The organism is Bacillus sp. PS95 (assembly GCF_037963565.1).
GTDB lineage: Bacteria > Bacillota > Bacilli > Bacillales > Bacillaceae > Bacillus > Bacillus subtilis.
The window spans coordinates 854,544-902,500 of sequence record NZ_CP150160.1 but is presented as its reverse complement, the minus strand read 5'-3'; the positions used below and the strand labels follow the sequence as shown (position 1 = coordinate 902,500).

Sequence of the window (47,957 nt, the reverse complement as noted above, 5' to 3'; positions counted from 1 at the left end):
GACTACCAGGGTATCTAATCCTGTTCGCTCCCCACGCTTTCGCTCCTCAGCGTCAGTTACAGACCAGAGAGTCGCCTTCGCCACTGGTGTTCCTCCACATCTCTACGCATTTCACCGCTACACGTGGAATTCCACTCTCCTCTTCTGCACTCAAGTTCCCCAGTTTCCAATGACCCTCCCCGGTTGAGCCGGGGGCTTTCACATCAGACTTAAGAAACCGCCTGCGAGCCCTTTACGCCCAATAATTCCGGACAACGCTTGCCACCTACGTATTACCGCGGCTGCTGGCACGTAGTTAGCCGTGGCTTTCTGGTTAGGTACCGTCAAGGTACCGCCCTATTCGAACGGTACTTGTTCTTCCCTAACAACAGAGCTTTACGATCCGAAAACCTTCATCACTCACGCGGCGTTGCTCCGTCAGACTTTCGTCCATTGCGGAAGATTCCCTACTGCTGCCTCCCGTAGGAGTCTGGGCCGTGTCTCAGTCCCAGTGTGGCCGATCACCCTCTCAGGTCGGCTACGCATCGTCGCCTTGGTGAGCCGTTACCTCACCAACTAGCTAATGCGCCGCGGGTCCATCTGTAAGTGGTAGCCGAAGCCACCTTTTATGTTTGAACCATGCGGTTCAAACAACCATCCGGTATTAGCCCCGGTTTCCCGGAGTTATCCCAGTCTTACAGGCAGGTTACCCACGTGTTACTCACCCGTCCGCCGCTAACATCAGGGAGCAAGCTCCCATCTGTCCGCTCGACTTGCATGTATTAGGCACGCCGCCAGCGTTCGTCCTGAGCCAGGATCAAACTCTCCGATAAATGGATCACAGGTTAAGTTCACCGCATCCTGCGGCGACACCTGTGTGACCTGCGTCGTGCAGGCCCTAGTTTGACTGACTACGCACATCGCTGTGCGATTTTTTAAAAACTGAATTAACAGGTACGTTTTGTCTTGTTTAGTTTTCAAAGATCATTTTCACTTCTTGTTGAAGCGACTTTATTAATATAACATTTTGACTTTCTTTTGTCAAATATTTTTTTAATTTATTTTCCCGCCGCTGTGAGCTTGTTTTCTCAGAAGCGCATCAGCGACGTTTAATAATATAACACGGTCAAGAATCAGAGTCAACACCTTTTTTAAAAGAATATCCTCGGTGATAGACAGCCTGTCCTTTCGTTTCTATCTGGCAGACGTTGATAAGTCCCTTTTCCGTCAAGTAATCAAGCATAACGCCAAGATCTTGGGTAAAGTGCTTTAGGTCATGATGTTGAAGAAGCTCACCGAATTGCCAAATGTCTTTTTCTTTCATTACTTCGAAAAGATGCGCCGAACCGATCTCGGCTTTGGAATGGATGAGAAAATCATTTGCTAAGAATAATAATTCAAGTCTTTTTTCCAGGCTCTCGTGACTTTCAATCAGCTCGGAATATAACTTGTACACTTGGGGCTCCATCTGGCGCACTTGACTCCACACCGTGGTTTCGGGATGGAATCCTCTATCGATTACTTCAATACGTGCTAAATGATGCAGCGCATGAACAACGGCGTTGTAGGCATCTAAAAATTGATTGGCTTCAAAAAAAGCTTTCCCTTCAACATACCTTCTGATTAATTTGCCGTATTCGAGTCCGATCTTCAGTTTACGTTCGGCAAACGGAAATGTATTCAGCCTGTCAATCAGTTCAACTACGTATTCATTACGGTCAAACAAGACTCTGCCATTTACAATCCAATCTATGATTCTTCTATTTGTTCCAAGCAAAATCCATTCTTGAATCTGAGAATCTGTTACCACATGCAAAGAAGCTGTTTGATGATCAAATTCATAATGCTTTATAAAAACTGGCTCATCAGCATCCTTTACAATCACCAGCAAAGCTGCATCAAAGTTATCTGTTAAGGAAGATGTTTTGTTTCTTCTTTCAATCATAATGACAGCCAATGTATTGGGGTGACTTGCTCTTTCTTGGTAAATTGGACGGAGAAGATTTTCCATCACTATTCCTCCAATGCAATTGTTCAAATTTTTTTATTCTCTATTTGATTCAATTCTATGGTTAAAACGAAATTCCTTTTTTCTAAACACATTGAACTATTATAAACAATTTCACAGTAACTCTCCATATGTAAATTCCAGTTCAACCGAAAACATGAAGAAAATCCCATCGGGTTTGTGCTATAGTTAAAACAGAGGGGGATGGACATGGCGAAATACACCAGCAAAATTAATAAAATCAGAACATTTGCATTAAGTTTGGTTTTCGTTGGGTTTATCATTATGTACATCGGGATCTTTTTTAAAGAGTCAGTTTTGCTTTCTAGTTTGTTTATGATACTTGGACTTTTATCCATCGGTCTCAGTACGGTAGTTTACTTTTGGATCGGAATGCTTTCGACTAAAGCGGTTCGCGTCATTTGTCCAGGCTGTGATAAAGAGACAAAGGTTTTAGGAAGAGTCGATATGTGCATGCATTGCCGAGAGCCGCTGACTTTAGATAAGGGATTAGAAGGAAAAGAATTTGATGAGTCTTATAATAAAAAGAAAATGTCGAAATAAAATAAGCTGACCGTTTCGTGCGGTCAGCTTATTTTTAATGATTTTCTTTTTTCGAACACTCTTGGCAGACGCCGTAAATTTCTAAACGGTGGTGGCTTACCTTGAAGCCCGTGACGTGGGCAGCGAGCTGTTCCACTTCATCAAGGCCCGGGTAGTGAAAGTCCACAATTTTACCGCAGTTTTCGCAAATCGCGTGATAGTGATCAGATGTCACAAAATCGAATCTGCTGGAAGCATCACCGTATGTGAGCTCTTTTACCAAACCTGATTCCCGGAACACACGCAAATTGTTATATACTGTCGCTACGCTCATGTTAGGAAATTTCCCTTCCAGAGCTTTATATATATCGTCCGCTGTTGGATGAGCCATAGAGTTAACGAGATATTCCAGAATCGCATGACGTTGAGGAGTAATGCGAACTCCGGTTTCCTTCAACGTTTCTAAGGCTTCTTTTAGTTCATGTGCAGCCATCCGTCATGCACCTCTCTTCTAAAAAAAATTCTTACATTGTAATGTTTATAATTAGTGTAACTCTTTCTACGATAATTTGTCAATTGATATCAGGGTAAAAGTAAGCATAGGCTCATAGAGACTTACTTTTCCGACATATCTTTGAGGGTTTGAAGCGCTTCGGCTACATGGTCCTTTACTTTTACTTTTCTCCATTCTTTAATGAGCCGGCCTTCTTTATCAATTAAAAAAGTGGAACGCTCGATTCCCATATACTCTTTTCCGAAGTTTTTCTTCAGCTTCCACACATCAAACGCTTCCGCCAGCTCATGCTCGTCATCAACAAGAAGCAGAAATGGCAGGTTATGCTTCTCTTTAAATTTTCCGTGTTTTTCCTGGCTGTCCGGGCTGACGCCGATAATGACGGCATCCAGTTCGGCGAAGCTTTCGTGACTGTCCCGAAAATCGCATGCTTCAGTTGTACATCCCGGTGTCATGTCCTTTGGATAAAAATAAAGCACGATGTACTTTCCTTTATAATCCGATAATTTTACTGTTTCCCCATGATCGCCTTTTAACTCAAGATCAGGCGCTTTTTGTCCGATTTCTATAGTCATTACGTTACCTCCGGATGTTTTTTTATTAAGCGTATCCAATTCTTGTCCAGATTACAACCATCTCAGCTGAATCTGAAGCCCGAAGCCATTGTTCTTGTTCGGAAGCATGCTACAATAGAAAGGACGCATGGAGATATAGGAGGTTTTTATTCTTGCATACAAAATCAATTGAACTTCACAATGAGGCATTACAGCACATTGTCGGCGGTGTAAACAGCCCGTCTAGATCATATAAAGCAGTCGGCGGCGGTTCTCCTGTTGCAATGGAGAAAGCAAGCGGCGCTTATTTTTGGGATGTGGACGGCAACAAATACATCGATTATTTAGCGGCGTACGGTCCGATTATTACAGGACATGCCCACCCGCATATTACAGAAGCGATTAAAAAAGCGGCAGAGAACGGTGTATTGTATGGAACACCAACGAAACACGAGGTTACATTTGCAAAGATGCTCAAAGAAGCCATTCCCGCTATGGACAAAGTAAGATTCGTCAATTCGGGTACAGAAGCCGTTATGACGACCATCCGCGTGGCTCGCGCATATACAGGCCGGACAAAAATCATTAAATTTGCGGGCTGTTATCACGGGCATTCGGACCTTGTGCTTGTCGCCGCAGGCTCCGGCCCGTCTACTCTCGGCACACCAGACTCAGCCGGTGTACCGAAAAGCATTGCAAACGAAGTGATCACAGTACCATTTAATGATATCGATAGCTATAAAGCGGCTCTTGATAAATGGGGCAGTGAAATCGCGGCGGTTCTCGTTGAACCGATTGTCGGCAACTTCGGTATCGTCGAGCCTAAAGAGGGCTTCTTAGAAAAAGTAAATGAATTGACACATAATGCAGGCGCTCTCGTTATTTACGATGAAGTCATTACGGCTTTCCGCTTTATGTATGGCGGCGCGCAGGATCTCTTACAGGTGAAACCAGATTTAACAGCACTCGGGAAAATTATCGGCGGCGGACTTCCGATTGGCGCCTATGGCGGCAAACAAGAAATCATGGAGCAGGTAGCTCCGCTAGGGCCTGCTTATCAGGCAGGAACAATGGCAGGGAACCCCGCTTCCATCCTATCAGGCATCGCTTGTCTGGAAGTGCTCAAAGAAAAAGGCGTGTATGAAAAGCTTGATCACCTTGGCGCTATGCTTGAGGAAGGCATTTTGAAGCACGCAGAAACACACGGCATCACCATTACGGTCAACCGGTTAAAAGGTGCGCTCACGGTATACTTCTCTGATGAGAAAGTGGAAAATTACGAGCAGGCTGAACGGAGTGACGGAGAAACATTCGCTACGTTTTTCAAGCTGATGCTGGAACGCGGAATTAATTTAGCACCTTCTAAGTATGAAGCTTGGTTTATTACCACAGCACATACAGAGCAGGATATTAAAGACACGCTTGCAGCGGTCGAGGATGCATTTAAACATCTAAAAAACTAGAATCAAATACCTTGAACAGGAGCTTTGAGCTCCTGTTTTTTTTATGGAATCAAACAGCGTGTAAGATTTTGGGCTTTTTCTAGAAAAATAGCTTGAATATTTGTATCGATCCCTGTATATTACTTAATTGTTTAGCAAATAAACTAACCGGGAATTTTAGGATTAGCCCATTTGCTATGTCACACAATTTACTATAGAAAGGAATGCACGCACAAACCAATGAAACTTGGTGCCCGCATTTTCAAAACCGGGATTGCGATTACACTTGCCCTTTATTTGGCTTCGTGGATCGGGCTTCCCGCGCCGATTTTCGCTGGAATTGCAGCGATATTTGCGATCCAGCCGTCGATTTACCGCTCTTTTCTCATTATTATTGACCAGGTTCAAGCAAATATCATCGGAGCTGTGATTGCCACAGTGTTCGGCCTTATTTTCGGACCCAGCCCGATTATGATCGGGTTAACAGCAGTTATTGTCATTACAATCATGCTGAAACTTAAAATTGAACATACAATTTCAATTGCTCTTGTAACAGTCATTGCGATATTAGAATCTGCCGGTGACGACTTTTTAATGTTCGCGCTGATCAGAACAAGCACAGTCATCTTAGGGGTGCTTTCTTCCTTTATCGTCAACCTTGTGTTTTTGCCTCCTAAGTACGAAACAAAGCTGATTCATAATACCGTCGAAAACACCGAAGAAATTATGAAGTGGATCAGATTGTCCATGCGGCAGTCGACAGAGCATTCGATTTTGAAAGAGGATATTGAAAAACTGAAAGAAAAAATGATCAAGCTTGATCAGACATATCTTCTATATAAAGAAGAAAGAAGTTACTTTAAGAAAACGACTTATGTGAAATCAAGAAAGCTTGTCCTGTTCAGACAGGCCATTATTACTGCAAATCGGGCGCTTGATACATTGAAGAAGCTGCATCGTCTGGAAAACGAGATCTATCATATGCCGGAAGAGTTTCAGGAAACATTGACTGAAGAACTTGATTACCTGCTTTACTGGCACGAACGGATTTTGATGAGGTTTGTCGGAAAAATCAAGCCGCATGATGACGCGGTTGAAGAAGGCATCCGGTATAAGCAGCTTTTAACAAAGTCATTTTTAAAAAATCAGCAGAATACGGATGAGGAGCTTATTGATTACAACATGCTCAATATTATGGCAAGCGCCGTGGAATATCGCGAGCAGCTTGAACATTTAGAAACACTTATCACAAGTTTTCAAACGTATCATCCGAAAGACTGCGAAATAGAAACAGAAGAGTAACCCGGTTAAACAGCCGGGTTTTTTTATATACAAAAAAATCTTATATCCTTCGTTAAAAGGATATAAGATTGATGTTTTAGTTCAAATTTTGAATGGTAAATAAGTGCTTGTATTGGCTCTCATAGTCCATGAGTTCATCATGGGTTCCGATTTCAATGATTGTCCCGTTTTCCATGACAACAATCTTATCCGCATGGGTGATTGTCGATAAACGGTGGGCGACAACAAAAGTTGTTCTATCCTTCGCCAGTTTGTCCATCGCTTCTTGAATGTAATGCTCACTTTCCAAATCCAGAGCTGATGTAGCTTCATCTAAAATGAGGAGCGGCGGATTTTTCAGGAATACCCGCGCAATTGAGATCCGCTGCTTTTGTCCGCCTGAAAGCTTAACGCCTCGTTCCCCCACCCGGGTCTCATATCCTTCTGGAAAACTCATGATAAATTCATGGGCATTTGCAGCTTTGGCGGCTTCGATTATCTCTTCAAGTGTGGCATCAGGCTTGCCGATCGCGATATTTTCCCGAATCGTTTCACTAAATAAAAAGGTATCCTGAAGCACCATACCAACCTGGTTGCGAAGGCTTCTTGCTTCATAATCGCGAATATCCGTCCCATCAATCAGCAGTCTGCCGCTTGTTACATCATAAAATCTTGGGATCAGGCTGACGAGCGTTGATTTTCCTCCTCCGCTCATGCCGACGAGAGCTACAGTTTCTCCTCTATTTACTTTTAAGGATACATCATGAAGAATATTTTCTTTGTCCTTCTCATATTGAAACGAAACGTTTTGAAACTCCACTCCTCCGCGAATCTGATCGGCCTTTATCGCATTTGGTTTGTCAGTGAGTTCATAGGGCTCGTCAATAAATTCAAACACCCTGTCCATTGATGCGATTGACTGTGTCAAAGTTGTAGAGGAATTGATCAGCCTTCTAACAGGGTTGTACATTCTGTCAATATATCCGACAAACGCGACCATTGTTCCGACTGTCAGCGGTCCATTAATGACAAAATACCCGGCGCACGCTATGACGATGAGCGGCGCCAAATCTGTAATGGTATTAACGACCGCAAAGGTTTTGGCGTTCCAATTCGTGTGGCGGATGGCTTTATCTAAGAAATGACCGTTTTTCTCATTAAATTGAGCCTGTTCATGATCTTCTATCGCAAAGCTTCTGATGACAGGCATGCCTTGAATGCGTTCGTGCAAATGCCCCTGCACTTGAGCAAGAGCCTGTGAGCGCTCCCTTGTCAGCTTTCGTAAACGGCCGTAAAAATACTTCACTGATATTCCGTATAATGGGAATAAAACGATAGAGATCAGCGTTAATTTAACGTCCAGTGTGAGCATGATAGAGATCACGATCAATATCGTCAGCATATCGAGCCATATATTCATCAGCCCTGTGATGACGAAATCCTTTGTTTGTTCTACATCATTAATCACTCGGGAAATGACTTCCCCTGTTCTTGTATTCGCGTAAAAACGAAGGCTCAGTTTTTGTATATGGTCAAACAGCTTAGCTCTTATATCATAAAGCACCTTGCTGGCAGTCCACTGGGCAAAATATTGCCGGTAATATTCAACAGGCGGGCGCAAAATTAAAAATAAGGCGAACATGATCGCCATAATCGTGAACAATGACGTGGTTTTGTCACTGGCCGTGCCGCCTCCTTGAATAATGTCGTCAACTACGTACTTCAGAAGCAATGGGAGAGCAAGCGGAATGGAGAATTTTACGATCCCGATTAACACTGTAACGAAAATTTGCTTCTTATAAGGTTTGACGAATTGCATGTAGCGTTTCATAACCCCCACGTTGATTCCCCCTCTCTCTTTATCATGATGTGTGTGAGCCCATGTGAAAAACCTGTTGTACCCCGCAACAGGTTTTTTACGTAACCATTATTTTGTATAGCGCAAATACCGTTCATACCACATATCGACAAACTCGGGCGCAAACGGTCCCTGACGCTGGTGAATCCAATGGAGCAGCGTATTTAAGTAGTCTCTTAAAATACTGTCGATTTCTTTTGGATAATTCATGGCTTTCCGATGATCATCATATTCGTCTTCATCGAGAATATTGTAGGTCATGTCAGGAAAAACCTTAACATCTAAGTCATAATCAATATATTTAATTGCTTCGCCATCATAGGCAAACGGAGAACTGATGTTGCAATAATAATGAACCCCGTCTTCCCTCAGCATCCCGATGACATTAAACCATTGTCTTGCGTGAAAATAACAGATTGCGGGCTCTCTGGTTATCCATGTCCGGCCGTCTGATTCGGTTACCATCGTCCGGTCATTGGCTCCGATGACACACATTTCTGTACTTTTTAAGATTGTTGTCTCATTCCAAATTCTATGAATCAGCCCGTTGTGCTTATAGCTGTGAATTTGAATGGTTTCTCCTTCCTTGGGATAGCCCATATTTCTCCCCTACTTTCTATAAAGCCCTACAGTTAGTATGTCCAAATTTGCTTACCGACAACGTCTTTTACCTATTATAACGTTACAAATTGAAAAATGAAAATAAAAGAGCCATTCCGGCCGGGGAATGGCACATTCCTGCACTACACAAAGGAAGACGGCTTTTCTGAGCTGCGATATGAACGAATGACCTGCTCTGTCTGCTTTTGAAACATATCCTGTATATCGGCAAGGTGTTTCCGTTTTACCGCAATTTCAGCCTGAATCCCACGCAGCCTTGCATCCCTTTCCAAATGCCGGAGTTCCGCCTCAATTTGTTTGCAGCGGTCGAGCTCTGATTGGAGATCGAGAAGCTTATCCATCGTTTTCATCTGTTCACTTACCAGCTTTTCAAATTCGGTCATCGGTTCCTCCTTCAGCCTGATGAAAGTATAAACATTTCCTCCTTTAATCATTTCGATCTCCATAAAGCAAACCCTTTGACTCATTCTGTAGACCTTCCACAAGTTTTGTCGTTTTTCAAACAGAAAAAAGCACTTCCACCCGAAGATGAAGTGCTTTTTTCTGTTTCAGTGATTAGCTGTTTTGTTGTTTGTTTTGTTCAGCAGATTGGTTTTGCTGTCTTACCTGCTGTGCGTCAGTTTCACTAGCGAATTCAGTGCCGAATTGACCTTGTTGTCCAGCTGATTGCTGGTTTTGTTTTCTGACTTGCTGAGCGTTTGTTTCGCTAGCAAATTCAGTGCCAAATTGACCTTGACCAGCAGCTGATTGTTGGTTTTGTTTTCTAACTTGTTGAGCGTTTGTTTTGCTGAAGTTATTTGAGTTAGCCATTGTTATCACCTCCACGGTCATTAGAATGTGCAGGTGATCGTATAGCTATTCCTCTTTTTTAAAAATTTTTAAACGAGCAGTGAGCGTCCGCCGTCAACGATAATTGTCTGTCCGCGGATCATGTCAGCCTTGGAAGACACTAGAAACTCCACAGTATCAACCATGTCTTTAATTTCGACCATGCGTCCCGCCGGCGTATTTTGGCGCGCATCCTCAAGCAGATCTTCTCTATTCGGGAAGTGCTTCAGCGCATCTGTGTCGATCGCTCCGCCTGAAACAGCATTGACGATAATTTGTTTTGGTGAAAGCTCAACGGCAAGATAACGGGTTAAAGCCTCTAACGCTGCTTTTGATACACCGACCGTGGTGTAGTTTTCAAGATAGCGGATAGAGCCTAATGAACTAATGCTGACAATATGCCCGCCACCGTTCTTCTCCATTAGCTTGGCAGCTTCCTGAGCGCAGAAAAGCAATGCTTTCGCATTAATGTTCATCGTCCAGTCCCAGTGTGTTTCTTCTAATTCCATGACAGGTCTTAGTACTCCTGAAGCGGCATTATTGACAAAAACATCAAGTCTGCCGAACGTTTCATCAATTTGCTGAAACATTTCTTTGATTTTTGCAGGCTGTCCTACGTTTGCTTTTACGACAAGCACTTTAACGCCAAGCTTTTCGATTTCTTCCGCTGTTTCTAATGCTGCTTTTTTGCTGCGTGCATAGTTAATGACGATGTTATAGCCGTTCTCAGCAAGTCTGATCGCGGCCGCTTTTCCGACACCGCGGCTGCTTCCTGTTACGAGTGCACATTTATTTTGTTCCATTTTTCCTCATCTCCTTGTAGCGTATAGTTCTTTTATTTCCACAAACAATAATGGCAAGAACTTTAAAGGGGGTCTTCTGTTATGTATGTCGGACGTGATATGAGCGAATTGAACATGGTTTCCAAAAAAGATTGGAAGAACAGTGAACTCGCTTATTTTCATCATGCCTTTCAGCAAATTATGCCTTATTTGAACGAAGAAGGCCAATCAAAATACCGGGAATTAACGCAAGAAATTGAAGCGCGCGGCGGAATGAAGCGCAATGAAGCGGACTACAGCCACGGCACGCGCGTCTCTTACGATTAAGAATGGTTTACGGAGCAGCCGAGATGGCGGCTGCTTCTACTGCCATCTTCCAGATTTTTTGATGTGACACCGGGAACGCAAATTGTTCGAGCTCTTCTTTCGTTACTTTTTTCAGCTTGCTGGTATCCGACACTTGTTTTACTTTACCGAAAAACACTGAAATATTCCATACCAGGTGGGTGAAAACATGCTCGACTACACCTTGAAGATCACTGATATCAGCTTGTATGCCATATTCGTTTTCTAAGAAAGCAATGAGCTGTTCACGCTCAGTTTTGATCCCTTTTTGTGTTTCAAGATTAGGGAATTCCCACAGGTTGGCGAGCAAACCTTTAGACGGCCGTTTGTGGATATACACTTGTCCGTCTTCATCAGTCAGTACGATCGCGGCCATGGTTTTGATCCCGGGCTTTTTCTTTTTGCTTTTTACCGGAAGCTCCCGTTCAGTGCCTTCTTCAAATGCTGAGCAATGCTGCTGAACCGGACAAAGCAGGCATGAGGGTGATTTTGGCGTACAGATCAAGGCTCCAAGCTCCATCAAGCCCTGATTAAATTCAGATGGTTTTTCTTTGGAAATAAAAGCTCGTATGGCGTCTTCAAAGATCGTTCTTGTTTTTGGTTTGGCAATATCATCCCAAATAGATAGAATTCTGGACATGACACGCATCACATTTCCGTCAACTGCGGGAATGGGTTTATTGTAGGCAATGCTGAGCACCGCTCCCTTTGTATAAGGGCCGACGCCTTTTAACCCGCCAAAATCTTTCTCGTCTGGAGGAACAATGCCGCCGTATTCCTGTTTCACTTCTTTTACCGCGCTTTGCAGGTTTCTGACTCGCGAATAATAGCCGAGCCCTTCCCATGCTTTCAGCACCTTTTCTTCATCAGCATCAGCGAGCGCTTCCACTGTCGGGAATTGTTCTACAAACCGGAGAAAGTAAGGAATCACTGTCTCTACTCTCGTTTGCTGCAGCATCACTTCAGATACCCACACTTTATATGGATCTTGGTCCTCTCTCCACGGCAGAACGCGCTGCTCTCGTTCAAACCATGAGATTAAATCATCGCGAAATTGCTGTATGTCTTTTTGTTTTAATTTGTCTTCAAGTACGTTCATATGTGTTTCTCCCCAGTCTTTCGCGCCCCGCTTTTCTTTAGACTGTTTTTTGTTGTACACTAAGGGCACAGTACGATAATATGTTACATTAAATAGTAATAAAGAAAAAGCGGAAACATATGAGAACGATTGAATCAGTTTAAAAATTGGGTATATGAAAATGGGGAATTTCTTACAAAGTGAATGTGCAGGATCACCCTGCAAGGAGGTCACCTATGGATACGGGCACACATGTCGTTATGGGCATCGCACTGGGCGGTATTGCGACGCTTGATCCTGTTGTCGGATCAGATCCGGCAATGGCTCACGCTGTTATGATCGCAACGCTTGCGGGCTCTCAGGCTCCGGATATTGATACTGTGTTAAAGCTTAAAAACAATGCTGTTTATATAAGGAATCACAGAGGATTTACCCATTCAATTCCCGCCGTTTTGTTTTGGTCTGTCATCATCCCGGCGATTCTGTATTTATTTTATCCTCAGGCCGATTTTCTGCACCTGTGGCTGTGGACACTGCTGGCAGTCGTTCTGCATGTCTTTGTTGATATATTCAACGCCTATGGAACACAAGCCATTCGTCCGTTTTCGAAAAAATGGGTTGCGCTCGGGCTGATTAATACGTTTGATCCGTTTATTTTTATCAGCCATCTGGCAGCTATCGCGATTTGGTATGCAGGCGGGAGTCCCGGCATCACGTTTCTCAGCTTATATATCATATTGGCAGGCTATTACTTGGTGCGCCTGATCATGCAGCTGAGAATTAAACGGAAGCTTCATGAGATGATTCATGATGAGATCGAAAGCATTATTATTTCTCCAACGATGAAATTCAGGCAATGGCGAATCGCAGTGACGACAGCACATGCTTTCTATGTAGGAAGAAGCATGGAAGGACATGTCGTGATTCTGGATACATTTAATCGGGTGCCTGTTCCTGAAACCGATGTAATGCATGCGGCAAAGCAGGATGATAACATCGCGGCGTTTCTGTCCTTTTCTCCGGTTTACCGGTGGGAAGTGGATACGTTTAAAGATCATTATGAGGTGAGATTTATCGACCTGCGTTATCGGAGCAAAGGCCATTATCCGTTTGTCGCAATTGTTCATATCGGCCATGATCTCACGATTCGTTCATCCTATACGGGATGGATATTCAGCGAAGAAAAACTTCAGAAAAAATTAAAGCTCGGCTCTATATAGAGCCGGGCTTTTTACGTCTTATATAAAAAACAGCAAGCAGCAGACTGACGAGAGATATGATCGCCGATATTTTGAAGTATGGCGGATAGTAAGTCAGCTCAATGTGATTGTCTCCCTTTTGCGCCTTGAAGCCTATAAAAGCATAATCCGCTTTTTCGATCTTCTGTGTTTTTCCGTTGATCTTCAGCTCCCAGCCTTTTTCATATGGGATCGGAAGCATGATGTACTGGTCTTTTGACAGATGATAGGAAAAGGTCAGTCGATTTTTGTTCCAATTCAGTTTGTCTGCTTTCTCTGTTTTATTTTGCATTACAGCGTTTTTCAGCGTTTGGTAATTTTCTTCATAGAGCGCTATGTTTCTCAGCTCATAGGTTCCTTTCGGAAGATTGATTGAGATATGGCCTGATTTAGGCACTCTTACCGTTATATTATTTACTCCGGTTTTATAGATCGATTTGTTCGATTTCCTTGTTGTGACATAATCATTTACCTTTAATGTAAATCCTTTGTCTTTTGCTTTGCTTTTCAAATAAAAGCTGACATAGTAGTCTCCCGGAGCGGATGATGGCTGTTTCGGGGTGATGATCAGCTCTCCTCCGTTTTCTCCAGTTACGGTTAGCAGCCCGTTTTGATACTGGGCTTGTTTTGCGGTGATGTCCGACTTGGTGATCAAATTGGACGGTTTTGGTGTCTGCTCCGTTTTTCCTGATGGATCTTTTAATATAATTCCTTTCAGCATCGCCTGTTCTTTCGCAAGAGCGGGCAATCGGTCCAGCTCACTTTCGCTGTATATGGCATCCGCTGTTTTAACGAATGGAAGCATGTACTGATTCTCATAAACTGCATAATGCTCTGTTTCTAAATGCTTTTTGAAGCCGTACGGGACGCTGGCTTCGTTTGTTTTTTCGGTCATATAATATTTGCCGTAAAGCAGGCTGTATAAATTCGCCCTGTCTCCCAATGACGCGTAACGGCTGACGCTTTCCCTGCCCATATCGATGCTTAAATCATTCCAATAGAAGGCCAGCAGATCTTTGTTTAAAATGCTGGAATACGCGCTGAAGCCATTAAATCCGTAAATGATTGGCGTATTATTGCGGACCCCGTTCATCCAGTCGATTCTCATGAGCGGGTCATCGTCTTCCTTCTGTAAACGTCTGATGAGCTCAGATGATTCCCGCCCTCTGTATTCCTCACTTGTAAGATATTCTTTTGTCACACTGTCCAAATCGCCGCCTTCTGAGAGCGCGTATTTTTGATAGGAGTTGGCGACAAACAGCGAAGAAAGAATGATTATACCGTACACAGCCATTTTTGCCCGTTTTTTCGCAAAAGCTGCAGCAAACAAGGCTGCGATTGTCATGAGTAAGAGCAATAGAATACTTTCATTCGCAGGCTTCCATATATCGAGCTTATACCTTTGGATATGATACAAGTAAAGAAGCAGGACGACAGCTGCGGCCGGGAGCAGTTCTTTCCGTTTCAATTCAGACAGCTGTGACAAACCAGCCGCAGCTGCTCCCGCAATGGTAAAGGCCAGAACATATTCAAACCGGTTTTGCGGGGCGGAAAAACCGTTAAAGACGCTTGCCGCATACGGACTGAAATGAAACAGAATAAACAGCAGGCTCAACCCGGCAAAGAGACGAAACACACGGTTTTTGTAAAAAGAAATAATAAACAAAAACAGCAGAAAAGCGGCCGGCACAATGATGATCCGGCTCGAAAATAAGATATTATCATCGAAATTGAGCCACTCTATTTTCTGGCTGTATGGAGGGCGCAGGTTGTTTAAAAAACCGTATACTACCGGCACAAACGCCGCCGCACTGATGCCAAAAGAAATGAAGCCTGAAACGAGAAATAATCTGATTTGAATCCATCTTTTCTCTTCATGTGGTTCCAAACGGATCAACCATCTGAACAGCACATAGATTCCGATGAATATAAGGTTTATGTATGCAAAGTAAAAATTGTTGATTAACGTCAGCGAACACGCAACGATAAACCACGCCGGACGCCGCTCTCTAATAATTTTTTCTGCGCCAAGCACAAGCAGCGGAAGCCAAACCATTGTATCGGTGAAAAATTCCCAATACGCTTCGTGACGGAAATAAATAATTGAGACGCCGTATAACACAGCTCCCGTGAACGATGCCGCCCTGTGCTTGAGAAGATAATGAAAAACAGAAGCGGACGTAAAGATGATCAAGCTCAATTTGAAAATACTGATAAAAACAGCTGACTCTGCCCAAAAAAGCGTATCCGCTTCTCCGATCAGCTGGACGGCTTGAAGCAGCCAAACAGTGGCGGACACAGCAAGAAAAAGAAAAGACGCAGAAAAATAATAGCCGAGCTGACTGAATGTGCCGCCGCCAAGTCCGAATGAATAATTGTAGAAAAAATTCCCGTGTGTATATTGGTCAAATAATAATTTTTTAAATACGATCATTTGCGCAAGCCCGTCACCCGGACCTGTCATATACCTGCCTTCCGCCCATTCTTTCACAAAAAAAGCGTGTGCCAGAACGGACACCAGCAAACTGGCCGCATAGATCATGTTATGTTTTCTTTTCATATAAATTCTCCAGTCTTGCTTTTAAGATAATAGACACGCAAAAAAAGCACTGCCAATGGCGCTTGGTATTTTCAGTGCATTTTTGTCAGACGCCGCATGCTTTTTAATTCGTTCGTTTCAGGCAGGTCTTTGTTCGGGATATTCGCTTCTTTGATCAAATAATGCGGGCGTTTTTTTGTTTCATAATAGATTCGGCCGATATATTCACCTATTATTCCAAGACTTAACAGCTGTACTCCGCCGAGAAATAACACTGCTGAGATAATGGTGAAATACCCAGGCACAGAAATACCGTTAGTCAGAATTTTAACGAATGTGGCAATGATATAAATGATGGAAAGCAGCAGGATGAAAATGCCTGTATAAAAACATAATCTCAGCGGCTTATGATTAAATGAAACGACGCCGTCCATTCCGTAGTTAAACAGACTGCTGAACGACCATTTGGAGGTGCCGTTTTTTCGTTCGACATTTTCATAAAATACAATTTTCTGATCAAAGCCAATCCAGCAAAAAAGGCCTTTTGAAAAGCGGTTTCCTTCGCTCAGCTTCAAAAGTGCATTCACAGCTTGGCGGCTTAACAATCTGAAGTCACCGACACCGTCACGCAAATCGACTTCCACCGCTTTATTAATGAACTTGTAATACATAGATGATAAGAGTGAGCGGACAAAGCTGTCCCCTTTTCTGTTTCTTTGAGCAATGACTTGGTCATACCCTTCTTCGTAGCCTTTGATAAATTCCTTCAGCAAATATGTCGGATGCTGCAGATCGGCATCCATGACAATAACCGCCTCGCCCTGAACATGCTCAAAGCCCGCCAAAATTGCGGCTTCTTTTCCAAAGTTTCGAGAAAAAGATATATATTTTACCCGGCTGCACGTCGCTGCCAAGTCTTTGATCTGCTGAAGCGTGTCATCAACACTTCCGTCGTTTATGAAGAATATTTCATAGTCATAATGAATGTTTTTAAATTCCTTTTTTAAAGATTCATGAATGAGTTTGACATTATACCCTTCATTGTAAGACGGGATAATAATCGAGATTAATCCTTGCTTCATTAAGGCACCTTCTTTTTATTATTCTTTTTAAGTATTGCCTTAGGGGAGTTTTACACAAATCTTCAGTAAGGCTATTCCTTTTTTTAAAGTCGTTTAAACCTGTTTTTTGTTACAATTTTATGGTGACATTCATGATTTTTAATGTTATTTTGTCATGTTTAAAACAGACTATGAAAAAAACGCACAGAAAAAGTCTGCCATTATGACAGACGGATGGAGAGAAATTTTAGCTTATTGGTTCTTAAGATATTCCAAAATCAGCTGATTGACGATGGCTGGCTTTTCGTGGTTAATCCAATGGGAAGCTTCATCAACAAAGATGAGATGTCCATTCGGGCAATGCCTTTCCGTCTCTTTCGCAAGCTTTCTGCTCAAAAAGCGGTCTTCCATTCCCCAGATCATTCGGTAAGGTACTGTTTCGTAAGAGGGTTTCTCTGCCAAGCTTCCTTTTCTGAGGGCTCTGTACCAGTTCAGCATAGCTGTCAGCGCGCCCGACTGTTTCCACGCTTCTTTGTACCTGCTGACATCCTCGGATGTAAAAAGCGCGGGACGGTCGGATAATCCAATCGCTTTGTCTAATGTTTCATAATCATTTTCCCTTAGTGATGCCTCCGGTATATCAGGGAGCTGGAAGTATGCGATATACGAGCTTTTCAGCCATTGCGGCGGATAAAGCGGCGTTACGGTTTTCATGACGTGCGGGTGCGGGATATTGATCGCGATCAGTTTTTCAAGATATTCCGGGCGTGTGGAAGCCAAATGCCATGCGACAGCCCCTCCCCAGTCATGACCGATGACAATTGCTTTTTCATCAGTGAATTGCGTAATAAGCCCGATGATATCATCTCTTAATGTATCAATCCGATATGAATCAATTCCTTCCGGTTTGTCACTGAGATTGTAGCCCCGCTGATCAGGAGCAATGACCCGGTAACCCGCATCAACAAGCGGTTTAATTTGATTTTTCCAGCCGTACCAAAACTCAGGAAATCCATGGAGCAGGACAATTAACGGGCCGTCTTCCGGTCCTGCGGCTGCAACGTGGAGCGTGATTCCGTTCGTATTGACAAACTGGCATTTAACTCCGTCCACTTCTATCTCCTCCTTGACTGTGCGTCATGATTTTCAGCCTTTTCTCCGTTAGCATAAATGTTATGACACAGGCGGCAATCAGCAGGATAAGCTGAAGAATAATCAAGTTTGATCCCAGCAGCAAACCCATTCCCGCAATCACCAAGCCTGACAGGATCATTAATGATGCACTGTAACGGTTCGCTTCATTCCATAATCTTTGATCTGACATTGAGCGTCTCGTTCTGTATCCGTACACACTGTTGATCGATTTGGGAGGAAACAGTTTGATCAGTATGCCCGCAATGATCATAAGCCCTCCGCCGACTAAACCCGTCATATCATCATCTCCTTTCTCATTGTTACGTGCAGAAAGAAGAAATGTTTCATGCATAGGCAAAAAGACAAGCCTCGGCCTGCCTTTTTATCGCATTTGTAAATCCTTTGTGTGAATATAGCCTTTAACTCCGCCATAATCCACGAACGCCCAAGTGAAGTCAAATCCGCCGTTTTCACTGAATCCCCACCCAAGTATTGTCACCTCTGTTCCAGATGAGAGCTGTTTAGCTTTTCCATTTTCGGGCGTCGGTGTATAGAAGGCTGTCTGTTTCGTTGTTTTCGCTTGGCTTGCGGTTTTCATTAAAAAGTGAGTTGAAATATATGCTTTCTTTCCTTTGAAATGAATTTGAGCCCAATCGGCATTTACAAATCCATAGACTTTTACTTTTTGTTCTGATGATACAGTGCCGAGAATGTCACCTTTATGATTTGGCTCAGTCCGGACATTCAGCTTTCCTGTTTTTATGATGTAAGAATCGGATGATGGCATGCTGACAGATATATCGTGAAGGGGCGCAGCTTTTGCTGCGGGAGCGGAATGAAGTGCTGTCAAACCCAGTCCTGCGGCAGCTGTTAAAGCGAGCATTACTTGTTTCTTTTTCATATAAAGCTCCTCCTCGCATTTTGACAAGATATAAGTGGTATTCCCTGATTGACAGGCTGGTGAAACATGTTTTGTTTATGATTTCTTCCTGTTAAGATAATTTTAAGAAAATGAAAAAACCTGCCGGTCGTTAACGGCAGGTTTTTAATGCAAAAGGCCTCTGCTTTGATTTAAGTAATCATTCACGTCGTTACGGGAGCTTTGAAAAAGATGGAGCTGGCCGCCATAGTTTTCAATCCATTGTGTGACGATTTTTTCAGTCATTTTTTCACCTTGATAGGCGTGTCCGGCTTTTGCATAGGTTGCTTCGAAATCGCTCCATAACAATTCCACCCACGTTTTTGCCTGTATATAGCTGATCATCTCGTTCTTTTCCAGAAGCAGATTAGTCAGTTTCTCAATGTACATATTCATGTGTGCAGTCTCCTTTCTTCAGGAAAAAAATAACGCTTTATTACGTGGTATTCTCCATATACTAACCTTACGTCTTCATCTGGAAAGACGCAACTTTTTGATCTCGAACCTAGGGGGATATGACATGGTCCGAAATAAAGAAAAAGGATTTCCTTACGAAAACGAAAACAAATTTCAGGGTGAACCGAGAGCAAAGGACGACTATGCTTCAAAGCGTGCTGACGGATCAATCAATCAGCATCCTCAAGAAAGAATGAGAGCCTCAGGCAAACGGTAAAGAAGAACAGCTGCATACACTGCAGCTGTTTTTACCCTTTATTGACTTGATATTCGTAGACGCTCTTCTTTTCTGATAAGTGTGCGAAGGTAGAAAGCACAAGTCCGCATGCAGTCATAAGCGCACCTCCTGCAAACAGCCAGGAATAAGAGCCTGTTCCGTTTAAAATCATTCCGCCGATCCATGCACCAAGGGCATTGGCAAGGTTAAATGCTGATACGCTGACAGCTGCGGCAATGGTTGTGCCGCCCTCAGATGAGGAAATGACCTTTGTTTGCAGAAGAGGCGGCGTGCCGAATGCGCATGCCCCGAATAGGAACGTTGCCACAATGGCTGCAGCCGGGTAAATGGCGATGTAAGGAAATACAGCCAGAACACCGATTAAACCGCTCATTACGCCGATCATCGTCCGAGTCAGCAAAGGCAGCGGTACTTTTCCAGCAAAGAAATTCCCGGCAACGCCTCCCAATCCATACGCAAAGAGAGCACCTGTAATGCCAACCGTGCTGAATCCGGCTGAATGCCTCAAAATGGGTTCGATAAAGGTGTAGGCGATAAAGACACCGGAATAGCCTAAAATGGTAATCGCGAAGGAAAACAGCACTTGTTTGTGTTTAAAAACCCCCCACTCATTCATAAGCATTGGGATCACTTTTGGTTTTCTGTTCGGCACGGCAGCCATAAGGCCTAACAATCCGATGACACCAAGTGCCGTAATGATGGAAAACACCGCTCTCCAATTCAGGACATCTCCGAGATAAGAGCCGAATGGAACACCAAGCATTAGAGCCACTGTCAGTCCGCCGTTCATTGAAGCAGCAGCTGCAGCACGCTTTTCCGGCGGAACCATTTCACTTGCGAATACCATGGCAATCGCGAAGAAAGCGCCGTGAATGGACGCAGATAAAATTCTTGAAATGGCCAATACCACAAAATTCGGCGCCAGTGCGCTCATCAGGTTGGAAAGGCTAAATATCGCCATCAGCCCAAGAAGCACAGGCTTTCTCGGAAGCTTGACGGAAATGATGGTGACGAGCGGCCCTGTCAAACAAACGCTTGCCGCATAAGCCGTGACAAGAAGCCCTGCGGATGAAACCTGTATATGAAAGTCATTGGCAATCGACGTCAAAATACCCATCACCGCGTATTCTGTATAGCCGATTGAAAATGTACAAATCATAAGAACAAATATAATAAATTTTACAGATGGGTTTTTGATACTCAACGTCATCGCCTCCTTTGATTTTAAAAAACAACGAGTTTCATCTTAAAAGATTTTTCAAGTGAATTCAATGATTTTTTCTTTAAGAATTCGTGTAAATGTGCTGCAAACAAAAAGAGGCTGATCATCAGCCTCCCCGTTACGCTTTATTCTTTTTCTTTCAATACTGAGATTGGCAGCGCTTCCTCTTGCTGAGGGGAAGAGGTCCTGTATCCCCATGCGAAAACGCCATTTAAATAACTGATGGTAAACTCGTCCTCAGTGTTTTCCACACGATATGTTTCTCCCGGTGAGTAATCTTCCGGGTTCAGCAAATATGCTTTTGCCATCGTAATTTTCCGTTCGAGCACTGCCAGTTCGTTTATGATTCCATGCTGTTCGGCTTTTCTTGCTTTTTCAGAAAGTAATGCGATTTCGGTATTGAGTTCATGCGGTGTCATTTGACTGTATCGTTTCTCCATTTCAGTACTCCTCTTCCTGCAGTAATTGCTCGATTAAATCGAGTGAGAATCCTTTGCGGAATAAAAATTGTTTGACCTTCATGGCGCTTTCATATGAGCCGTCATAGCGGTATTTTCTAAACGCTTTTTCCGCGTGAAGGCGCAGCGCTTCTTTCTCTGTGTCTTCATCATTTTCATATTCAATCTGATCCATCGCCGCGCTGATAACATCAAATGAGAAGCCCTTGCGCTGAAGCTGCAGCTGGGCGCGCTGTCTGAGTTCTTTCGTCGAAAGCTTTTTATCTTTTTTGAGAAGCTTTTCAACATGCTTGACCGCTTCTCTTGTCTGATCTTCAAAGGAAAAGGAACTTAGCGCCTCCTTAATTGTATCGTCATCAATTCCCTTCGCTCTTAGCTCTCTGAACAAAACATCAGGGCCTTTTCCGTTTGTTTTTTTGTGAGTGCTGACATAGGCTGAGGCAAATTCCTGGTCGTTTAAGTACTTGTAATCGTTAAGCCTATGGATGACTTCCGCAATGACGGGGGGCGAGGTTTCTTTTTTCTTTAAGTGGTCCTCGACCTCTTTCGTCGACCGCATTCGATAGGATAAAAAGTCAAGCGCACGGTTGAAGCCTTTCTTCACTTCATCGCCGTATTGAATCTCAATGATGTCAAGATCATCGAGTTCTTTTCCCTTCTTGAGCTCAAATTTCACGAGCACATCCGCGTCCACGCTGAAGGCGTATTTATCATCCAGAAAAATATTGAAGCGTTCCGTATTCTTTTTTTGCGTTGATATTTTTGTAATAAACGGCATCTTAATCTCCCTTCTCAGGCCTGAAACGCGTTTTCTTTTATTACAATGAGGTAAAGTATATTTATTAGAACGATGAGGAGAGATGTTCATGAATATCGCAATGACGGGCGGAACCGGTTTTCTCGGCCAGCATCTGACAGGCGTTCTTATCCGCCAGGGACACCATGTTTATATTTTATCAAGAAACGCAAGAGAAACTGAACAAAAAAATATGACATATGTGCAATGGCTGACGGAAGGAGCCGCCCCGGAGCAGGAACTTCCTCATATTGATGTCTGGATAAACCTTGCGGGAAAATCGATTTTTGGCCGCTGGACAGAAAAAACGAAGCAGCACATTCTCTCCAGCCGTATCAATGCGACGCGTGAAGTGCAGCGGCTTATTCAGAAACAGAAGGAGAAGCCGAAGACATTGATCCAAGCCAGTGCCGTGGGTATTTACGGGACAAGCCTTGAGAAAACTTTCACAGAGGATTCTGCAACGTCAGATGAGGATTTTCTCAGCCATACTGCACACCTGTGGGAAAAGGAAGGACAGAATATTGAAGCGATGGGCATCCGGACGGTTTATGCAAGATTTGGCGTGATGCTTGGAGAAAGAGGTGCTCTACCGCTTATGGTTCTCCCCTATAAGTTTCTGGCCGGCGGAACGATCGGAACGGGAAGGCAGTGGCTGTCATGGATTCATGTCGAGGATGCGGCCCAGATGATCCGATATGCGGTGGAAAATGCCGGCATCTCAGGCCCAATGAATGTCACCGCGCCCAATCCTGTGGACATGAAGCAATTCGGAAAAGCGATTGCACGGGTGAAGCACCGCCCGCACTGGCTCCCCGTCCCGGAATTCTTTTTATCAAAAGCATTGGGTGAAATGAGTCTTTTGATTGTGAAAGGACAGCGCGCTCTTCCTAAAAAAGCGATAACCTCTGGATTTCGTTTTACATATTCGGATCTTGAATTTGCACTCTCACAGCTGATAGCGGACCGAAAGACTGTATAAAAACTGCAGGAAGCGTCAACCTTAAGAATAACATGGTTGAAGGAGGTCCTTTTTATGGAAAAAAAGAGGGAGAAGCACCAGCAAGGCGCCAACCTGAAGAAAATGCAGGAAGTTCTTTATTCAGGCGAATTTAAAAAAGCGGAAAAAGCTGCTAAGCGGAAGTAGGAATACATAGCCCCTTAAAACCAAATACTATCTTTGTTTGAGATCACTTTTTAGGGGGAATTTGATATGGGCAGAAATCATATCCACAAAAACCGTGATAAAAACAAACAAAAGCTTCCACAAGTTCCCGATGCATTAAAAAGGGAAACTGACGGCGTTTACGAAGAATATTCAACCGAGCTTGCTGATGCAGATGATCGCGAAGCGCAAGAGCGTGCGAAAGCAGCCGACAACAGAGCGAAAAAGAAATCTCGTTAATGAAAAACCCCTTGTCTCCGTTTGAGACAAGGGGTTTTTTACATTTCAGTGAACCGGTCGCGGATCGGTGTGCGTTTTTTCACTTCCGGCGCCTCGTCAGGATAACCTGTTTGTATGATGGCGGCGAAACGCTCATTATCCTGCAAACCAAAGGCCTGATGGACTTCTTTGTCATAAAGGATTTTTCCGCTTTTCCAAACCATGCCGATTCCTTTTTCCCAAGCAAGAAGCTGAAGATTTTGAATCAACGAGCTTGTTGCCGCAAAATCGTCGTCCCGCGCTCTTTCGTTTTCATCTTCCTGAAACACGACGAGGAGAAATCCCGGAACGCGCCCAAGTGTGTTTTTGAAATTTTGAAGCTTTTCCTCTGTCATATCCGGCTTGGATTTCTTAGAAAACGCTGCAAATGTATTGATGAGGTTCGCTTTACCTGTCTCACTGGAAACGTAAATAAATCTCCATGGCTCTGTCACTCTGTGATTTGGCGCATATTTTGCCGTTTCAAGCATGTCAAGAATGACTGCTGAAGGTACTGGCTCTTGTTTAAACTTTCGAATCGATCTTCTGCTGCGTATGATGTCCCGCAGTACTGAATGCTGATGTATTTGTTCGGTTTGAGGCATACCGTCTCACCTTCCTATGCAATTGAAAATGATTATCATTTCATAATGATAACGGAAAGTGCATCTTTTTGTAAACCATCATCCGTATTAGATTTTAAGAATACGGGTTTCTGAGTAAACGGCTGTTCCTGTCATGTTCACTTTCACATGGCCGCCGGCTTCGTTCATTTCGATCTCCACTTTTCCGTCTTTTCCAATTTCCTGCCCTTGTTCAATGATAAATTTATGCTGCTTGGCATTGCCATATTGTTTCATATAAGCCCCCATCACGCCGGAAGCTGTGCCGGTCACGGGGTCTTCAATTGTTCCCGAATACGGGGATGAAAAGTGGCGCCCGTGCAGGTCGCTGTCGGGATGAACGGTTTCAAAGGTAAACGGATGGACTGAAGCTTTTGGCAGATCAATTAACACTTCCGGAAATTGTTTGTTATCTGGCACCATTTTTTTGGAAGCCTCCAATGATTTAAGCGGAACGATGGCTGTCCATATGCCAGTGCTGCCAAACACAATCGGAAGGTCTTCATGAAAATCCTCTTCGGTGATACCCAGTGCGTCCGCAAGTTTTTTCCGATCGCCTGTAAATGGTTTGAATTGCGGAGAGGCCTGTTCAAGCGTGATATGAATACGGCCATCTTTTTCAGAAATCTTCACAGGCAGGATACCCGCTTTCGTTTGGATGCTGTACGTTTTACCGCTCTCCAGCATTCTTTTCTCACATAATGCGTAAAGAGAAGCAACTGTCGCATGACCGCACAAATTCATTTCGTGTCCAGGTGTAAAGTAACGGAGTTCAAGATCGGCCGACTCGCTTTTTCGGATAAAGGAGGTTTCTGAATACCCGGCACGTTCAGCTATGATCTGCATCTCGTCTCCCGTATAATCGTCTCCCTGCAAAACGACGCCTGCGGGGTTTCCTTTGCCGGGACTGCTTGTAAATGCTTCATATTTTAATACCTCTGCTTCTTTCATTCATCTGCCGCCCTTTCTTTATCAATGTCTCTGTCAGTATAGCAAAAATAATTACGAATCTTCAGTCATTATAAAAAAACCCATTTCCTTTTTTAAGAAAATGGGTGTAACGATCAAGAATTTCTTGTTTTATAGAGCAAATAAATAAAATAAGGTGCGCCGATAGCCGCTGTAAAGACGCCGGCCGGCACTTCCACCGGAGCAAATAAGGTTCTGCCGACGATATCAGCTGTTAAAACGAGCAGAGCTCCAATAAGTGCCGACGTTGGGAGCAGCGCGCCATAAGATGAGCCGACAAGCCGTCTTGCAATATGGGGCGCCATCAGCCCGACAAAACCGATTGTGCCGGCAACTGAAACTGCACAACCCGTAAGAGCCGTACTCAAAAGGAGCAAGAAAAAACGATTTCGCTGCACAGCGCTTCCTGCACCCGCCGCAATATCTTCACCCAGCACCTGTATATTCATATTTTTTAGCGCGACAAAACAAATGAATAAGAGAATGACAGATAAGATAATAGCTATTTTTACATGCTGCCAGTTTGACCCATAAACTGACCCAGTGATATACACATTGGCTTGTGATGCCCGGTAAATCGGGCCTTTGATCATTAGCAGGGTAGTCATCGCCTGCGCCGACATTGAAAATCCGATTCCGATAAGCACCAGCCGAAATGTGGAGGCGCCATTTTTGTATGCCAGTAAATAGACGATGAGTCCGACAGCCGATGCGCCGATAAATGCGGCTGCTGGAAGCCACGACAGACTGATCGTAAGTGAACTGCTGCGGTCTGAGAAGAACATCATTAAAAGCACGACCGCTACCGCCGCTCCTCCTGTTATTCCGATAATATCCGGAGATGCGAGAGGGTTTCTGACGAGCCCCTGCAATATCGCGCCTGCCGCTGCCAAGCAGACACCGGCGCATAAAGCTGTCAAAATTCTTGGCATGCGGAACGACATGATCATCAGTTCATCCAGCTTGGAACCTGCACCAAAGAATGTTTTTGCTACATCCCAGGGAGGAATAAACCTTTGTCCGAGACCTGCGCTTATGATGAGTACAGCAGCTGTTAACCCCAGTAAAATTAAAAAGACGATCCATGCTTTCTTTTCAGCCGCAGTAACGCCAAAACGAAGTTTCATAGCTTCGCCCCCCTTCTTGCGATGTACACAAACACAGGCATTCCGATGATGGCGGTCATGACCCCGACAGGAACTTCCTGAGGCATAATGATATATCGCGCACCGATATCCGCGCAAACAAGCAAAATGGCACCCAAAACAGCGGAAAATGGCAGAACCCAGCGATAATCATTACCAACGACAAAGCGGGCAAAATGCGGAATAATGATGCCGATAAAAGAAATCGGCCCGGCAATGGCGACAGCGGACCCTGCAAGCATGACAACACAAAGCGCCATCACAAATTTCAGCAGGCCCGTTTTTTGGCCGAGTCCTTTTGCCACATCTTCTCCCATGACGAGGAGATTAATTTTTTGGCCGAGAAAGAAGCAGATCACAAGCGCTGCCGCTGCATACGGGAGCATCGTCAACAGCAGATCCAGACTCCGGCCCTGCACAGAGCCAGTCAGCCAAAAAAGCACCTGGGCAAGCTCGAGTTCGTTGACAGACAGCAAGCCCTGTGTCAGAGAAGAAAACATGGCTGCCATGGCAGCTCCCGCCAGCGTCAGTTTGATTGGCGTCAGCCCTTCCCTCCCAAGCGAGCCTGCTGCATAGACGATCGCGGCGGTAAATGCTGCCCCCAGAAACGAGCTCCATACTAATGCCTGAGGTGACTGAATATGCAGAAAAAACGATCCGGCAACAATAAAAAAACCTGCACCGGCATTAATCCCGAAAATCCCCGGTGACGCAAGCGGATTTTTTGTGAGCGCCTGCATGAGAGCGCCTGCGGCTGCAAGCGAGGCGCCGACGACTGTCGCAACCAAAGCGCGCGGAAGCCTGACATCCTTGATGATGACATGCTCATTTGTTCCGTTGAAGGAAGTAAACGCCTGATAGACCTGTCTCCATGACGTACCTGTATAGCCGTACACGACGCTTGCGCAGACAGCCGCCAGTAAAATGAAAATCAGACATACTAACACAATCCATTTTGAAGATGCCTTTTTGCAGATCATGATCTAATTCTCCTAGTTATTTACTATGTAATGTTTGTTTTTGAGAATAATCCTCAATTAGGGATTGACACTCTTAACACTGCTTATTATGATCTAAATGATAATGAATTTCAATATTGGGAGGAAAAAGATGAAAAAGCATATCAGCATGCTATTCGTATTTTTAATGGCCGTTATGGTACTTTCTGCCTGTAATAGTTCAGAAAGTTCAAGCAACAGCGAGGGGTCAAGCAGCAAAACAAGAACGGTCAAACATGCAATGGGGACATCAGACAACATCCCCGCCACTCCAAAACGGATTGTTGTTTTAACTAATGAAGGAACAGAGGCGCTCTTAGCGCTTGGCATTAAGCCGGTCGGAGCCGTAAAGTCATGGAAGGGCGACCCGTGGTATGACTATCTGAAAGATGACATGAAAGGTGTTAAAAACGTCGGTCTTGAAACGGAACCGAATGTGGAAGCCATCGCAGAATTAAAGCCTGATTTGATTATTGGAAACAAAGTGCGCCAGGAAAAAATTTATGATCAGTTAAATGCGATTGCGCCGACTGTTTTTGCTGAATCTTTGGCCGGGAACTGGAAGGATAACCTGACTCTATACGCCAACGCGGTGAATAAGGCGGACAAAGGCAAGGAAGTCATTGCCGATTTTGATAAACGTGTTTCTGATTTAAAAAACAAGCTGGGCGACCAGACAAACAAAACCGTTTCAGTCGTACGCTTTTTATCCGGTGAATCAAGAATCTATTATACCGATTCATTCTCAGGGATTATTTTAGACCAGCTTGGCTTCAAACGCCCTGAAAAACAAGTAGAACTGTTCAAGAAACAAAAGGACCAATTTACGTTCTCAACTGACAGTAAAGAATCTATTCCTGATATGGATGCTGATGTGCTGTTTTATTTCACTTATAAAGCCGATAATGCAAAGGAAAATGAAAAATGGGCCAATCAGTGGACAAGCAGTTCACTATGGAAAAACCTAAAGGCCGTGAAATCAGGTAATGCGCATGAAGTCGATGACGTCGTATGGACAACCGCAGGCGGAATTAAAGCCGCAAACTACCTGCTTGATGATATTGAAACCTACTTCTTAAAAACGAAATAAAAAAAAGACTCCGTCTTATTAGACGGAGTCTTTTTTGCTTTTGCCAATCAGACGTGTAACGAGGAACATGGTGACAGAAAGAGATCTGTTTTTCCGATACGCTAAGTATTTCCCTCGCCACTCCGGTTTGTATTTTTCTTTAAAGGCTCTTAGGCCGCTGAAGCTGTACATGTATCTGACATTATTAAAAATGACAGCGGCAAACCTTTCGGACCAGAAGGATGTAAAGGCAGTGCCGACATTAGCCAAGGGTGCCATCCCCATATTAAATGACGTGCAGCCCTCTTCCTTTGCCCATAAAAACATACGGATAAACAATGCGTCCATAATGCCATTTGGAGCGTCGCCGCGATAGCGCATCAGATCAACCGATATCTCTCCTTCCTGGTACATCGGCATGACATTTGCGAATGCAACGATCTCTCCTTCTGCATTTTTCATATAGGCGATCGGCGCTTTCTGTAAATAGGAAGGATCAAAAAATCCGAGCGAGAATCCCTTCTCTTTTTTCGAGCCGAGCCATTCGTCTGAGATTTGCTTCAGCTCCTCCAAAAACGCATCAGAAAATGGGGGATGATCCACATGGAAAGTATACTCCTCCCGCTCAAAGCGGTTATTGATTGCCCGAAGGCCGGCTTTTTTCTTCCCAGTCAAGGTAAATGTATTTAAATCTACATATGCTTCCTCGCCCAATTTAAAGAAGTTGTAGCCAAAATCGTGATACAGCGCCATGTCCTCTCGTTCAATTTGATAGAACAAAACACTGAATCCCTTCTGATGCGCTTCGTTCAGAAATTCTTCCAGCACAAGCGGGAATGATTCTCTTTGGCCAGACGGATCGCCGAGCACGACCAGCCTTCTGGCGATTTTCCCAAACAGAAGCAGTGCATTCCCATCGCTGGAAAAATAAAACCGCTTATCTCCAAGAAAACCGAGATGGCTCAGCGCGTTGCCGCCTTTTTCATTAAGAAACGCAGCAAGACGCTCAGGGTCAGCTTTCTCTCCGATCGGTTTCGTTCTCTTATGATAGACCACTGTAAATATCAAGAAGAACAGCGGCACAATAATGATCGCCATGATGGTTGCATGTGTAATATGCGAGGTGCTGTGGACGAAATATTCGTGACGCAGCACCTTCTTCATCCGGTCCCAAATAAAGCCCGCGATCAGATTGTAGTTAAAGAGCGCCACAGTAAACAGCGCCACAGCGAATATCAATTGTCCCAGTGTATAGGATGCCTGTTCGCGGACAAATTGTTTTTTCAATAGCACAAGCAATACGATAATCATCGGCAGTACGAATATCGCGCTGATGTTAAGCCCTTTTAAAAAGCTGAACACAAAGCCGCCGACAAGCGCTGTAATGGCCATCGTATAGGAACGTTTTGTCCGTTTATAAAGCTCGATAGGCAAAATCAGCAGAATGAGCGCTGAGCTTAAGGACAGGCCGTTGAACAGCAAAAGCGCCGGGCGCGGAATGTGCGGTATAACCGTCAGCCGGTCAATCGGCAAGGAAACTGAGGCCAGGACAATCAGACCTGCTACGAACACAATAAGGGAAAGCGAGCCTTGCAAAATTCTCACTAATACCGCACGCTGAACAACAAGCAGAACGTTTGTCGTCTCAATTGCCGGTGCGATGCGCGGGTTCGTTTCGAGCCGCTTCATTGTATTTTCCGTCAGGTCGCCTGCGGCAAAGAACAGTCCCAAGATAAATGGGATAAATGAATAGGCGAGCCTGTACAACACAATAGAAGTAACGATGGCCTCCTGATGATAGCCAAGCTGCTCCATCCCCAGCAAAAATAAAAGGTCAAACGAGCCGAAGCCGCCCGGCACGAGGCTGATCATTCCTCCGATCGCCGCAATGACGAACACCCCGAACACATACCTGATATCTGCATGAATGCCCATAGCGAACAAAGCAAAATAGATGACGATCCCGGCCATGAGCCATTCAACAACTGAAGCTCCAATATATGCGAAAATCGGATTTTTCACTTTGTCCGCATTCTCTTCGTCCCCAGCTTTGCGGTCTTTTATTTTGGACACCGCCAAAGACAGCGGCAATATCAGCGCAAAACCGATAACGACCGCCCATAGCCAAGGCTTTTCATGAATCACTTCATCCACTGGCAGCACTCTCGCAGCGACGAAAATGCTGAAAACAGATAATCCGAGCAGCATAGATGATGTGAGCCAGGCGATTCCTTTCACGAGTGCCTTATGGTCTTTCGTATGCTCCTTATATAACATCATTCTTAACCCGACGCCGGCTAAACCGCCGAAGCCCAGCACATTATTAAATGAATTGGCGATCCAGGAAACCCTGAATACTTTTCCGTTTGTGATCGATAGGCGAAGTGAGTATTTCAGGACGTAATCATACAGCGACATGGCCGCAACAGCCAGCAAGCCGATCAACACAAGCATAAATAAGTCAGTTCGTTCCAGTCCGTTGATGACCATGAGCGTACGTTTGAATGACAGATTTGTCAGTTCTTTTTTCGATTGATAAATAACAAATAGCAAAACAGCAATAGGAAAAACGATTTTTAATATTGATAAAGCATTCTTTTTAATCAGCAATGGTCTCTCCAATCATATTCTAGTTCGATCCTCTCCCCCAATAATCTCCAACTCATTATACACTACCGTTATTTTTCGGACAAAGTCCCGCATGCGGTTTCTGCTCACTTTCTTTCAGGAGTGAAAATCGAGTAATATGGTAAGAGGAGTGAATGATGAGGAAGTGATGAAATGGAATATAATTTACACGATACAACAGTATTAAACGAAAACATTCTTTCATCGGAGGAACGGGAAATATGGGTGCTCTATATGAAAGTCTTAACTTCCGCCGGGCTCGGTGATGTGTCCGAGTGGATGAAGCTGGATATGAGCATGCCGCAAATGAAAGTGCTGATGCTATTAAACAACCATGGAACATTGAAAGTGAGCGACATTGCTGAAAAAATGGGGGCTTCCCTATCCAATACAACTGGGCTGCTTGACCGGCTTGAAAAATCAGGATTTGTCAAACGCTCACATTCTGAAGAGGACCGCCGCTCTGTAGTTGTTCAGTTGACAGAAAATGCGAAAAAGATTTTCCGGGGTTTGTATGAAAAAGGCCACCTGAAATTGAAGCGTTCATTAGAGCTGCTGTCCCCTGAAGAAAAGCAGGCTGTTTCCGAAGGGCTGTCTATCCTTTCAAGAGCATTAGAGAATGCGAAAAAAGAATAAATCTGTAAGTCTGTCATCCGCAAACTGCGGGAGCAGGCTTTTTTTATTTGACATTTAGTTCATTTAAAATGAATAATATACTTTGAGTGAATAAAAAAGGGGTTGATGAATATGCCTGAAGCATTAACAGAGCAGAAAGGCCAAAAGTGGGCGATCAGCCTGTTTACGATTGGTGTATTTATGGCTGCGCTAGATAACGGAATTATTTCAGCTGCCTTAACAACGATAAACGAGTCGTTTTCCGTTTCTCCTTCCTGGGGATCATGGGGCATTACCCTTTATACGCTCGGTCTTAGCGTCAGTGTGCCAATCGTCGGAAAGCTTTCCGACCGCTACGGCAGAAAAAAACTCTTTCTCATTGAGGTTTGCCTGTTCGGACTTGGTTCTTTGCTTGTTGCTTTGAGCCAAAGCTTCCCGCTCTTTCTGATATCGCGGCTGATTCAGGCGCTTGGAGGCGGCGGGATTTTCATCATCGGCAGCTCTCACATTCTCGCGACCCTTCCAAAGGAAAAACAGGGGAAGGCGCTTGGGCTGCTTGGCGCAATGAACGGGATGGCCGCTGTGCTCGGGCCAAATATCGGAAGCTTTCTGCTTGATTGGACCGGGTCTTGGCATTGGCTATTTTTGATTAATTTGCCGATTGCCGTGCTATTGGTTGTTTTCGGCGCATACTTTATCGCGGAAACAAAAGCACCTGAAGCTAAGCGCCTCGACACGGCCGGAATCTTCTTTCTATCCCTGTCGATTTTAGCCGTGATGTACGGCATGACGAACCTTGACGGGGCAAATCTCTTACACAGCTTGGGGAATCCGGAGGTTTATGGATGTATTATTTTTGGCATACTCTGTTTTGCAGCGCTTATCTCGTATGAAAAGAGAGTTGAAATGCGAGGAGGCGATCCCATTTTGGCGTATTCTCTGCTGCGAAACCATATGTTTCAGCGCACGCTTATCATCGGTTTGTTATCCGGGGGGCTCTTGGCGGCAGTCATTTTTATCCCGTCATATGTCGAGCAGTATTTGGGTGTCCCTGCCGCAAAAGCAGGCTATTGGATGACACCGCTTGCGTTGGCTTCCGGAATCGGCGCTTGGCTTGGCGGAGCGCTTACCGACAAAAAAGGTCCTGTAAAAACCGTTATTCTTTCGGGAATCATCTCATGTGCGGGGTTTGCTTTATTTCCGCTCTGGGTGACGGAAAAATGGGAGTTTGTGATCGCAAGTGTGGCAGCTGGGATCGGTTTTGGCTTTCTGTTAGGCGCTCCGCTGAACGTCCTTGTATCAGAAGCGGCAAAAACAAATAAGGGTACAGCTCTTGGCACGCTTTCATTAGTAAGGCAAATTGGACTGACCTTGGCGCCTACTCTTTATGCAGGTTTTATCACAGCCGGGTTTGACCAAATAGGTAATGAGATCAACAGCCGCTTATTGGACAGCGGATATTCAGAAAAGGCGATGCAGATGATTCCGGAGATCGACAGTTCTGATGTTTCTTCTTTACAAGAACAAATCGAACGCATTCCCGTTCCTGAAGTCAAAACCGCGATAAGCGACGCCATTCATGCGAGTGTCGCCAGCGGCTATGATCATTTATATGCAGCGGCTGCTGTGATCTCACTTCTGGTGATTGCTGCTATCAGTATTCCGGCTTTCCGCCGGCAAAAGCGTTAAGACCACCCCATTCGTCTGGAAAGCTCCGTAATATGAGCGATATGGTGATGTGAGTGCCAGACATACAGGCCGAGCGCGTTCTCCAGGGTAATGATCTCCTTTGTATCAGGGTGATAAAATCGGCGCTTAAATTGCTGATCCGTCAGAGTGCGGAGCAGAGCCGTCCATCTTCCGTGAAGCTCAATTTAAAACGAATATAGCTGTTCATATGACTGTCAGCCAGATGATGAATAACTTGCCGAACGGTCCATCCACCGTCCCGGTACGGTGTGTCAAGCTGGCTGTCCGTCATGCCCTCTACAGCTTGCTTCAATTTTGCCGGCACTTCTTCAAGTACTTGAATCCATTTATCTTTTTGCTCCTTCGATATGGATTCCCTCGGCTTGTATTCTCCTATTGGGTAGCTTAGATTGACTGATGTCATGCATGTTCTCCCTTCTATTCAATCTTCTCCTTTATTTTACAAGAAAAAGATTGTGTATACTGTATGATTTAATACACAACAAGCGGCAGGAGCCCCCCCTGCCGCTTGTTTTTCACCCTGCGTGATCACGCACTTCGACTGTTACCTTCTTCTGTTTTGGCTGATAAATTTTCCCCACAAATAAATACCCATATTTGAACTTATTCAGCGCCCATGAAGTCATAATCGGGCCGGCTGTACACACGGCAAACAACAGGAGAACAGCTGGTACGGCAGGAATTTCGGGCATATTCAAAAGCAACACGTAGCCTATAATCATAAAATAGGCATGAAGCAGATAAATCGAAAAGGAATAGTTGCTGATAAACATCATGATTTTCGGCACATGCTTCATTTTGGAGAACAAGTGAAAACACAGAAAAATCATGCTTGTTGAATACAGCATGATATCAGGCCGCTTCGAGCTGATCATGCCGATTTCACCCACATAAGAAACAGTGACAACCAGCGCCCCAGAAGCAATTGCGGCGCCGTACACCACCCAGCGGTATTGGTTCAGCAACGCTAAAAAACGCTTGTATTCTTTTCCGCAATAGTAGGCTAGACAAAAGTAGAAAAGCCAGCCTGCGAACGGAACCCAGAAGAACGGAAATGCCCCGCCCTCATCAGAAGCAGGAGCCGGGCTGGCTGCGGAGAAATAGCCTAAATAAGCGGCTGTCACCACAAATGAGATAGACAGCACCCATTTCGGCGATGCTTTTTTCAAATACTCATGAAACATCATATGCAGCATGTAAAATTGAAAGATGACGAGAATGAAGTATCCGATAAAGTTTCCTAAGAATACGTTCGCCAGATATTTTTGCACAAACGCGAGAAAGGTTACCTCTCCCCCCATCGCACTGGTCATCAGCAGCGCATCGATGGCCGCGATAAATAGAAAAGGAACAAAAATCACTTTTCCCCGCTTCTTTAAAAAACCGTCAGGCACCCCATCAGGATAAGAACGGGCCAGTAAAAATTCAGAGATGAAAATAAAAGCGGGCGTGCTGAACATCAGGAGTGTGCGGAAAGAATCAACAGTGTGAGAAATATCTGCAAGAGCTTCTGCCTGAAGCATCAGGACCATTGAAATGATATGGAGCAAGACGACACTTAAGCACGAAATGCAGCGGATCATAAAAATTTCTTTAATTTGCATAACAGCGCTCCTTTTATTTCAAATTGATAGAAATCGATGGTTGTACCTTAACATGTCCGCTCTATTTGAAAAAGTGCCTGATGTCATAAATTGACGTATGCATGATAGACTAAGGTCATAAGACCCTATGGCTTTCTCAGACGAAAAAACCCACTGTAACGGAGACAGCAGGTTGTTTTTTGAAGATATTAATTTGTATTGAGGCCTCCGCCATTCAGCCCTTCTTTGATATAGCCGTTCACTTGGCTATTAGAGAGCAAGCCAATATGACCGATGCCATAAAGCTGGATGTTTCGCGCTCCTTGTAACCGAGACAAGCTATTGATGACAATTTGATCATTGAGACTGTAAATAGATGTATAGAGGATCTTTTGATTAGGATCTGTACCCGGCAGCGCCGTTGATGACACTAAACCATTAGCCCCGCCAAGCGTTACGACATTTTGAATCTTATTGCCCCCGCCTAAATATTTAATATAGTACAGCGTATTGGCGCCTCCCATACTATGAGCCACAATATCTACTTTTTTTGCCCCCGTCTCTTTTAAAACACGGTCAACATATGAAGCAAGCTGCGGGCCGTTATTTAGGTTATTTCCTGTTTTATCATAAAAATCAATTGCATACAGTTTGTTGCTTTGCCAGCCTTGAGAAATTAAGTAGTTTTTAATAGCGAAAAAGTTGTATGATGCACCACTTATTCCATGAACAAAAACGACAGGATTATGTACTGATTCAGCTTTTGCGCCAGACGGCGGAGCGGCTAAAACAGATAGAATCAGCGATAAACAAATAATGAATGCCATAAGTACTTTTTTCACGTTTATTCCCCCTTAAAATGTTTACACCACCAATTTCCTATTATACATAAAAAATCAATATGGTTAATATTTTTTCTGAAAATTAAATTTAAATCTCTTTTATATTGACGGAGATAAATCGGATACCTTCTGACAAACCTTTTATCTTCATTTCCAAAGAGCCCGGTTGTGTTCCCTTCCTCCCTTTTCTATAATAAGGGAAATAGGCAGTTAGAATCACAGTTGAGCACCGGCTTATCTGTTTTGCGAAACAGCCAGACACGGAGGATAGCATGAGAGTATTAAAATACGCCATATTAGGGCTTTTGCGAAAAGGCGAATTGAGTGGATACGATATTACGAGTTATTTTAAAGAGGAGCTCGGCCAGTTTTGGAGCGCCAAGCACAGCCAGATTTACCCTGAGCTCAAAAAGCTGACGGATGAAGGATTTATCACGTTCCGGACAACGATTCAGGGCACAAAGCTGGAGAAAAAGATGTACACCCTGACAGACAGCGGAAAGCAGGAGCTGCATGACTGGCTGATCCGCCACCAGCCGATACCCGAGACGGTGAAGGATGAATTTATGCTGAAGGCTTATTTCATTTCTTGTCTATCGCGCCAGGAGGCTTCTGATTTGTTCAAAGACCAGCTGCAAAAACGACAGGCCAAGCTTTCTGACTTACAGGGAAGCTATGAAAAGCTTATGGCTTCAGCAGAGCCGATGTCATTTTCTTCACCGGACTTCGGCCACTATCTTGTGCTAACGAAAGCGCTGGAGCGGGAGAAAAATTACGTTTCTTGGCTGGAATCAATTTTAGCTATGATAGATAAGGATTAACCGCAGTTCAGGCTACACCCATACGAATGTACCCACATGCAAAAAAACATCTGCCTAAACGGCAGATGTTTTTTAGGCTCGGAGCGCCTTAAGCCCCGCTGCGAAAGTGATCGCAGCAAATGCAAGCAAAGTGCCGCAGATTCCGAGAATATCTGTGACGTGGGCACCGTTAGCGATAATCTCTGTCAGCCCGCTCATCGCCCACTTTTGCGGAAGAAATTCAGCGATGGATTGCATAAATTTCGGTTCAATGTCGATCGGCCAATACATCCCGCTCACCATACATGTTGCGATGATGAACAAGTTACCGAACGCAAGCTGCTGTTCTGGCGTTCTGACATTGGCCGCAATCATCAATCCAATGCCGACAACGGTCAGCAGAAAAAGCGACACCAACACCATAACCGCAGCCGGATTCCCCCAGTTGATGCCAAACAGCCAATGGGTTGCGAGAAGCAATATGCCAAATTGAATCCAGCCAATAACAAAGAAGGAAAGCACATACCCAGCACCGATTTCAGCTCGGCTGACAGAGGTTGTAAGCAATCTGGACCATACGCCGTTTTTTCTTGCTTCTAAAATGGTTCCAGCCGCTCCCATCATGGTCAGCATGACAAACAGGATGGAAAACCCTGCTGCTCTGGAGGCTGTGTCACTTGCTTCCGCACCCTCTTTTTTATCACTGAGCGTCTGTCGTGTTACTGCCGGAACTGTATCTTCATGTTTTTTGGCGAAAACGGTTTTATACGCAGCCTTCCAGTTCTCTCCCGCTGTCTGCGATGCCGTTTTTGCCGCGGTCACCTGAAAATTGAGCGTTGCCAATGTGCTTTCTGCATATTGTTTGACCATCGGCGTTTCCGACAGCTCAGGGCCGTGACGGAAAAGCAGCTCAGGGTTTTTGCCTTTTTCCAGCTGTGTCTGGAACGAGCGGGAAATGACGATGATCCCGGCAATTTTCTTTTGTTTCAGCTTTTCTGACGCTTTGCTTTCAGACATTTTTTCGAATACATACATATCATCGTGTGCCTTCAGCTGCCGAATATAATGCTGTGAGAGAATCGTATCGTCCTGATCAACGATTGCAAGCCGCACCTTATCATCATTGCCGCCGAGCATACTCCCAAATACAAAGGTAAGCAAAAGCGGGGCAGCAAACATGATCAAATAGTTCTGCGGCTTCTTAAAAATGAGAGAAAGCTCAATGCCGCAAATGGCTATGATTTTTTTCACCTTTTGTACCCTCCTTATCTTGTATGAAGCCGTCTGATACCAATTACAAGTGAACAAAGGCCGATCGCCGCAAAAAGAAGCACAGGCTTTTGAAGGTCAGCCCAGCCTCCCCCTTCCATTAAAGAAAGAAAGCCGTCAAGCGCCCAGCGATTTGGCACCGCTTTGGATACAGACTGCAAGACGTCCGGAAATTGGTACAGCGGCAGCATGGACCCGCCCAGAACCGCAAGCAATTGAATGCCGAAGCCGCCTATCGCATCTGCAGATTTCATATCGCTGATGCACGACGCAAGCAGCATTGAAATACCAGATACAGCTGCGGCGTAAGAAAGCCCGTGTACACTCACAAACAGCAAATTGCCGCCCCAGTCCACACCAAATACATTGATTGTGACGATCAGAAATATGAAAAATTGTATGATGGCAAAAAGATACGTCCCAAGCCATTTTCCGAAGAGAATGACGGATTTTTGCGCAGGCGTCATCAGCATTCTGGCAAGCGTCTCCGTATCCTTTTCCTGTAAAAACGATTTCGCCCCGACTGTGATATGAAACAGCATAAACATGCAAAGCATTGCAGCCGAATAGTATTGAAAACTGGTAACGGCTTTGCTTCCGACAGATTTTTCCGCAATAGTCAGCTTGTCACCTGTTTCTTTTTCTAGCGTCTTTGCCAGCTTTTCTGCAAACTGTGCAGGGTCAAGTTTTCCTTGCTGTACAGCTTCCGTTTTGCTGATGTAGTCCATTGAGGCTGACGCGGCTTCCTTTACCGCTTTATATTGCTCTATAAAAGAGCTGGCAGCTGTTTCGATGATGGAACTTTTCAATGTTTGATCAGGTGCGGCATAAACAACAGCTGAGGTTTTGCCGGCTTCCCAATGGTTCGGGATGACGATGTCTACATCAATTTTCTTTTCATCAATCAGCTTCTTCATCTTGTCTTCGCTGCCAGCTTTTGTGGCCTTTATCGACTTCATTTTTTTGAGAACATCTTTTGTAAACATGTTCGCTGCATCTGACTGGTCTGATTGAATGTAGCCGACTTTGATGTCATCAATCCGGCTGCCTCCGTCAACAACTGATCCGAGCGCCGCGCCTAAAATACATGTTAGGATGAGCGGCATTAGGATAAGCAGCATAAATCCTTTTCTGTCCGTGATTCTGATTTTGACATCTTTCCAGGCGATCCATATGCTTTTTTTCATAGCCGTCCCTCCTAATCCCGCAACGTGCGGCCGGTCAGATTCAGAAACAGGCGCTCCAGATTCGGTTCCTGCACCTGAAGGGACAGCAGGTTTATATGATGAGCAGCAGCTTTAGCAAGCAGGCTGGTGACGACTTTCTCATGATGAGCCGCAGAAATGTCAATTTTGAGCTCTGACTCTTGGACTGTTACATCATTCACATGAGCCAGGGAACGGATCGCCAAAAGAAACGCTTCATCGATCCCGCTGACCGTGAGCTGAATGATGGTATCGCCCCCAAGGCGGCTGCACAAATCAGTTTTTGTGCCAATCGCAATCATTTCCCCCTGATCAATTATCCCGATCCGGTCGCATAAAAACTCAACTTCTTCCATGTAATGACTCGTATAGATCACCGTCATGCCCGTTTCGTTGAGCTGTTTGACCGTTTCTAAAATGTGATTTCTCGATTGAGGGTCAATACCGACAGTCGGTTCATCCATAATCAGCAGCTCGGGCTTATGCATTAAAGCCGCACCGATGTTGATTCTTCGTTTCATCCCCCCGGAGAACGTTTCAATCTTATCTTTAGCCCGCTCAGTCAGACCGACATATTCAAGGACCTCAGCCGATCTTTTTTTGGCCTCACCGTGCGTAAGTCCGTACATTTTCCCCCAAAACATAAGATTCTCATGAGCCGTCAGCGTCGGATATAATGCAATTTCCTGCGGAACAATGCCGATTTTTTGTTTCGCTTTGGCCGTTTCTTTTCCGATGACATAGCCGCCCACCGTGATGTTCCCGCTGTCATGCGGCACAAGGCCGGAAATCATCGAAATGGTTGTGGATTTCCCCGCACCGTTTGGCCCGAGCAGACCGAACGACTCCCCCTTTTTGAGGGAAAAAGAAATGCCTTTCACGATTGTTTTTTTTCCGTATGCCTTTTTGATGTTTTCTGCTTGCAGCACGTCGTCTCACTCCTTTTTTTGATCCATTGCCATTGTAGAAGAAAGAAAGGCGTGCGGCATGTAGCGGCAGATAGAACATAGGGCATGAAAAAAAGGCCTGTAAAAGGCCTTTTCAGAGAAGCGTATATGCAAAACGTCATATGTCAATAGACAGATACACCATATCTGACCGAGTAAATGGCGGCTTGGGTTCTGTCCCTGACAGCCAGCTTGCTGATAATATTTGAAACGTGGTTTTTGACTGTGCCTTCTGTAATGAAAAGCTTTTCGGCAATTTCTTTGTTATTCAGCCCGTACCCCAGCTCAGCCAGAACTTCGATTTCGCGCTCGGTCAGGTCGAGCAGCTCCTTAGGTTTTTCTATCTCATTTATTCCTTTCAGCTGTTTTTCACGCTTCCATTCATTCAGCATTTGGGCAGTCAATTCCGGCGGAAGCACCATTCCGCCAGAATGAACAGTCATCACCGCTTTTACAATCGTATCTGCCGACATATCCTTCAGCAGGTACCCGCTTGCTCCTTCTTCAAGCGCTTCAGCAATCAGCGCTGAATCCTTAAAGGTTGTCAGCATCAAAACCTTTACGCCGGGCAATGAGCTTGTGATTAATTTTGTTCCCTCCACCCCGTTGGAAACCGGCATGCGGATGTCCATTAATACGATATCCGGCTCCAGCTCTTTCGCCTTTTCGAATGCTTCCTGTCCGTTTCGCGCCGTTGCGATCACATCGAGCTCTTCTCGGAGCTGGAGCAGGGATGCCAGCCCTTCTCTGACGATATCCTGATCGTCGGTAATGATGATCTTAATCATGATAAACTCTCCTTTTGCTGCACGGGCCTGAAGCTCCATTTTTTATTGGCAAGTGAAAATTCTGCATTTACAGTAAATCCTTGATCCTGTTCGCTTTCAAAGCGGATCGTTCCGCCATGCTCCGCTGCCCGCTTTTTCATATTCAAGAGGCCAAAGCCAAGTGCCGCTTCGGGATTGCCTTTTCCGTCATCCTTAATGACAAGGCTGATGCTGTCCGTTGTGCAGGCAAGCTGTATCGAACAAGCTGTGGCGCCGCCGTGCCGTTTGGCATTGGTCAGCGCTTCCTGCACCGTTCTGATCAGGGTCGGATGAAGAGACAGCGGAATGATTGCAGGATCGCCGCTGACCGCAAATTCTGTTGTGACCCCTGCATTTTTGCAAAAGTCCTCTGTCAGCTGTTTCAGCGATTCGATTAGCGAAGGATCGTTTTCAGTTTGCAGAGTGCGTACTGATAAGCGGACATCATCAAGCGCTTCACGGGCAAGTGTTTCACAGACACCTACTGTCTCATCCGCTTTTTGGCTGTCTCTTTTTTGCCATTCACGCAAAAGCTGCAGCTGGACGAGAAGGGCCGTCATTTTATGCCCCACTGTATCATGGATTTCCCGCGCCATTCTGTTCCGCTCGTAAATGGCAGTCAGCTCTTCAACCTGCTTCGCATATAAATGGAGCTCCTGATGTGCAGCAGACAGCGCCAGATGGGACTCCGTCAGTTCCTGAAACTGCTGTTTTGCCGTATCCTGCGCATCCAACAGCTTGCGGATTAATTTGCCCACGACACCGCAGAAGACAACGAATGTCATGCTAGTCAAATGATCAATGACAAATTCATTGCCGAACATCGCATATGTACGGATGAGGACGGTCAAAAATAAAATAGAGGAAAGACATAAGACAGACCATGCTGTTCTTTTAGGAAACCCCCGCAGAAAAAAGGCGACCGCAACCGGACAAAGCATAATAATGAACAAACCTGTGCCGGGAAAGATAAATCCGAACGAAAAGCCGATTGCAATATCAATCAGGCAGAACCAGATGGCATTTGTCTCTTTTGTCAGCAAAACATGATTGGCTGCATACATGGCAGCACCTGCTGCTATAAATACATATCCAAACCAGTTATCCTCTTTCACAATGGACAGATACATTAAACAGCTCACCATCAAGGTGAACATTCTCGTAAAAAAAAGAGCTTTCACGCTCATCACTCCCGATACCCAATTCCCTTCTTATCATACCTGCCTCAGGGCATTTTTGACAGGAGTTTCTGGAAAATAAAAAATCCCCCTGCCGTTATTTCGGCAAGGGGATTGCAGTTAAATCACAAATGTAATATAGGCGCCGGAAACAGGGTCTTTCACACGAAAGCTGTTTTCCGTCTCTTCAATCGAATACCCGGCATGTTTGACTCGGTTTGCCACCAAATCCAGCTCCTCTTGGTGAGGCAGGACAACAGTGTAATAATCTAGTCCGCTGGCATTTGTCGGTTTAGGCGGCGCATTTCTTCCCGCCCAAATGTTTAAGCCGATATGATGGTGGTACCCCCCGGCTGAAACGAAGAGGGCGGACATGCCCGCATAGTTTCCGACAATGTCAAAGCCCAGTACATCTGTATAAAACGCCTTTGCTTCTTTCAAATCACTGACATGCAGATGAATGTGTCCGATGATTGTATCGTTCGGAAGCGATGTTTTCCGCTCATCTCCTGCCTCTTCCAGAAGGCCCTCAATGTCAACAGCGGTTGTCGTCATGACATAGTTTCCTTCCCGATCACGCTGCCACGTGCTGCGGGGGCGGTCAGCGTACATTTCAATGCCGTTTCCGTCAGGATCAGACAGGTAGAGCGCTTCGCTGACAGCATGGTCTCCATGTCCGATAGCAATGCCGTGTTCAATTAGGCGGGCGAGCGCGATCCCAAGTTCTTTCCTGTCCGGAAGAAGAATCGCAAAGTGATAAAGGCCTGTCACAGACCGTTCAGGCAAGACGACAGCGCTCGGATTTTCTTCAAGAATAAGCAGTACGCGTTTCCCGTCAGCCGTTAATTCCGCTTGGCGATCCGTCTTTTTTAAGACTTGAAAACCGATGACGTTACAGTAGAACTGAAGCGAACGCTCCAGACTGCGAATTGTGAGTTTGGCATAGCCAATGTGTGTATCCTCATGAATGCTGGTCATGCTGCATGCCTCTTTTCTTATGCTGAAACGTTTCCGTTCTTTTTTCCTTTAAACACAAATGGGTCCAGCGCCAGGAATCGACTTCCAGTAAGCGCCAGGTGAATGGATGTCAAAAGCAGAAGGTAATCAAATTCTGCATTGCCCATGAATGGCGCTTTCAGCTTAACAGTGATGATGGCGCCGATCAGTGTAAGAGCGAACAGTACACCGACAATACGTGTAGCCAATCCGAAGAAGACAAGCACTCCGCCAATGAGTTCAATCGCTGCGATGACATACGCCATAAAGCTTGGAAGGCCTATGCTGCCGAAAAATTGGATGGTGCCCTCCATTCCCTGAAACTTTGATAAACCGTGAACAAAAAAGATAATACCTGTAATAACTCTTAAAAGTAATGTGCCAATTTCAAATGATTTATTCATTTTATCCTCCTTGATAAATGTTATCACTTACTTAATGTAAGCTAGTATATATACATAACTTGTTTACGTCAAGTAATTTTGTTACATTTTACGAAAATGAAATAAAAGTACTATAAAACTGTAACAAAAAAGACCTCTGTGCAGGACAAAGGTCTATTTCTCAAATTGGCTTTCATATAAGTCACTGTAAAATCCTTTTTGCCGAATCAGCTCGTCATGGCTGCCTTTTTCAATCATTTCACCGTCTTTTAGCACCACAATCTGGTCCGCTCTTTGAATGGTGTTCAGCCTGTGGGCAATGATGACGCTTGTTCTTCCTTCCATTAAACGGGCGAGCGCTTCTTGAATGTTGACTTCTGTAACGGTATCAATGTTGCTTGTCGCTTCATCCAAAATGAGAAGAACCGGATCGGCAAGCACCGCCCTCGCTATAGAAATCAACTGCTTCTGTCCTTGACTGATGCCCGAACCGTTTTGCGTCAGCACGGTGTCATACCCTTTTGGCAGCCTTTCAATAAAACTATGGGCATTCGCTGTTTTTGCAGCGGCTTCGACTTCCTGATCAGAAGCATCAAGCCTGCCGTAGCGAATGTTTTCTCTGATCGTTCCCTGAAATAAGAAAGAATCCTGAAGAACAAACCCCATGTTTTTTCTCAGGCTTGCTCTAGTAAGGGTTTTAATATCTGTACCGTCGATTAAAATTTTTCCTTCGTTAGGCTCGTAAAAACGGGCGAGAAGATTAGTGACGGTTGTCTTCCCCGCCCCCGTCGGTCCGACAAACGCGATGGACTGCCCTGCAGGCACGGTAAACTGTAAATGCTTCAGTGTCTGCTGCCCTTTATCGTAACCGAAGGACACATCCCGGAATTCAATGCTGCCTGTTTGGATGGGCTGATGCACGGCGTTCTTTTCATCCTCGCGCTCTTCTTTTTCATCAAGCACGTCAAACACCCGTTCAGCGCCGGCGATTGCGGACAGCATCGTATTAAACTGGTTGGCCAGATCGTTTAAAGGGCGTGTAAATTGTCTTGAATACTCGGCAAAGACAACGATGGAGCCGATCGAGATCCAGCCTTTCAGCGCAAACAAACCGCCGATTGCCGCTATCATTGTAAAACTTAAGTTATTCAAAGAGTTCATGACCTTCGGGATAAACCCGGAAATCGTCTGCGCCCAAAAGCCCGACGTCTTGAGTGCAGCGTTTTTTTCGAGGAATTCAGCAGTAATCTGCTTCTCACGTGAATATGCTTTGATGACCTTTGCGCCTGAAACAGATTCCTCAATATACCCATTCAGATCACCAAGGTTTTTCTGCTGTTCTTTAAACAGCTTTCCCGTTCGGTTGGTGATCCATTTCAGGCTCGCTGCCATCACCGGAATAATGGTCAGCGTAATCAATGTAAGGAGCGGGCTCATGTACAGCATCACCGCAATCGTCCCGACAAAGGTGATCACGCTTGACAAAATTTGAATGACTGACGTGTTTAAGGTAGAACTGACATTTTCGATGTCATTCGTCACCCGGCTCATCAGCTCGCCGTGCCGCTGTTTATCAAAAAATGGAATCGGCAGCTCATGCAGATGGGTGAACAATTCGCTTCTCATTCTGAAAACCGTGCCCTGCGAGATCGTAATCATCCAATAGTTTTGAAACCAAAGCGACAGGGACTGAATGATATAGATAGCGAGCAGAAGAAGCAAAACAGGAATCAAGCCGCTGACCGTTTTCCCGACGATAAAATGGTCGATGGCCTTTCCGATCACAAAGGGACCAAGGAGCCCGAATATGGCGCTGATGACAACCATCAGCATGACAAGTATGAGCAGTCCTTTTCTTTCAGCCAAGTAAGACCAGATTCGTCTCAGTGTGCCCTTTGTATCCTTTGCTTTCGCCCGCTTTTTCGCGCCTTCTTTTTTGTCAATTGGCAGTTTGGGATATTGGAAAGGCTTGCGGATGTCTTTTAGCATGACTCGCTCCCCTCCCTTCCGAATTGTGACTCGTAAATGCGCTTGTATAACTGAGATTCAGAAAGCAGCTCACTGTGAGTGCCTTTTTCAATCAGTTCGCCGTCCTCAAGCAGCAAAATCTGATCAGCTTTCATCGCCGTGGTTATTTTTTGTGTAATGATCAAAGTTGTGCAATGGTATGTGCTGATTGCTTCAAGCAGCTTTGCCTCCGTTTGCAGATCAAGCGCGCTTGTGCTGTCATCTAATAGAAGGATAGCCGGTTTTCGAATCAGCGCCCGCGCAATGGAAATTCGCTGTTTCTGGCCGCCGGACAGGTTGACGCCTCTTTGCCCCAAAACTGTGTCATATCCATTTGGGAGCTTCAAAATCGTTTCATGAATTTGCGCATGTTTGGCCGCATCCATTATTTCATCTAGTGAAGCATTTTCTTTGCCCCAAGCGATGTTTTCTTTGATTGTGCCGGAAAACAAGAGGACTTCCTGCGGTACATATCCAATTTGCCTGCGCAGCCCTTCAGCCGGAATATCTTGAACCGGCTTTTCATCTATGTAAATGCGGCCTGAATCCGGCTGATAAAGCCGCGGAATGAGCTGAAAAAGCGTGGACTTGCCCGAGCCCGTCGCACCGAGAATCGCGATCGTTTCTCTTGGCTTTGCGGAAAATGAGACATTCCTGAGCGCTTCTCTGTCCATTTCAGGATAGCGAAAGGATACATGCTGAAACTCAATCCGTCCTGACAAACGATCAGATATGGTGCCTTCCTCCCGCTCGTCGCCTTCTGTTTCAAGCACCTCACCGATTCTATCCCCTGAAGCCTTCGCCCGGGTGAAAATCATAATCAAAAACGGAAACATCGAAAGCGCGCCTGTAATTCGTGTTGCGTAGTTAATTATCGCAACAACATCGCCAACCTGAGTGCTTCCGCTCGTAATACTGTAGGACCCCGCCCACAAAATCAAAAGGATGCAGAGATTCATCAAAAGCATCAGTACAGGCATCGTGAATTCCACAAGCTGAAAGGCCGAAACCGTTTTTTCCATCAGCCTTGTGTTGGCTTTGATAAATCGTTTGACTTCGTGGCTGCCGCGAAGCAGCGCTTTGATCAGCTTGATTGCAATTAAATTTTCCTGCATGATGGTGTTCACTTGATCCAGCCTTTTCTGCACTGAGCGGAACAGTGCCCCGCCTTTCCTTAATACCCATAGCAAAAACAAGATCAGGATCGGAATGGTCACAAGCAGAAAAAAGCCGAGTTTCACATTAACGGCAAGCGACAGCACAATGCCGCCTGCAATCATTAAGGGAGCCCGCAGCATAAACCGCAAACTCATAAAAATCATATTTTGAACCTGTGTGACGTCGTTTGTCAGCCTTGTAATATAAGAAGAGGACGAAAACTGTCCAAATGTGGAATAGGAGAAGGACTGGATTTTTTGGAAAAGCCCTTTTCTCGTATCATAGGAAAAGCTTTGGCTGACATGGGCGGCATAAAAGGAATTCAGCATCCCCGCCGCAAAGGATAACACGGTCAGCCCGATCATGACCGCGCCCCATATCCATACATGCCGCAGATCTTGCTTCAATATCCCATCATCGATGATTTTTGCGATCAATAAAGGCTGCATCAGTTCAACTGCAAGCTCCGTCAACATAAGAATCAGAGCAATTCCCGCCAGCAATGAATATGGTTTTAAAAACGACAAAGCCTTTTGCATGTAAAAGCCTCCAAACCCCTTTTAGCAATATGTACTTTTTATTTTAATTGTTTATAAGACTTGATGAAAGAATTTTACTGTCATGAAGTGTTATGAAAGCATAGAAAAGCACTGAATTTATCGATAACCAAAATCACTTTATCTTTTATTCGAGAGCTATTCACTGCTGATCCGCGTTCATTAAAAAATATCAAAGATTTTACTCTACTAAAGTTGAGGCGCTGGATAGACTTAGATAAATTAGGAAGATTGCTGGAACCGTAGGAATAATGAAAAAGATAAATTTTAAAACGAAGACCTTTTTGCGAGGAATATAATCTGATAAAAATGCGGTGAAAAATTTCTAAAATCTAATTAAAACTCTAAATAGAGTGCATTGTTAAGCACTCTATTTAGAATCTGTACATTTTAATGTTACCGAATAAAAACTAAAACCACTCCATATCCCTTACTTTTGTCGAACTCTTTGATGACTCTCATGACCTGCCACCTTTGTTTAGGAGATACCGTTTTTGTAGCAATTCCGTTGTTATGCGCTTGAATAAAGTCTCCGGCTTCTACTGTGCTGTCGCATCTTACATAAACCTGTCCTACAAGGCCCACAACATTCCATTCATCCCTCTCTTCCCTAGAGGCATAGTTCTTATCTGGCTTATAATCAGGGTTTTCCATAGGCGCCATGACGATTTGGCCATTGGCATCTTTCTGTTTTTCATAAATATACCCGCCAAAATCATTCTTCAGGTATCTTCCAGACCAATGGAAGCTTGACTCACCAAGTATCACACCAGCTGTTTCAGAAATAACTCCAAGCATAAAGTCACCTTTTTTTGCAGGTCTAATTTTATCACCCTCCAAAGTAACTAGGGTTCCTGCCGGAATTTTTTCACCGCTTAGGCTCTCAAAATATTCAGCGTAATCCGAGAACGTTTGGGAACTTTTTATGCTTCCTGAAGCCTTAATCGTTCCATCTTTTGCATGAAATTCTATTTTTCTGTTTGATGAGGATGGTGTGCTCCCACTTGCCCATCCTAGAGCAACTGAGTCTGAGTTCGGATTGATCGTATTATATGAGGCTATCACAGAAGATTGAGCAGCCCCAGTTGCTCTGCTTCGAACAGATCCTGCTACAAAATTATTATTTCCAGTAGCGTGGGAATCACGAGAGCC

Annotated in this window: 48 protein-coding genes, 1 rRNA gene and 1 pseudogene (2 of these 50 cut by a window edge); 13 read left to right on the top strand and 37 right to left on the bottom strand. The window is 44.7% G+C overall.

Translation table 11 applies throughout. The features are described 5' to 3' along the window. Window positions 1-812, bottom strand: a 16S ribosomal RNA gene (locus NSQ12_RS04650); it reaches 738 nt to the left of the window's first position. Window positions 813-1,105: 293 nt separating this feature from the next. Next, entirely contained in the window at window positions 1,106-1,990 is an 885-nt protein-coding gene (locus tag NSQ12_RS04645; RefSeq protein ID WP_003243727.1) for a nucleotidyltransferase-like protein, read from the bottom strand. Between the two features lie 207 nt (window positions 1,991-2,197). On the opposite strand from NSQ12_RS04645, the gene NSQ12_RS04640 reads away from it, so the two are divergent. After that, entirely contained in the window at window positions 2,198-2,551 is a 354-nt protein-coding gene (locus NSQ12_RS04640; protein ID WP_131227242.1) for a YgzB family protein, read from the top strand. Window positions 2,552-2,585: 34 nt separating this feature from the next. On the opposite strand, the gene perR is transcribed toward NSQ12_RS04640, so the two are convergent. Together perR and bcp are read right to left on the bottom strand one after the other, a co-directional pair. Then, the gene (gene perR / locus NSQ12_RS04635; RefSeq protein ID WP_003223285.1) at window positions 2,586-3,023 is read right to left on the bottom strand and encodes a peroxide-responsive transcriptional repressor PerR; all 438 of its coding nucleotides are present in this window, start codon (window positions 3,021-3,023) and stop codon (window positions 2,586-2,588) included. 122 nt (window positions 3,024-3,145) lie between these two features. Next, on the bottom strand, window positions 3,146-3,619 hold the full coding sequence (gene bcp, locus NSQ12_RS04630; RefSeq protein ID WP_024572676.1) for a thioredoxin-dependent thiol peroxidase: 474 nt from the start codon (window positions 3,617-3,619) through the stop codon (window positions 3,146-3,148). A gap of 152 nt (window positions 3,620-3,771) precedes the next feature. Here bcp and NSQ12_RS04625 point away from each other — a divergent pair, with 152 nt between their 5' ends. Both NSQ12_RS04625 and NSQ12_RS04620 read left to right on the top strand, forming a co-directional pair. After that, entirely contained in the window at window positions 3,772-5,061 is a 1,290-nt protein-coding gene (locus NSQ12_RS04625) for a glutamate-1-semialdehyde 2,1-aminomutase (protein WP_015715541.1), read from the top strand. A 219-nt stretch (window positions 5,062-5,280) separates the two neighbouring features. Next, window positions 5,281-6,342 carry an aromatic acid exporter family protein gene (locus tag NSQ12_RS04620; RefSeq protein ID WP_003233537.1) on the top strand — a complete coding sequence of 354 codons (1,062 nt, stop codon included), beginning with the start codon at window positions 5,281-5,283 and terminating at the stop codon, window positions 6,340-6,342. Window positions 6,343-6,418: 76 nt separating this feature from the next. Here the strand turns inward: NSQ12_RS04620 and NSQ12_RS04615 are convergent, their stop codons facing one another. The 5 genes from NSQ12_RS04615 to fabL all read right to left on the bottom strand — a co-directional run bounded on the left by NSQ12_RS04615 (window position 6,419) and on the right by fabL (window position 10,431). Beyond that, entirely contained in the window at window positions 6,419-8,161 is a 1,743-nt protein-coding gene (locus NSQ12_RS04615; protein ID WP_009966836.1) for an ABC transporter ATP-binding protein, read from the bottom strand. Between the two features lie 87 nt (window positions 8,162-8,248). Further along, the gene (locus tag NSQ12_RS04610) at window positions 8,249-8,779 is read right to left on the bottom strand and encodes a DUF402 domain-containing protein (protein WP_003223272.1); all 531 of its coding nucleotides are present in this window, start codon (window positions 8,777-8,779) and stop codon (window positions 8,249-8,251) included. A 143-nt stretch (window positions 8,780-8,922) separates the two neighbouring features. Next, window positions 8,923-9,183, bottom strand: coding sequence for a YgaB family protein (locus NSQ12_RS04605; RefSeq protein WP_003242708.1), 261 nt, complete (start codon window positions 9,181-9,183; stop codon window positions 8,923-8,925). Window positions 9,184-9,355: 172 nt separating this feature from the next. Continuing rightward, window positions 9,356-9,610, bottom strand: coding sequence for a gamma type acid-soluble spore protein SspE (gene sspE / locus NSQ12_RS04600; RefSeq protein WP_003233541.1), 255 nt, complete (start codon window positions 9,608-9,610; stop codon window positions 9,356-9,358). Window positions 9,611-9,678: 68 nt separating this feature from the next. Further along, window positions 9,679-10,431, bottom strand: a complete 753-nt coding sequence (gene fabL, locus NSQ12_RS04595) for an enoyl-[acyl-carrier-protein] reductase FabL (protein WP_003223262.1) — start codon at window positions 10,429-10,431, stop codon at window positions 9,679-9,681. Window positions 10,432-10,512: 81 nt separating this feature from the next. Between fabL and NSQ12_RS04590 the strand changes: the two genes are divergently transcribed. After that, window positions 10,513-10,737 (top strand): hypothetical protein, encoded by a 225-nt coding sequence (locus NSQ12_RS04590; protein WP_003233542.1) that lies wholly within the window; start codon window positions 10,513-10,515, stop codon window positions 10,735-10,737. 7 nt (window positions 10,738-10,744) lie between these two features. On the opposite strand, the gene mutY is transcribed toward NSQ12_RS04590, so the two are convergent. Continuing rightward, window positions 10,745-11,854 carry an A/G-specific adenine glycosylase gene (gene mutY / locus NSQ12_RS04585; RefSeq protein ID WP_014479222.1) on the bottom strand — a complete coding sequence of 370 codons (1,110 nt, stop codon included), beginning with the start codon at window positions 11,852-11,854 and terminating at the stop codon, window positions 10,745-10,747. 215 nt (window positions 11,855-12,069) lie between these two features. Here mutY and NSQ12_RS04580 point away from each other — a divergent pair, with 215 nt between their 5' ends. Next, complete coding sequence (locus tag NSQ12_RS04580) at window positions 12,070-13,053, top strand: metal-dependent hydrolase (protein WP_014476212.1); 984 nt, start codon at window positions 12,070-12,072, stop codon at window positions 13,051-13,053. Here NSQ12_RS04580 and NSQ12_RS04575 read toward each other — a convergent pair. The 6 genes from NSQ12_RS04575 to NSQ12_RS04550 form a co-directional block, all read right to left on the bottom strand. After that, window positions 13,046-15,631: a YfhO family protein gene (locus NSQ12_RS04575; RefSeq protein ID WP_283857614.1), complete on the bottom strand. Its 2,586-nt coding sequence runs from the start codon at window positions 15,629-15,631 to the stop codon at window positions 13,046-13,048. The genes NSQ12_RS04580 and NSQ12_RS04575 overlap by 8 nt on opposite strands. Before the next feature lie 71 nt (window positions 15,632-15,702). Continuing rightward, window positions 15,703-16,692 carry a glycosyltransferase family 2 protein gene (locus NSQ12_RS04570; protein ID WP_003244113.1) on the bottom strand — a complete coding sequence of 330 codons (990 nt, stop codon included), beginning with the start codon at window positions 16,690-16,692 and terminating at the stop codon, window positions 15,703-15,705. 231 nt (window positions 16,693-16,923) lie between these two features. Next, a complete protein-coding gene (ephM, locus tag NSQ12_RS04565) occupies window positions 16,924-17,784 on the bottom strand; it encodes an epoxide hydrolase EphM (protein ID WP_069703773.1) in 861 nt (286 codons plus the stop codon). Then, the gene (spdL, locus tag NSQ12_RS04560; RefSeq protein WP_024573182.1) at window positions 17,771-18,103 is read right to left on the bottom strand and encodes an SdpC immunity protein SpdL; all 333 of its coding nucleotides are present in this window, start codon (window positions 18,101-18,103) and stop codon (window positions 17,771-17,773) included. The genes ephM and spdL overlap by 14 nt, the downstream gene beginning before the upstream one ends. A gap of 84 nt (window positions 18,104-18,187) precedes the next feature. Further along, entirely contained in the window at window positions 18,188-18,706 is a 519-nt protein-coding gene (locus NSQ12_RS04555; RefSeq protein WP_015715537.1) for an SH3 domain-containing protein, read from the bottom strand. 144 nt (window positions 18,707-18,850) lie between these two features. After that, on the bottom strand, window positions 18,851-19,120 hold the full coding sequence (locus NSQ12_RS04550; RefSeq protein ID WP_003243789.1) for a YfhJ family protein: 270 nt from the start codon (window positions 19,118-19,120) through the stop codon (window positions 18,851-18,853). Between the two features lie 124 nt (window positions 19,121-19,244). On the opposite strand from NSQ12_RS04550, the gene NSQ12_RS04545 reads away from it, so the two are divergent. Beyond that, the gene (locus tag NSQ12_RS04545) at window positions 19,245-19,397 is read left to right on the top strand and encodes a small, acid-soluble spore protein K (protein ID WP_003223241.1); all 153 of its coding nucleotides are present in this window, start codon (window positions 19,245-19,247) and stop codon (window positions 19,395-19,397) included. A 31-nt stretch (window positions 19,398-19,428) separates the two neighbouring features. Here the strand turns inward: NSQ12_RS04545 and NSQ12_RS04540 are convergent, their stop codons facing one another. The 3 genes from NSQ12_RS04540 to recX all read right to left on the bottom strand — a co-directional run bounded on the left by NSQ12_RS04540 (window position 19,429) and on the right by recX (window position 21,876). Then, window positions 19,429-20,622 carry an MFS transporter gene (locus NSQ12_RS04540; RefSeq protein ID WP_217024776.1) on the bottom strand — a complete coding sequence of 398 codons (1,194 nt, stop codon included), beginning with the start codon at window positions 20,620-20,622 and terminating at the stop codon, window positions 19,429-19,431. A gap of 143 nt (window positions 20,623-20,765) precedes the next feature. Beyond that, entirely contained in the window at window positions 20,766-21,080 is a 315-nt protein-coding gene (locus NSQ12_RS04535; protein WP_003233553.1) for a YfhH family protein, read from the bottom strand. A gap of 1 nt (window position 21,081) precedes the next feature. After that, entirely contained in the window at window positions 21,082-21,876 is a 795-nt protein-coding gene (gene recX, locus NSQ12_RS04530) for a recombination regulator RecX (RefSeq protein ID WP_041332784.1), read from the bottom strand. 88 nt (window positions 21,877-21,964) lie between these two features. On the opposite strand from recX, the gene NSQ12_RS04525 reads away from it, so the two are divergent. From NSQ12_RS04525 to NSQ12_RS04515, 3 genes are all read left to right on the top strand, one after another. Further along, window positions 21,965-22,876 carry a TIGR01777 family oxidoreductase gene (locus NSQ12_RS04525; RefSeq protein WP_198878901.1) on the top strand — a complete coding sequence of 304 codons (912 nt, stop codon included), beginning with the start codon at window positions 21,965-21,967 and terminating at the stop codon, window positions 22,874-22,876. A gap of 54 nt (window positions 22,877-22,930) precedes the next feature. Continuing rightward, window positions 22,931-23,041, top strand: coding sequence for a YfhE family protein (locus tag NSQ12_RS04520; protein ID WP_003223230.1), 111 nt, complete (start codon window positions 22,931-22,933; stop codon window positions 23,039-23,041). 66 nt (window positions 23,042-23,107) lie between these two features. Continuing rightward, the gene (locus NSQ12_RS04515) at window positions 23,108-23,299 is read left to right on the top strand and encodes a YfhD family protein (RefSeq protein ID WP_003233561.1); all 192 of its coding nucleotides are present in this window, start codon (window positions 23,108-23,110) and stop codon (window positions 23,297-23,299) included. 38 nt (window positions 23,300-23,337) lie between these two features. Here NSQ12_RS04515 and NSQ12_RS04510 read toward each other — a convergent pair whose 3' ends face one another. The 4 genes from NSQ12_RS04510 to NSQ12_RS04495 all read right to left on the bottom strand — a co-directional run bounded on the left by NSQ12_RS04510 (window position 23,338) and on the right by NSQ12_RS04495 (window position 27,034). Continuing rightward, the gene (locus NSQ12_RS04510) at window positions 23,338-23,922 is read right to left on the bottom strand and encodes a nitroreductase (RefSeq protein ID WP_003243940.1); all 585 of its coding nucleotides are present in this window, start codon (window positions 23,920-23,922) and stop codon (window positions 23,338-23,340) included. Window positions 23,923-24,009: 87 nt separating this feature from the next. Beyond that, complete coding sequence (locus NSQ12_RS04505; protein WP_339176044.1) at window positions 24,010-24,891, bottom strand: PhzF family phenazine biosynthesis isomerase; 882 nt, start codon at window positions 24,889-24,891, stop codon at window positions 24,010-24,012. Window positions 24,892-25,004: 113 nt separating this feature from the next. Further along, window positions 25,005-26,036, bottom strand: a complete 1,032-nt coding sequence (locus NSQ12_RS04500; protein WP_101501786.1) for an iron ABC transporter permease — start codon at window positions 26,034-26,036, stop codon at window positions 25,005-25,007. Further along, entirely contained in the window at window positions 26,033-27,034 is a 1,002-nt protein-coding gene (locus NSQ12_RS04495) for an iron ABC transporter permease (RefSeq protein WP_339176041.1), read from the bottom strand. Before NSQ12_RS04495 ends, NSQ12_RS04500 begins: the two co-directional genes overlap by 4 nt. Before the next feature lie 130 nt (window positions 27,035-27,164). Here NSQ12_RS04495 and NSQ12_RS04490 point away from each other — a divergent pair, with 130 nt between their 5' ends. Continuing rightward, window positions 27,165-28,142 (top strand): iron-siderophore ABC transporter substrate-binding protein, encoded by a 978-nt coding sequence (locus NSQ12_RS04490; protein ID WP_339176040.1) that lies wholly within the window; start codon window positions 27,165-27,167, stop codon window positions 28,140-28,142. A gap of 18 nt (window positions 28,143-28,160) precedes the next feature. Here NSQ12_RS04490 and mprF read toward each other — a convergent pair whose 3' ends face one another. After that, on the bottom strand, window positions 28,161-30,731 hold the full coding sequence (gene mprF, locus NSQ12_RS04485) for a bifunctional lysylphosphatidylglycerol flippase/synthetase MprF (protein WP_015715530.1): 2,571 nt from the start codon (window positions 30,729-30,731) through the stop codon (window positions 28,161-28,163). Between the two features lie 171 nt (window positions 30,732-30,902). Between mprF and NSQ12_RS04480 the strand changes: the two genes are divergently transcribed. Both NSQ12_RS04480 and NSQ12_RS04475 read left to right on the top strand, forming a co-directional pair. Next, the gene (locus NSQ12_RS04480) at window positions 30,903-31,385 is read left to right on the top strand and encodes a MarR family transcriptional regulator (RefSeq protein WP_015252522.1); all 483 of its coding nucleotides are present in this window, start codon (window positions 30,903-30,905) and stop codon (window positions 31,383-31,385) included. 111 nt (window positions 31,386-31,496) lie between these two features. Further along, on the top strand, window positions 31,497-33,053 hold the full coding sequence (locus NSQ12_RS04475; protein ID WP_213385776.1) for an MFS transporter: 1,557 nt from the start codon (window positions 31,497-31,499) through the stop codon (window positions 33,051-33,053). On the opposite strand, the pseudogene NSQ12_RS04470 reads toward NSQ12_RS04475, so the two are convergent. The 3 genes and pseudogenes from NSQ12_RS04470 to estB all read right to left on the bottom strand — a co-directional run bounded on the left by NSQ12_RS04470 (window position 33,050) and on the right by estB (window position 35,499). Then, window positions 33,050-33,477, bottom strand: a pseudogene (locus NSQ12_RS04470) (metal-dependent hydrolase). The gene NSQ12_RS04475 and the pseudogene NSQ12_RS04470 overlap by 4 nt on opposite strands. A 112-nt stretch (window positions 33,478-33,589) precedes the next feature. Continuing rightward, window positions 33,590-34,678 (bottom strand): acyltransferase family protein, encoded by a 1,089-nt coding sequence (locus tag NSQ12_RS04465; RefSeq protein ID WP_144483443.1) that lies wholly within the window; start codon window positions 34,676-34,678, stop codon window positions 33,590-33,592. Window positions 34,679-34,866: 188 nt separating this feature from the next. Next, complete coding sequence (gene estB, locus NSQ12_RS04460) at window positions 34,867-35,499, bottom strand: esterase EstB (RefSeq protein WP_230488078.1); 633 nt, start codon at window positions 35,497-35,499, stop codon at window positions 34,867-34,869. 272 nt (window positions 35,500-35,771) lie between these two features. Here estB and padR point away from each other — a divergent pair, with 272 nt between their 5' ends. Further along, complete coding sequence (gene padR / locus NSQ12_RS04455; RefSeq protein WP_003233588.1) at window positions 35,772-36,320, top strand: transcriptional regulator PadR; 549 nt, start codon at window positions 35,772-35,774, stop codon at window positions 36,318-36,320. Between the two features lie 72 nt (window positions 36,321-36,392). On the opposite strand, the gene lnrN is transcribed toward padR, so the two are convergent. The 10 genes from lnrN to NSQ12_RS04405 form a co-directional block, all read right to left on the bottom strand. Beyond that, window positions 36,393-37,550 (bottom strand): linearmycin resistance permease LnrN, encoded by a 1,158-nt coding sequence (lnrN, locus tag NSQ12_RS04450; protein ID WP_339176036.1) that lies wholly within the window; start codon window positions 37,548-37,550, stop codon window positions 36,393-36,395. A 14-nt stretch (window positions 37,551-37,564) separates the two neighbouring features. Further along, window positions 37,565-38,755: a linearmycin resistance permease LnrM gene (lnrM, locus tag NSQ12_RS04445; RefSeq protein WP_339176034.1), complete on the bottom strand. Its 1,191-nt coding sequence runs from the start codon at window positions 38,753-38,755 to the stop codon at window positions 37,565-37,567. Between the two features lie 11 nt (window positions 38,756-38,766). Then, window positions 38,767-39,702, bottom strand: coding sequence for a linearmycin resistance ATP-binding protein LnrL (gene lnrL, locus NSQ12_RS04440; RefSeq protein ID WP_339176032.1), 936 nt, complete (start codon window positions 39,700-39,702; stop codon window positions 38,767-38,769). 143 nt (window positions 39,703-39,845) lie between these two features. Continuing rightward, window positions 39,846-40,508: a two-component system response regulator LnrK gene (lnrK, locus tag NSQ12_RS04435; RefSeq protein ID WP_339176030.1), complete on the bottom strand. Its 663-nt coding sequence runs from the start codon at window positions 40,506-40,508 to the stop codon at window positions 39,846-39,848. Then, the gene (lnrJ, locus tag NSQ12_RS04430) at window positions 40,505-41,707 is read right to left on the bottom strand and encodes a two-component system sensor histidine kinase LnrJ (RefSeq protein WP_080477803.1); all 1,203 of its coding nucleotides are present in this window, start codon (window positions 41,705-41,707) and stop codon (window positions 40,505-40,507) included. Before lnrJ ends, lnrK begins: the two co-directional genes overlap by 4 nt. A gap of 117 nt (window positions 41,708-41,824) precedes the next feature. Continuing rightward, window positions 41,825-42,682 (bottom strand): catechol 2,3-dioxygenase, encoded by an 858-nt coding sequence (gene catE, locus NSQ12_RS04425; RefSeq protein WP_003233597.1) that lies wholly within the window; start codon window positions 42,680-42,682, stop codon window positions 41,825-41,827. A 17-nt stretch (window positions 42,683-42,699) separates the two neighbouring features. Continuing rightward, window positions 42,700-43,104, bottom strand: a complete 405-nt coding sequence (gene catD / locus NSQ12_RS04420) for a DoxX family oxidoreductase CatD (protein WP_003244204.1) — start codon at window positions 43,102-43,104, stop codon at window positions 42,700-42,702. A 153-nt stretch (window positions 43,105-43,257) separates the two neighbouring features. Further along, complete coding sequence (locus NSQ12_RS04415; RefSeq protein WP_042978122.1) at window positions 43,258-45,072, bottom strand: ABC transporter ATP-binding protein; 1,815 nt, start codon at window positions 45,070-45,072, stop codon at window positions 43,258-43,260. Beyond that, entirely contained in the window at window positions 45,066-46,787 is a 1,722-nt protein-coding gene (locus NSQ12_RS04410) for an ABC transporter ATP-binding protein (RefSeq protein WP_029726857.1), read from the bottom strand. The genes NSQ12_RS04415 and NSQ12_RS04410 overlap by 7 nt, the downstream gene beginning before the upstream one ends. Before the next feature lie 414 nt (window positions 46,788-47,201). Further along, window positions 47,202-47,957, bottom strand: partial view of a peptidase G2 autoproteolytic cleavage domain-containing protein gene (locus NSQ12_RS04405; protein WP_339176027.1) — the end only. It continues 1,578 nt past the right edge of the window; 756 of the gene's 2,334 nt are visible here — the last part of the coding sequence; the start codon falls outside the window, past its right edge; the stop codon is at window positions 47,202-47,204.

Excerpts from the sequence above, each read along its gene's own strand:
- NSQ12_RS04645 (WP_003243727.1), bottom strand. The coding sequence starts at position 1,990 with ATGGAAAATCTTCTCCGTCCAATTTACCAAGAAAGAGCAAGTCACCCC.
- NSQ12_RS04640 (WP_131227242.1), top strand. The coding sequence starts at position 2,198 with ATGGCGAAATACACCAGCAAAATTAATAAAATCAGAACATTTGCATTA.
- perR (WP_003223285.1), bottom strand. The coding sequence starts at position 3,023 with ATGGCTGCACATGAACTAAAAGAAGCCTTAGAAACGTTGAAGGAAACC.
- bcp (WP_024572676.1), bottom strand. The coding sequence starts at position 3,619 with ATGACTATAGAAATCGGACAAAAAGCGCCTGATCTTGAGTTAAAAGGC.
- NSQ12_RS04620 (WP_003233537.1), top strand. The coding sequence starts at position 5,281 with ATGAAACTTGGTGCCCGCATTTTCAAAACCGGGATTGCGATTACACTT.
- NSQ12_RS04610 (WP_003223272.1), bottom strand. The coding sequence starts at position 8,779 with ATGGGCTATCCCAAGGAAGGAGAAACCATTCAAATTCACAGCTATAAG.
- NSQ12_RS04605 (WP_003242708.1), bottom strand. The coding sequence starts at position 9,183 with ATGACCGAATTTGAAAAGCTGGTAAGTGAACAGATGAAAACGATGGAT.
- sspE (WP_003233541.1), bottom strand. The coding sequence starts at position 9,610 with ATGGCTAACTCAAATAACTTCAGCAAAACAAACGCTCAACAAGTTAGA.
- fabL (WP_003223262.1), bottom strand. The coding sequence starts at position 10,431 with ATGGAACAAAATAAATGTGCACTCGTAACAGGAAGCAGCCGCGGTGTC.
- NSQ12_RS04590 (WP_003233542.1), top strand. The coding sequence starts at position 10,513 with ATGTATGTCGGACGTGATATGAGCGAATTGAACATGGTTTCCAAAAAA.
- mutY (WP_014479222.1), bottom strand. The coding sequence starts at position 11,854 with ATGAACGTACTTGAAGACAAATTAAAACAAAAAGACATACAGCAATTT.
- NSQ12_RS04580 (WP_014476212.1), top strand. The coding sequence starts at position 12,070 with ATGGATACGGGCACACATGTCGTTATGGGCATCGCACTGGGCGGTATT.
- NSQ12_RS04575 (WP_283857614.1), bottom strand. The coding sequence starts at position 15,631 with ATGAAAAGAAAACATAACATGATCTATGCGGCCAGTTTGCTGGTGTCC.
- NSQ12_RS04570 (WP_003244113.1), bottom strand. The coding sequence starts at position 16,692 with ATGAAGCAAGGATTAATCTCGATTATTATCCCGTCTTACAATGAAGGG.
- spdL (WP_024573182.1), bottom strand. The coding sequence starts at position 18,103 with ATGACGGGTTTAGTCGGCGGAGGGCTTATGATCATTGCGGGCATACTG.
- NSQ12_RS04555 (WP_015715537.1), bottom strand. The coding sequence starts at position 18,706 with ATGAAAAAGAAACAAGTAATGCTCGCTTTAACAGCTGCCGCAGGACTG.
- NSQ12_RS04550 (WP_003243789.1), bottom strand. The coding sequence starts at position 19,120 with ATGAATATGTACATTGAGAAACTGACTAATCTGCTTCTGGAAAAGAAC.
- NSQ12_RS04545 (WP_003223241.1), top strand. The coding sequence starts at position 19,245 with ATGGTCCGAAATAAAGAAAAAGGATTTCCTTACGAAAACGAAAACAAA.
- NSQ12_RS04535 (WP_003233553.1), bottom strand. The coding sequence starts at position 21,080 with ATGGAGAAACGATACAGTCAAATGACACCGCATGAACTCAATACCGAA.
- recX (WP_041332784.1), bottom strand. The coding sequence starts at position 21,876 with ATGCCGTTTATTACAAAAATATCAACGCAAAAAAAGAATACGGAACGC.
- NSQ12_RS04525 (WP_198878901.1), top strand. The coding sequence starts at position 21,965 with ATGAATATCGCAATGACGGGCGGAACCGGTTTTCTCGGCCAGCATCTG.
- NSQ12_RS04520 (WP_003223230.1), top strand. The coding sequence starts at position 22,931 with ATGGAAAAAAAGAGGGAGAAGCACCAGCAAGGCGCCAACCTGAAGAAA.
- NSQ12_RS04515 (WP_003233561.1), top strand. The coding sequence starts at position 23,108 with ATGGGCAGAAATCATATCCACAAAAACCGTGATAAAAACAAACAAAAG.
- NSQ12_RS04510 (WP_003243940.1), bottom strand. The coding sequence starts at position 23,922 with ATGCCTCAAACCGAACAAATACATCAGCATTCAGTACTGCGGGACATC.
- NSQ12_RS04505 (WP_339176044.1), bottom strand. The coding sequence starts at position 24,891 with ATGAAAGAAGCAGAGGTATTAAAATATGAAGCATTTACAAGCAGTCCC.
- NSQ12_RS04500 (WP_101501786.1), bottom strand. The coding sequence starts at position 26,036 with ATGAAACTTCGTTTTGGCGTTACTGCGGCTGAAAAGAAAGCATGGATC.
- NSQ12_RS04495 (WP_339176041.1), bottom strand. The coding sequence starts at position 27,034 with ATGATCTGCAAAAAGGCATCTTCAAAATGGATTGTGTTAGTATGTCTG.
- NSQ12_RS04490 (WP_339176040.1), top strand. The coding sequence starts at position 27,165 with ATGAAAAAGCATATCAGCATGCTATTCGTATTTTTAATGGCCGTTATG.
- NSQ12_RS04480 (WP_015252522.1), top strand. The coding sequence starts at position 30,903 with ATGGAATATAATTTACACGATACAACAGTATTAAACGAAAACATTCTT.
- NSQ12_RS04475 (WP_213385776.1), top strand. The coding sequence starts at position 31,497 with ATGCCTGAAGCATTAACAGAGCAGAAAGGCCAAAAGTGGGCGATCAGC.
- NSQ12_RS04465 (WP_144483443.1), bottom strand. The coding sequence starts at position 34,678 with ATGCAAATTAAAGAAATTTTTATGATCCGCTGCATTTCGTGCTTAAGT.
- padR (WP_003233588.1), top strand. The coding sequence starts at position 35,772 with ATGAGAGTATTAAAATACGCCATATTAGGGCTTTTGCGAAAAGGCGAA.
- lnrM (WP_339176034.1), bottom strand. The coding sequence starts at position 38,755 with ATGAAAAAAAGCATATGGATCGCCTGGAAAGATGTCAAAATCAGAATC.
- lnrK (WP_339176030.1), bottom strand. The coding sequence starts at position 40,508 with ATGATTAAGATCATCATTACCGACGATCAGGATATCGTCAGAGAAGGG.
- catE (WP_003233597.1), bottom strand. The coding sequence starts at position 42,682 with ATGACCAGCATTCATGAGGATACACACATTGGCTATGCCAAACTCACA.
- catD (WP_003244204.1), bottom strand. The coding sequence starts at position 43,104 with ATGAATAAATCATTTGAAATTGGCACATTACTTTTAAGAGTTATTACA.
- NSQ12_RS04415 (WP_042978122.1), bottom strand. The coding sequence starts at position 45,072 with ATGCTAAAAGACATCCGCAAGCCTTTCCAATATCCCAAACTGCCAATT.
- NSQ12_RS04410 (WP_029726857.1), bottom strand. The coding sequence starts at position 46,787 with ATGCAAAAGGCTTTGTCGTTTTTAAAACCATATTCATTGCTGGCGGGA.